Origin of the sequence: Paenibacillus suaedae, from assembly GCF_032337355.1 — a bacterium.
GTDB lineage: Bacteria > Bacillota > Bacilli > Paenibacillales > Paenibacillaceae > Paenibacillus_B > Paenibacillus_B suaedae.
This window is the reverse complement of sequence record NZ_JAVYAA010000009.1, coordinates 1-57,671: the sequence shown is the minus strand read 5'-3', so window position 1 is coordinate 57,671 and position 57,671 is coordinate 1. Positions and strand designations below refer to the sequence as shown.

Here is a 57,671-nt window from a genome sequence, read left to right as displayed (position 1 = left end):
ACAGACCTGAGCGAACCCATTGTTTCGCCATGCTGTACCTGATATGTTTATCGGGTGGAAATTGGGTAAAGTTTAGGGGAAGAGGGCGCTTGCGAGGCTGTACCAAAGTTTTGAGCCAAGAGTCCTAGAGTGTCCCAGAACGAGCGTTTTTTGCGCGAATAAGCAGGATAAAATGCCTATAAACAGAGAATGAAGCAGGAATTTATTTTCATTACAGTAGCGTTTTGCTGTACGGGTTGGAGTACGGCTGCTTGATGCATTACGAGCTCTGACAGATACAGTTCATCATATAAAATGTACATGATATTAAGTAGAAAGTGGTGAGGTTGTGACGGACTTTGAAAGGGAAGACAGACCTTTTGAGCTAGTATCCGAGTTCTCCCCTCAAGGAGATCAGCCTAAGGCGATTGAACAATTGGTTGAAGGCGTCCATCAAGGGAAACGGTATCAGACGCTGCTCGGAGCGACAGGAACAGGGAAGACCTTCACCATCGCCCAGACGATAGCTCAGTTGAATCGTCCTACGTTAATTATTGCTCACAATAAGACACTTGCTGCGCAGCTGTGCAGTGAATTCAAGGAATTCTTCCCGAACAATGCTGTGTCTTATTTCGTCAGCTACTACGATTACTATCAGCCTGAAGCCTATATTCCTTCTTCCGATACGTATATTGAGAAGGATTCCAGTATCAATGAAGAGATCGACAAACTTCGTCACTCTGCTACCAGCTCCTTGTTCGAACGCCGTGATGTTATTATTGTGGCGAGTGTATCGTGCATCTATGGCTTGGGTTCCCCGATGGAGTACGGCAACCTCGTATTGTCGCTTCGGGTGGGGATGGAGAAACCGCGGAACGCGATTCTTAGCAAGCTAGTCGACATTCAATACCAGCGCAATGATATGAACTTCACACGCGGCACGTTCCGTGTGCGGGGCGATGTTGTTGAAATCTTCCCAGCCTCGAACGGTGAGAACGCAGTTCGGGTGGAGCTATTCGGTGACGAGATCGAGCGAATTACTGAGATAGATGTGCTGACTGGTGAAATTATTGGTGAACGTGAACATATTGCAATCTTCCCAGCGTCTCACTTCGTAACACGAGAAGAGACAATGAAGGTGGCTCTCGTCAATATAGAGCGTGAATTGGAAGAAAGGTTAGAAGAATTGCGCAGTATGGGCAAGCTGTTAGAAGCACAGCGTTTGGAGCAGCGTACTCGCTATGATATCGAGATGATGCAGGAGATGGGCTTCTGTTCGGGGATCGAGAACTACTCCGAACCTCTCACATTCCGCGAACGCGGTGCAACACCATATACATTGCTTGACTATTTCCCTGACGACTTCCTTGTCGTGGTCGATGAGTCTCATGTTACGCTCCCACAGGTACGTGCGATGTACAACGGCGACAGAGCGCGGAAGGAAGTGCTAGTTGAGCATGGATTCCGCTTGCCGTCGGCGATGGATAATCGACCGCTTAAGTTTGAGGAATTCGAGCAGAAGGTAGGTCAGGCTGTGTTCGTATCAGCGACACCAGGGCCGTTCGAGCTTGAACATACCCCGAAGATGGTAGAGCAAATTATTCGTCCGACGGGTCTTCTGGATCCGATTATTGAAGTACGGCCTACGAAGGGGCAGATTGATGACTTAATTGAAGAAATTCGCATTCGCTTGGATAAAGACGAGCGTGTCCTTGTGACGACGTTAACGAAGAAGATGTCCGAGGACTTAACCGATTATTTGAAGGAAATCGGCATTAAGGTGCGATATTTGCACTCTGATATTAAAACCTTGGAACGGATGATGCTGCTGCGTGATTTGCGGCTGGGCGTGTACGATGTGCTTGTCGGCATCAACTTGCTGCGTGAAGGACTCGACTTGCCGGAAGTATCGCTGGTTGCGATTTTGGATGCAGATAAGGAAGGCTTCCTGCGTGCAGAACGCTCCCTCATTCAGACGATTGGGCGTGCGGCGCGGAATGCATCAGGTCGTGTCATCATGTACGGTGATAAAATGACGGATTCGATGCATAAAGCCATCACGGAAACAGAACGGCGCCGCAAGATTCAGATGGCGTTCAATGAGGAACATGGCATTACGCCACAGACGATCCGCAAGAAAGTGCGCGATGTGATCGAGGCGACGAAGACAGCGGGGTCGAAGGAAGGGTACGATATCAGCAAGTCCGTCGAGAAGATGTCGAAGAAGGATCGTCAGTCGGTCATTCAGCGATTGGAAGCGGAGATGAAAGATGTCGCGAAGAACCTCCAATTCGAACGAGCAGCCGAGCTGCGTGATGCTTTGTTGGAATTGAAGGCGATGGACTAATATAGAGCAGTAATTTTAGATGCCGTACGTGGTTCGAGTGAACCTGAACGAGCAGGAGGGGTAATCCATTGGCTAGTGAACATATTGTGATTAAAGGGGCGCGTGCCCACAACTTGAAAAATATCGATGTGACGATCCCGCGCGACAAGTTCGTTGTACTTACGGGTCTTAGCGGCTCGGGTAAATCGTCATTAGCCTTCGACACGATTTATGCCGAAGGGCAGCGCCGGTATGTGGAGTCCCTATCCGCTTATGCGCGTCAATTTCTCGGGCAAATGGAGAAGCCGGATGTCGATTCTATCGATGGGCTGTCTCCAGCCATCTCAATCGATCAGAAGACGACAAGCCGCAATCCGCGTTCAACGGTTGGTACGGTTACGGAAATCTACGACTATTTACGATTATTGTTCGCACGTGTTGGCCATCCACATTGTCCAGAGCACGGAATAGAGATTACGTCGCAAACCGTGGAACAGATGGTGGATCGTATCATGTCGTATCCAGAGCGAACGAAGCTGCAATTGCTAGCCCCGGTCATTTCTGGACGCAAAGGGGAGCATAAGACGGTATTTGCTGATATTCAAAAGCAAGGCTTCGTCCGGGTTCGTGTGGATGGAGAATTGCGTGATGTGTCCGAGACGATTGAGCTGGAGAAGAATCGCAAGCACAATATCGAGGTTGTTGTAGACCGAATTGTTGTGAAGGAAGATGTGCAATCACGTCTTGCCGATTCGATTGAGACAGCGTTGAAGCTGTCAGACGGCAAGCTGATTGTGGATATTATCGGCGAGGAAGAGTTGGTGTTCAGCTCGAATCTGGCTTGTCCAGAATGCGGCTTCAGTATCGATGAGCTTGCTCCTCGCATGTTCTCCTTCAATAGTCCATTTGGTGCATGTCCGGAATGTGATGGACTCGGTATGAAGATGATTGTCGATCCTGAACTGCTGGTGCCGGATCGTGAGCGCACGATTGAGGATGGCGCTTTTGAAGCATGGGCAGGCAGCACGTCGAACTACTATCCGCAGTTCTTGGCTGCGGTATGTGAGCATTATGGAATTTCTACGGATGTTCCAGTATCGCAGTTAGACAAGGAACAGATGTCCAAATTGATGAATGGTACGGGCGGTGAAAAGGTTCGCTTCCGATATGAGAATGATTTCGGTCATAAGAAGGAAGCCTTTGTGCCGTTTGAAGGTATCGTTCATAATCTGGAGCGTCGCTACCGTGAGACGGCATCAGAGGGCATCCGTGAATATATTGAAGGGTTTATGAGTGCGAAGCCTTGCGGTTCCTGCAAAGGGCATCGTTTGCGCAAGGAAAGCTTGGCGGTTACGGTAGGCAGTGAGAACATGGCCTATGTCACCTCGCTCTCTATCGGAGAAGCGCAGCGTTTCTTTAGCGGCTTAGAGCTATCAGAGAAGGAGCAGTTGATTGCTCACCTCATTCTGAAGGAGATCAATTCTCGTCTCGGTTTCCTCGTGAACGTCGGGCTTGAGTATTTGACCTTGAACCGTGCAGCGGGAACGCTATCTGGCGGTGAGGCACAGCGCATTCGCTTGGCGACACAGATTGGCTCGAGCTTGATGGGAGTTCTGTACATTTTGGACGAGCCTAGTATCGGTCTGCATCAGCGGGATAATGATCGATTGATCCAGACGCTGGAGCATATGCGCAACCTCGGGAATACGCTTATCGTTGTCGAGCATGACGAGGATACGATGCTTGCAGCCGATTATATTATCGATATCGGCCCTGGCGCTGGTATCCACGGCGGTATGGTTGTGGCAGAAGGTACGCCGAAGCAGATCATGAAGGATAAGAACTCGCTTACCGGGGCCTATTTGAGCGGGCGTAAGTTTATTCCCGTACCTGAGGAACGCCGTAAGACGGATGGACGCTGGCTGGAGGTTCGCGGTGCGAAGGAGAACAATTTACGCGGCGTTCATGCGAAGATTCCACTGGGCGTCTTCACCGCAGTAACTGGCGTATCCGGCTCAGGCAAGTCGACACTCGTCAACGAGATCTTGTACAAAACGCTGGCGCGAGATTTGAACAAGGCGAAGGTGCGCCCAGGTGAGCACAAGGAAATTCGCGGACTTGAGCATATCGATAAAGTCATTGATATCGATCAATCCCCAATTGGGCGGACGCCACGTTCCAATCCAGCCACGTATACAGGTGTATTCGATGATATCCGTGACCTGTTCTCTTCAACGAACGAAGCGAAGATCCGTGGCTACAAGAAGGGACGCTTCAGCTTCAACGTGAAGGGCGGACGCTGTGAAGCATGTCGTGGAGACGGGATTATTAAGATTGAGATGCACTTCCTGCCTGACGTCTATGTACCTTGCGAGGTATGTAAGGGCAAGCGCTACAATCGTGAGACGCTGGAAGTGAAATACAAAGGGAAGAACATCGCAGATGTGCTGGAAATGACGATCGAGGATGCAGTGGAGTTCTTCCAGAACGTTCCCCGCATTCATCGCAAGATTCAGACATTGCTTGATGTCGGCCTTGGCTACATGAAGCTCGGACAGCCTGCAACAACATTGTCTGGCGGTGAGGCGCAGCGCGTGAAGCTGGCAGCTGAATTGTATCGCCGCAGCACGGGCAAGACGATTTACATTTTGGATGAGCCGACTACAGGTCTCCATGTTGCGGATATTGATCGCTTGCTGCATGTGCTGCATCGACTTGTCGATTCCGGTGAATCGGTGCTCGTTATCGAGCACAATCTGGATGTCATTAAGACAGCAGATTATATTATTGATTTGGGTCCAGAAGGCGGCAGCGGAGGCGGAACAATCGTTGCGCAAGGAACGCCGGAGCAAGTCGTCACGGTACCTGCGTCTTATACAGGCAAGTACTTGAAGCCGATCTTGGAGCGCGACGCAGAGCGTACGAAGCAGTTCACGAAGAAGGATCGGGAAGCGCAGCAAGTGTAGAATCAGCATCGTTTCATTTATGGACGATATAGGCACGGTACGGCTATTAACAGCCTACCGTGCTTTTTTGTGTTCGTGTTTCAGAATGTGTTTATAGATATGTTCAAGATATGTTTTGGATGCGTGCCAAATGGAATTGACTTTACACATCCCGATCACATATGGCAGAAATGTTGAAGCAGTTAGGGAACGCAGCAGGAGACCGAGCTATGTGTGCCGAAATGGTAGGGCAACGATAATGATCTTGCAGAGGATGGTGCAAATGGTACAGCTTCAAGTAGGTTCTTGCAGCACGAAGGTGCGCGGTATTTTGTTCGACAAGGATGGAACACTGTTGCAGTTCATAAGCCTGTGGGGCTGGTGGGCGGAGACGGTAATGAAGGGTTTGGAACAGGAGCTGAAGCAAGAGGGCGGCTCTTTGCCGGAAGATCCGGGATATATTTTAGGCGTTCACATCGAGCCAGATGGATCGATACGTTCGCATGATCGGCAAGGGCCGCTGGCGATGGGTTCTCCGACGCAGATGATTTCGATCGCGACTTACTTGCTCTATAAAGAAGGAGTGCCGTGGAACCGCGCTGTGCAGCGGGTAACAGCGGTGTTTGAGCAGGCGAATGAGCAATTGCTAGACCATGCTAATATTATTCCGGTAACGGGTGTTGTGCCGTTTCTGGAACGCTGCCGTCAGCATGGACTCAAGATGGCGGTTGTGACCGCAGATGATAAGGGGCCATCTGAGCAGCATTTGGAGAAGATGGGAATCCGCCATTATTTCGATGCGGTCGTTGGCGATGATTGTGTAGCGCAAGGGAAGCCTTATCCGGACATGGTGGAGCTGGCCTGCCGAGAGATCGGTCTGGAACCACATGAGATAGCTGTGATCGGCGATTCGGTTGGGGATATGGAAATGGGACACGCTGCTGGCTCAAGTCTTCAAATCTTCATTGATGAGTCGAATCAATTCGAGACAGCTCCTGAATCCGCAGATGTAATGATTCGTTCTTACGAGGAGATTCAACTGAAGGACGAGTAAGAGGCATAAGGCAACATACATCACATGTTAGGCTGAATCATGTTACGATAAGTAATGTTAGGCAAGTCATTTTTAGCTAAGGCGATTAATCGTACGAAGACTGCAGGATAATAATTGCAGAGTATGGTGCATGCTGGACGAAGACAAGTAATAATGCAGAACTTTTCTCAATAAATCATATGCTGTGAAATGAAGAGACCAACCAGAGCGCTCAGCTAAGGTTGGTCTCTTGTACGTAACAGGGGATGCTGGTACAAGGATATATTCACTCTCACATTTGGCTTAGCCAATAGGAGCAGCTAGAATCTCGGTCAGGCGCTGTTGGAACGCGTCTGCACCGACACGGAGGAAGAAATGATGGAATGTCTCATTCGCTTTGCGCTCCTCTTTATAGAAGCGAAGGAGCTGTTCTAAGACGTATGGGACATCGTCGCCCTTTACACGCCCTTTCAACGTTGTGTTGAAACGGGCATTCGGGCCGAGTATGCCGCCGACTGCGATATCGAAAGCATCGACCATGCCTTGCTCCGTCTTCACGAGAGAGCCTTGTAAGCCGATGTCAGCGACATGCTTCTGACCGCAGGCGTTAGGACAGCCAATGAAGTGAATGCGAATTTGTTCATCCAGATCGGTGATATGCTCATCCAAATAGTCAGCTACGCGCCTCGCGCGTTCCTTCGTTTCTACGATCGCTAGGTTGCAGAATTCGTTGCCTGTGCATGATACCGTCCGGCTCATGAATGGCTTAGGATGTGGCGTAATGCGCTGCAGCACGGGGAGAGCAAGAACCTCGTCAATGTGAGATTCAGGTATGCCAGTCAGAACAATGTTCTGGGACATCGTTGTCCGCAGTAATCCGTCACCGTATTGTTCAGCTGCGTCAGCCAGCTGGCGGAACTCGTGGCTATCCAACCGGCCGATTGGAACGTTGAGTCCAATATAGAAGAGGCCGTTCTGTATCTGCGGATGGACGCCGTCGAAGTAAGCTGCTTGCCAGCCGACGGTTTTATCCTCACCACGAGTAGGGAACTTGCCAATAAGCTCCTCCAAGCGATTCTGGAAAGCCTCTACACCCCAAGCCGCGACAAGGAACTTCAGACGGGCATGATGGCGCTTCTCACGGAATCCGTTGTCACGGAATAGTGTCGTTACGCCGACGGCGACCTTGAGCACTTCCTCAGGGCGTATGAACATATCAAGCTTTTGCGCCAAGTGCGGCTTGGCGGACAATCCACCTCCGACATGGGCGTGGAAGCCGATCACTTCTTCATCATCAATGATTTTGACGGCAGGGGTGAAGGCTAAGTCATTTATTTCAGCATGCGCATTGTTATAGATGTTGGCGGAAATCGACATTTTGTATTTGCGCGGCAAGTTGGAAAAGTCTCGATTCAAGAGGAAAAAATCATTTACTTCATTTACGAGATCGGTTGTATCCATTAATTCATCGGGATCAATGCCAGCAAGCGGGTTGCCGACAATCGTACGCGGGCAGTCGCCGCAAGCCTCATAAGAATAGAGTCCAACCTGTTCAAGACGGTTGAAGATATCGGGGAAGTCCTCGACTCTTAGCCAGTGGTACTGAATCGCTTGGCGTGTCGTTACATCTATCAGGCTTCGACCGTACAGCTCAGCGATATCGGCTAGCGTCCGAGCTTGCGCGGCGGACATAATGCCGGAATTGATGCGAATGCGCATCATGAAATGTCCGTCCTTCGGTTTCTGCTCATAGACACCGGCCCACTTGAAACGACCTTTGTCATCTTCGGGGATGGATTCATAGCCTTGCTGTGCATACGTTTCGATAATATCGCGAATGACATCAAGACCGTCCTTCTCCATTTTGACAAACTCGAACTTATTCAGCTTTACAGGGTCTTGCATCCAAATTGGATCATAAGCCATTGGCAGTCCCTCATTCCCTCTAAACTTGTTTATTCCGATATAAATAGTGTGTTTTATAAGTGAGGTAATCGTAACATATTTCCAGCAAGGCGACAATGCATGGAGAAGACAAGTGCTATTACAATTTCTGATGAATGCATTCAATTTCTCTTATGAATGGCAAATCGAAAAATAAGCTGAGTAAAGGAAAGGGCACAGGTACGGAATGATGTGGCGAAAACATGTCCATCTAATCTCTCACTCAATGACATCTATCATGCAGGGTTTCAATGACAAGGGATAAATCATGAAATATTGGTGACAATCTTGTTAAATATGAAAAATTTGCCTTGATTCTTTTGCTGGGTAAATATAACATAGATGCATATGAGTATAATGAACGTGTAGAGGGAGGTCACACCATGTTTTTGGCCGAAGCAGCACAACAGAGCGAAAGCACCTATCAGCATTTTGATCTATTTATGATTGCGTTTACTTTACTCTTGATCTGGGCAGTTCTACGCCAAGTCAAGCAGCGTCCTCGCAACCTATTTGCGCTCGGCTTCGCCGTTGTGAGCTTGCTTGTATTTTTATATGCGGATTGGGTAATGGTGCAAGGTTGGTAATCGCCATCAGACCTTTGAACAATTGATTTTCACATAACACATAAGGCGATACATACATGTCCTACAGACAGACTCCTTGGTGGATAACATCAAGGAGTCTTTTTTTTCTTGCATATGATCTGAGGTTGGAGGAGAATGGAAGCATAGATTGGAATGCCCTGATTTCATAGGGGGCAAGAGGAGGAGCAACCGGATGGTTGGGCAAGCGAAAAGAACACATACAAACCATGCATCAGAAGTGAAGTTATCTAGAAAGATGGGGAGAAACAGAATTGCGCTATTTATCGTTTCCTTACTGATTGGAGCATCTGTTCTGCCAACTGCGGCAGGTGCTGAGGCGTCATTTCGAGCCGTGAAGGTGAAGGACAAGGTATATGTAGAAGCGGAGGCGCTTGAGCAGGTAGCCGGCGGCAAAGGTACATATGATAGCAAGTCGAATACATATCAGTACAAGCCTAATGATATTCCTACTATTGTGGAAAAGGTAAGCCCATCCGTTGTATCGATTATTGGCCGTCAGATCGATGCGGAAGATGATTCAGACAACTGGCTGTCTCACGGAACGGGAGTCGTTGTGCGCAAGGATGGATGGATTGTTACAAATGCGCATGTCATTTTGGCCTTGCAGAAGCCAGTGGTCGTAACACCGGAAGGGAAATCCTATCCGGTAAGCAAATGGTTCGCTGATGAGGAAAGTGATATTGCCCTGATTAAAATCAATGCACAAAACATGAAGCCTGTCACATTTGTACGTTCGAACCCAACACTTAAGGTGGGCGAAGGGGTCGTTGCACTTGGAACACCGGTATCATTTACACTGCGCAATTCTGCGACTTCCGGGATTATTAGTGGTATTGATCGGGCTGTCGATTCAAGCTACAAGCTGATTCAGACGGACGCAGCTATTAACCCCGGCAATAGCGGAGGGCCACTCGTGAATATGCGCGGTGAAGTGATTGGCATCAATTCGATGAAATTCGCTGCTGTAGGGATCGAGAATATGGGATTTGCGATACCGTCTGACACGGTAAACATGATCGTGCAGCACTTTTTCAAATATAGCAAGGTGAAGCGGGCCTCGATTGGCGTTGAGCTGGAAGAGAGCTGGGCTGCGTATGTGGGGTTGCCGACAGATGTTCCGATCAAGGTTACGAGTGTTGTAAGCGCCCAGGCGAAGAAGGCAGGCATAACGGAAGGCGATGTGCTGTATGCCATTAACGGTAAGCCGGTGAAGACCCTTGTCGATGTGCATGAGGCACTGAAGTCATTTTTGCCAGGGCAGCAAGTAAAGCTGACGATGCAGTCGAAGGGGAATCTTGTTGCGAAGATGGTAGTGCTGAGTGAAGCAGTAAAGCCTGCTGTTAAGGATAAGTCAGTAGACTGATAAGTAACGTAGAAGTAGAAATAGAAGTAGAAGTAGAAATGCATGAAAACTGAAGGGTATATTTCATAGATGAAGAGCGAAGGGGAGAGTGCTTCATATGGGGAAAACGATTCGATATCCGTTCTCGAAGCATCATTGGCGGAAGAGTGTAGCGATTATGACAATAGCAGCCGTCGTAGCGGGAACGATTGGGTGGAACGTGTCTCCGTCTCCGATTGCGGCAGCAACTGCCGCGGCTGGGCAGCAGGAGATGCTCCGATTGAAAGTGGGCAGTACGAGTGCGACATGGAACGGTGAGAAGTTAGCGATTGTGAAGCCTTACGTTCGTCAAGGAACAACGATGGTGCCGCTTAGTATTTTCACGAATGTGTTCGATGCGGCCTTGAAATGGGAACAGGATAATGCAGTGATATTGGAAGGCGATGCTGTCTCCATTCGGATGAGAATCGGCCAGAAGCAGGCGATGCTGAACGGCAAGCTTGTCACACTGGCAGTAGCCCCGGAAATGACTGGTGGTACTGCGATGGTGCCGCTGAAGCAGCTGGCACAAGCATTTGGTGCAACTTATTCGGTGGATAAGGATAAATCGATTGTATTGCGCTGGAAACAGGAAGGGAATCTTGCAGGTGCTGCTGTAGATGTGAGTGCAAAGGCTGCGCGTGTCGGAGATTCCTACTATCAATGGAATATGGTACTCCCTAAGGGCTGGACGCATGAGAGCTTATCCCCTGAGGAGTTCGCTGTTATGTTTGCAGATCCAACAGAACATGTCTATGTAACAATCAATGCGCTAGATTGGGCATCGAAGCCGCTTGAGCATTGGGCAGATACATTTAAGGGGCAAGCGTCGGAACAGCAATTAATGGAGTATCTTCAAGCGGAAGAGTTAGACGATGAGTCAGGAATGTATGAAGCGAGCACGGGCAAGGTCGATGGGATTGCATATGCACAATCTGTCTTTATAAATGAAGAGGATATGTACTTAGCGCGTGTGTTCAGCTCCAACGGCAAGCGATATATCGTCCGTATATTTGATGCAAATGCGCAACGACCGAAGCAGATGCTGCAGTACGTCCCGTTCATAAATACGTTCCGTCCGAGCTTTTCCGCTGGTGCTGCAACCAATATCAGCTCGGTGAAGGACGGCTACCGCAATACGGAGTTGTGGGGCAAAGGGCTGACAATGGATTTGCCGGTAGAGTGGGCATCGTCTGATACGTATTTCCAATCGTATGGGTCGAAAAATTGGGAACAGTCTGCCAATTACAATATTGCGACTGCTGCACCTGGTTTGACGCTCGACCAGTTTGCTAAAAATCATTTATCTTATTTGAAAAAGACCACCAAGTCTGAGTATTTGCAGATCGATCCTGAGCAGGACGTAAAACTTGCAGATGGGAAAATGGCAAAATCCATTAAAATAAAAAGCCGAGTCGACGAGAAGAACTGGAAGGTGAGCATGCATTTGCTCGTTGTCGATCAAGGTGTGCAATATTTGATGATCTATCATTGTCCGGATAATTCAGAGGGTATTTCTCTTGGAAACCGCTTGTTTTCCTCGGTGAAGGTTGATGGAAGTGTGAAGAAAGATCTTGAAAGTCCCGAAGACTTCCCGAAAGGGGAAGACTGGTACAAGGACTGGTCTGTCAGCTCACCTCGCAAAGCTCCGAATTATGGATTTACCTTGCAGGTACCGGATTGGTGGACGAGCGGGTTCTATGCTTGGGGAGAAGAGAACTATGATGTTGAATTGGACGAAGGCATGATTGCTTATTATTCACGGCCGGATAGTGATTTCTCCGTGTATGTCGATCAAGTGCGAACAGTAGAAGAGGCGCTTGCAAGATGGGAAGATTACTATAAAGGGGAAGGCGACACTAAGGTTGAGATCGTGAAGCAAGAGAAGACGACGGTTCAAGGCAATAAAGCTTATGCGGTCGAGATGAAAGTATTCAGCGAGGCCGGTCAATTGAGCTTCACCGTGAATTTGCTGTTAATTGCGCGTGAAGGCAAAGTATTCTCACTCGGGTATTCAATGGAGGATACGGCGCGAACACCAGAACTGCTTGACTCTTTCAAGCGTACGATGGAATCCTTTCAATTTACGGAGCAAGTGACGAATAAGAAGTCATGATGCAGACAGCATCCTAGCCAAGCTATGGCGGGATGCTTTTCTTTTTCTTACGTGTGCAGCTGGTTGTCTAGTTGTAGGTGGAAATGTCCTTACGCGACTCTGCTTCGAGCAAGCTTACGTGCAGGTATGCGGCATAGTGAGCAGGAAGTTCTAGCCTATGCTGGAGTTTCGGCGTAAAGATCGCTATACTAATTGAAGCATATTTAAATAAGTAGATAGAGATGACCGCATCATGCGGCAATGGATAAATTAGCTTGGAGGATGAGCATGTCGACAATTAAGCAAGGGATACAGCGTGGAGATATTGAGCTGCTGGCGCCGGCTGGCGATTGGGATTGCATGCGTGCCGCAGTGGCAAATGGCGCGGATGCGATCTTTTTCGGAGTAGAGAAGTTCAATGCACGTGCGCGTGCGAACAATTTCCGGATGGATGATTTGCCAGACATTATGGCGTTTTTGCATAGTTATGGGGTTAAAGGATTTCTGACGTTTAATATATTGGTGTTTGAAAATGAACTTGAGGATGCAAAGGGGCTTATCGAGGCTTGTATTGATGCGGGTGTAGATGCGGTTATCGTACAGGACTTGGGCTTAGTGAAAATGATTCGCGAAATTTCGCCTGACTTCCCGATCCATGGATCAACGCAAATGACGATTACGTCACCTGAAGCGGCAGAATTTACGAAGCCGTATGGGATGGAGCGTGTCGTGCTTGGCCGTGAGAACAACCTGAAGCAAATTCAAAAGATCGGTGAGAAGGCCAACGTACCGATGGAAGTGTTCGTGCATGGTGCGTTGTGCGTGTCCTACTCTGGACAATGCTTAACGTCCGAAATGTGGGGCGGCCGCTCAGCGAACCGCGGGGAGTGCGCGCAGGCATGCCGTTTGCCGTATGACATGATGGTTGACGGGGAGCATCAGCCGATGGGTGATGTGACATATTTGCTGTCGCCGAAGGATTTGGCGGCGATTGATATTGTGCCGGAGTTGATTGAAGCGGGTGTCACGTCCTTCAAAATTGAAGGCCGCATGAAGCAGCCGGAATATGTGGCGAACGTGGTGAGCAAGTACCGCAAAGCGATCGATGACTATTTCGACGGTAACTGGAATGGCCCTTCGAAGGAAGAAGTGCGCGAGCTCCAGCAGAGTTTCTCTCGTGGCTTCACGCACGGCTTCTTGAAAGGGACGAACAACAAGCAGCTTGTAGACGGAACGTTCCCGAAGAGCCGCGGCGTATATGTGGGTACGGTGCAGCAGGTGCTGCGTGACGGTGTCGTATGTAAGTTGGAAGCACCTCTGAAGCGCGGAGACGGCATTGGCTTTGATGCCGGTGATCCGACGAAGAAGGAAGAAGGCGGACGCATCTACGATTTGCGTCGTCAAGGCGTGAAGCTGGAAGGCGAAGCGGAGGAAGGCTGGATCGTGGACATCGTGCCCGGACGCAATGATGTGGACTTGCGCCGCGTTCATGTTGGGGATCGGATCTGGAAGACGAGCGACCAGGCGCTTGATAAGCGCATGCGTGCTACGTTTGAGAAGGACAAGCCATACCGTGTCTTCCCTGTGCATGTGCGCGTAGAAGGTCGTGCTGGTGAACCATTGCGTACATGGTGGACGGATGTTCAGAAGGGGACAGTCGTTCAAGTGGATTCGGAGCTTCCGCTTGAGGTTGCACAAAAACGACCGATGGACGAGGCACTCTTGCGTGAGCAGCTCGGGCGTCTGGGCGGTACAGTGTATCAGCTTGAGGTATTGGAATCGGCGCTGGAAGGTGACGTCATCGTTCCGATGCGCGAATTGAATGCGATTCGCCGCCATGCCGTGGAGGAGCTTGCAGGCGAGCGTCCGAAGCCGCCGGTATACGTGAAGCACGATATCGCGGCTATGGGAGATGTCGTTAAGGAGCAGACACCAGTGCCATTTGGTGGTGCTCAGTTGACAGCGATGTGCCGCAACTTGGAACAGGTACAGGCTGCCGTGAAGACAGACGTATCGTTGATCTACGCTGACTTTGAATTCATTAAGCAATTCCCGGCTGCTATTGAAGCATGCCGCGCAGCAGGCAAGCCGATTGCATTGGTAACGCCGCGCATTCATATGCCGAACGAGAACGGATACCATCGTAACATCTTGAACTTGAAGCCGGATGCAGTGCTCGTACGCAACACGGGTGCACTGAATTACTACCAGTTGGAGAAGGCGGATTGGGAGAGCAAGATGGTGTCATCCGGGCTGCCTAGCCAAGAGGTTATGGAGCAGGCTGCAAATGATCCGCAGCTGGCCATCTGCCCGAGCAAGCCAGAAGGCGAAATGTTCCCGCAGCTGATCGGGGACTTCTCCTTGAACGTGGCGAATCATAAGACGGTACAGCTGTTCAAAGAAGCGGGATTGGATCGGATTACGCCTTCGTATGACTTGAACATTCAGCAAATGGTCGATATGCTGCGTCATGCAGATACGTCGATGCTGGAGATTGTTATTCATCAGCATTTGCCGATGTTCCATACCGAGCATTGCGTGTACTGCACGTTCTTGAGCGAAGGAACAGACTACACGAACTGCGGTCGTCCGTGCGAGGAGCATCGTGTATCGCTGCGTGACCGCATTGGCATGTCCCACCCGGTTCGGGTAGACGAAGGGTGCCGCAATACGGTTTACAACGCGATCGAGCAGTCGGGCGCGGAGTATTTGGTTAACTTCTTGGAGCTTGGCGTTGGCACTTACCGTGTCGAGTTTTTGGAGGAAACGCCAGAGCAAGTGCAAGAGGTAATCGACCTGTACGGCCGTGCACTTCGCGGTGAAATCAGCGGCACGGAAGTATGGCGCAAGCTGAAGGCAACGAACCAACTCGGCGTAACGCGTGGACAGTTAGTGAAGTAAGTAGTGGTTATTAACTTAATAACGTAAAGTTACAATAATCGACTCGACCCGGATGGAATGTGTAGTGAACTGCATGGAAATCTGGGTTCGAGTCTTTTTGTTAGGGAAGTCCATTTTGAGCTTGTGTCTTTTGCTGATTATGGTTAGATTAAACCCATTACTAGATCAATGTACGTTATCTTGTTGAGTATATTTCTTGAGCGCTTTTCATGTATACTAAAGATAGCATCAGGTATGAACGGATGAAGATGGATGATCGTTAGAGATTGGAGAGACTTGAGATGAAGATTAGAAAGGCAATTATTCCAGCCGCGGGGCTGGGTACGCGCTTTTTGCCTGCAACAAAAGCAATGCCAAAAGAAATGCTGCCGATTGTAGATAAGCCGACGATTCAGTACATTGTAGAAGAGGCAGTAGATTCCGGCATCGAAGATATCATTATTGTTACAGGTAGGGGAAAGCGGGCTATCGAGGATCATTTTGATAATTACTTTGAACTCGAGCATAACCTGTTGGAGAAAGATAAGCTAGCGCTGTTAGAGGAAGTACGGAAATCCTCCGAGATGGCCAACATTCATTATATCCGGCAAAGAGAGCCACGGGGATTAGGACACGCGATATGGTGTGCTCGTAAATTTATCGGAAATGAACCGTTCGCTGTACTGCTTGGAGACGATATCGTACAAGCTGAGGTACCTTGCTTGAAACAAATGATTGACGTATATGATCGTTACGAATCCTCGATTGTGGGCGTACAGCCAGTCCCTTGGGAGCATGTGTCACGTTACGGACTCGTAGCAGGCCCTTCTGTAGAAGAGCGACTCATTCGTGCAGAACAGCTAGTAGAGAAGCCAGACAAAGAGTCGGCTCCATCGAATTGGGCCATCATGGGACGGTATATACTGACTCCGCGTATATTTGAACTGCTTGAACAGCAGGAGGCTGGAGTCAATGGAGAAATACAGCTCACGGATGCGATTGCACAGCTAAGCGCAGAACAAAGTGTGTTAGCTTATCATTTCGATGGTCAACGGCATGACGTTGGTGAGAAACTCGGCTTTATTGAAACGACACTGCATTACGCGCTGCAGCGCCCAGAGCTACGGGGAGATTTACTTGAGTATATGAAGCGTATGATAGTTGAGTATGAAAAATAAAGGTAATAGAAAAAGGAACGTTCCGATATCAGAACGTTCCTTTTTGTTGTATCCATTCGTTTATTCAGCTTTAAATTTCATTTCAGCGATTTGATCAATCTGCTCTTTTTGGTCTGATCCTAGTGCCACAAGCTTATCAAACCAATTTTGATCTACTTGCCCCTGTTGGATCGTTGCGGCTACGTACCAACGTGCGAGCTCACGGTTATTCCCAGGGTTGTCCTCAGGGTTGTTCGAGTCAGTTAAGTTCTCTTGCAAGTATGGCTTCATTGCTTCAGCCGCCTTAGCAGGATCTCCCTTCATTACATATGCGCGTCCAGCATTCATAGCCATACTAGAAGTAACGTAAAATGGATTGCCTTGAAGTTGTCCTTTCGGCAATGTCTTCAAGTGCTCCACGCCAGCCTTGACATGCTCGAAAGCGGCAATGACTTCATCCAAATAACCGTCTTTTATATCTGGCGCTGTTGTTATAGATTTATACCCTTCACGTAAAGCTATGTCCATATATTCTTCATACCATTTCATATCCCAAGGGAAGTTGGAGGCATTCTGAGAATATACTGCATAGACCTGCTCATCCAGCCCTTTTATGTTATAAAGCTTGATTAGCTGCAATAGGAGCGACTTATTATGAGGGTTATCCCCCAGTGCATTTTTCAATACTTTTTCCGCTTCTGTAAAGAACTGTTCGTCTTTTTGTTGTTCATATACTGACATGTATAGCTGTGCTTCGAAAGCTGCGTATTCCGGGTGAGTAGAGCGAATGCTCTTTGCTTTTCTTAACTGTTCCATCGTCTTGTTAAAATCCTGAGTTGCAAGGACGATTTGTTTTGCACTTGCAAACGAGCTAGATGCTTGAACAAAGAGAATGGAAGTGATGAAAAGACCGATACCAACTACTCCTAGAATACTTGTCAATGCAATCTGGTATTTTTTTTGTGTACGTTTCTCGATTGGCTTTGACTTAATGGATGCAGTCATCCCCCCAAGAGATATGAAAACAAGTATACCAATGTACACATAACTCATGTTAAAGTCCATTGCACTATGAATAAGAATACTCGTTGAAAGAATGAAATACAAAAAGTAACTATCGCGTTCTTGATCATTGGCGTTTATATATGATCGGATGTAGTTCCAATAAATATAGATAAGAAAAGCCATAAGAATGAGAATCCCGATGATCCCGGTTTCAACTAAGTATTGCATATAAAAACTATGTGCTTGTTGAATGTCATAGGGATTGTTTTCATATTTCGCATAAAGAGCGGCCCAAGCGCCTCCACCGGCACCAATTAACGGGTAATCCGCTACGAGTTTCAGTGAGTCCTTATAGAATGTGATACGTTCGAGAACACTATGTTGTTGGAAGTTAATAGTTTCCAACCGTGTTGTAATGTTCTCAGGAAGCATATTTTTCACATTCGTTCCAATAAGAACAAACAACAGAAGACCTGCCAAAACTGCTCCGCCGACAGGTATTAGGAAACTTCCCCATCGTTTATTAGAAACTGCAGTTGTTTTTTGTTCTAACCACGGCGAAATCCAGCGTTCAAGTGCATAAGATATTGCTGCAGAGAGTATAGAGCCGACTATGATATAGGCCCAGCCCTTCAAGGAATCAGATCCGGAAAAATCTTTCTGAACCCGTAGACCAATTTCAGTAACTGGATTCAAAATAAGAACCGTGATTACTCCGCTGATAATTAAATGCATAAACCACATCAATTGACGATATGGCTTTAAAAAAACAAGAACAACGATAAACGCAACGGGGAGGAGAAGTAGTCCACCACGAGATAAAGTTAAAAAGATGGATAACATAATGGGTACAATCATAAATGAATGGACAGATTTCCTCCACCAATTCTGAGACTTACTAATGAAGAGTAACGCTCCCAACAGAAATGCCATTAAAAAACCAGCGTATGTATTTGCATATTGGAAGACAGATGCCAGCCGCTCGCCATTAGAGTCACTCATAACTGCATTCAAGTATGCTCCAGATGGCGTTGTTGAAATCCCCAGCCACTTGATAAGTGCCGTCACACCAGGTCCATTTCCTAACCAATGAAACAATCCAAAAAAGACGACGATATAAGAAATGATCATGATAGCTAGATTTAATGTTCGATTTACGACACCATCTTGCGCTATAATGGAAGAAGCGACAAAAAATATGCCGTACATCAGCATGATAATTAACATGTTGACTGCCAAGTAATTTGATGCTGCTGATATCGTAGATAACGCGAAGCTGGCAGGCAATAAGAATACGCAGAGAGACAATAAGTCTTTGCGGCTAGACCAATTAAATTGCTTCCAACCAACAGCGATGGCTATCATAGCTATAATAGCGGATAATAATGCTGCTACATATATTGGTTGATCGAAATCTGCCATTTGTCCGTTAAATAATGCAACTTTAAAGGTAGACCAAAGTAAAAATAAGATGATGACTCCAAGCAGCAGCCAAGGTGCTCTGGAGCCTTCGCTGTTTTTCTTGGCTTTGGAGCCAGTATATCCATAAGTCGACAATTTTTACGCTCCTTTACTAACGAATTATAAACTCAATTTTAGCATAAATTATCGAACATACAATCACCCAGAGAATGTTAAGTAGCTTATGTCGGTATGAAGTTTAAATTGATTAATTACAATTTTGATGAATATGGTAATATCTTTCATTTAAGTGAAAGGAGTTTGAAAAGTTGGAATTGATTACTCAAACCGTTTTAAATACAAGCAAATAAATTCTTTTAAGAAAAAAACGCCCATTTATCTGGGGGATTGTTTTATTTATTATTTTGAACTTGTGGGGTTAAGCATATGATTACTAAAACAATTAACATTTATCGTAAATATGGTTTTTTACTTTCTCAATTAGTGAAAAGAGATTTTAAAACAAAGTACAGAAGATCATTTTTAGGGATTATTTGGAGCCTTTTGAATCCTTTGCTTATATCTATTGTGCAGTATATGGTGTTTTCTAGTTTATTCCGGTTCGATATCCCTAATTACTCAGTTTATTTGTTAAGTGGGATTGTTATGTTTAATTATCTAACAGAAGCTACTACTCAATCAATGGCGAGCATTATTCAAAATGCTTCATTAATAAACAAAGTTTATATTCCAAAGTACATTTATCCGCTTTCTCGTGTCCTGTCTACAGGGGTCAATTTCTTATTTTCCTTGTTGGCACTTTACATTGTAATTATAGCTTCAGGAATGAGCATTACTTTTGCTCATATATCTATTTTATATGTATTGGCTTGTATGTTTATATTTACATTAGGTCTCTCTCTAATGTTATCTTCATTAATGGTTTTCTTTAGAGACACGCAGTTTTTATATGGGGTACTACTAACGATATGGACGTATTTAACTCCTATTTTTTATCCGGAGTCTATACTTCCGTCACACATGCTGTCTCTATTAAGCTTTAATCCTATGTATCATTTTATTAGATTTTTAAGATTTATTATTCTATATAATGGAGTGCCAATTCTGAAGGCATGGGTATATTGTGGTGCTTTTGCAGCTATATCCCTATTAGTTGGAATGTATGTATTCAAACGAACACAAAACAAATTCATACTTAATCTATAAGGAGAAGGATTCGCTTGATTGAACTAAGTAATATATCTATGAAATTCCGCATGGCGAATGATCGCATCATGAGTCTCAAGGAATTTGTGGTTAAGAAACTTACCGGAAAATTAGAATATAAAGAGTTTGTAGCTTTAAATGGAGTATCTTTCTCTATTAAAAAAGGTGAGGTAGTAGGTATTGTTGGTGGTAATGGAGCTGGTAAAAGCACATTGCTCAAAATCATTTCGGGAATCTTATCGCCAAATCAAGGTACCGTAAGTGTTAAAGGAAGCATTGCTCCTATGCTTGAGCTTGGTGCGGGCTTTGATTTTGATTTGACGGCAAAAGAAAATATATTTCTAAATGGAGCCGTACTTGGCTATTCGAAAGAATATCTAGAAAGTAAATATGACGAAATAGTCGAATTTTCGGAACTTGAAGAATTTATGGATGTTCCTGTTCGTAACTTTTCATCAGGTATGACAATGCGACTGGCTTTTTCTATTGCTACACTTGTTAACCCCGATGTCTTAATTGTAGATGAGATTTTATCCGTTGGTGACGCGCATTTCCAAAAAAAGAGCTCTCAAAGAATGAGGGAATTAATTCACGGTGGAGCAACGGTTATTCTGGTGTCGCATAGTATCGAACAAATTCGCGAAATGTGTTCCCGAGTGATATGGCTTGAACGAGGAAAAGTGAAGATGATTGGAAACACGGTTGAAGTTAGTAATGCATACATGAGTAGTATGAATTATTACGAGAAAAAAGAAAATGAAACCGTGAGTGTGGATAGATATCAAGAAAGATTGTATTCTCCGACATACATCACAAAGTTTAATGAATCTTATTTCATCGTTGATTGCTGGCATCACCGAATTATTTATAGTGACAGTATCACTGCGCCTTTAGAAAATTGGAATACGGTAGAAGTTTTATTTCATAATCCTCATATCATTGCAAGTGATGGTGAAGTCTTATTAATCGATGATTCCAAAAATGATACTATAAAGGTTATTCGACAAGAAGGTACTTCTTTTGTAGAAATTCAATCGTTGACAAATATCGGACAACAACCAAATAAAATTGTGTATGACAGTAAGAGTGGATTGTTCTACGGGTTATCTGCATCCTCTCAACATGTATTTGTGTTAAGAAATACTGGGGAGAAAGTAATTATAGAAAAAGTTGTGAAACCTGAGTATTTGGGAAGCGCCTATATTAGATCATTTAGTATCATTGATGGGAAAATGTATTTTGTATCAGGTCCAGGGAAGATTATTGTAGCTGAAATAGCTGATTTATCCTTTAACCTAATTGACGAGTATACAGTCCCATTTGAGTTACTTGGCATGAATGATATTGCTAAAATAGGTTCATACTTCTATATAACTGTATATCAAACTGGGAATGGTGAAATAGAACCAAGATTGATTAGAATTAAGGATTTAAATCAACTTGAAACGAATTGTGAAGATATCTATGACCTATTGGGCTTGAAAGGAGTCCCTTATTATTTTTCATTTATAAATGATAGAGTTTTCTTGACAGAGATAGATAATTATTCATCTATCAAATCATTTACCATAATAGATGATCAAATTAGTGACATTCAAGTACATTTTGATATTGGGCAAGCGAGTACGGCTTCCAAAAAGCGACGTGAATTGAAGTAGGAGAAAATAATGATTTCAAGACTGGGGTGGGAGTTGAATGGCTAAATTTAATCTTGATTATTACGTACCAAGTACTGACGATGTATACTCTGATGGAGATATAGAATCTGAATTACTGCAGTACGCAATAAGTGGTAAATGTGACTGGCATAAAGATGGAAGATGGCCTGTTGTTTACCATATGTCCCATCTCCGTCATAATATTTTAAATTGGTTCCCATTTAAAAAGGAGTGCCGCATTTTAGAAATTGGTGCTGGTTGTGGCGCTTTAACAGGACTTTTATGTGAGCTTGGTTCAAAAGTAGTTGCTGTAGAGTTGACAAAAAGACGTGCAGAAATTAATTATCAACGTCATAAGCATTTTGACAACCTGGAAATAGTAGTTTGCGACTTTCAAAAATTGCCGATAGAGTCCAAATTTGACTATATTATTATTAATGGTGTACTAGAGTATGCTGCTTATATGATTGAGAGTGAGCAGCCGTATATAGATTTCTTGAAATTGTCGGCAATGCATTTGAACGATAAAGGAAAAATACTATTGTCGATTGAAAATAGGATGGGACTTAAATATTTTTCTGGCTCAAAAGAAGATCATACTGGGGTATTTTTTTCTGGTTTGAACGAATACGACAATGGTGAGAAAGTTAGGACTTTCTCTAAGATAGAATTAGATGAACAAATAAGCAAAGCTGGGCTATGTTCGATAAAATACTATTATCCTTACCCTGATTATAAGTTCCCGTCGGAAATCTTTACAGATGAGACGCTACTTGAAAGAAAGCCGTCCAGCTTCGATTATCCAATGGACATGTCCAGAGTTAAACTTTTCGAAGAAAGAAAAGTTTATGTTTCACTTATGAAACTGGGTGTCATAGATAAATTCAGTAATTCGTTTTTAGTAGAAGTTGCTGTCGAACCCGATGAAGAGCCGGCAAATGTCTCGTATGTTAAATTGAGCGCAAATCGAAATGAAAAGTTTCAAATCTGTACTTACTTTGACACTAACAAGAAAAATGTATATAAAAAAGCTCTGTTGCCAGCGGGGCATGAACATTTGCTTACAATGAAGCGCTTTAGTAATTATGAATATGGTAGTGGTATTTTAAACAATATAGAGTGCCAACAAAATGGTAACGTCTTATCATTTCCTTTTATAACGGAAGATAGTTTAGAAGAAATTTTGATCAAAACATGCCAACAAAATGATAGTGAGAAGTTTTTTTCGCATATCAATCACTTTAGAAAGGTATTGTTTTGGAACGTACCATTGCAAAAGCAATCTTATTCGCTTGCTTTCGGAGAGATATTTGGGAACAAGCAATGTGAAAAGGAACTTCGATGGAATGACAATGTCAATGTAGATATGATCTCAGGTAATATTTTTGTGGATAATGACCGTTATTTAGTTATAGATTATGAGTGGCATAAATCATGTCAGATACCGATGGAGTTTATTCTTTGGCGTATGCTGAAACAATTTGCAGAGGAACACGATTTTTGTGGGTTTTTGACGAAACCAGTATTGTATGATTTAATCGGTATCAATGTAGATGTTGAGGAATGTTTCCTGAATTGGGAATCTCACTTTATTAATCAGTATGTAGGAATTAAGGACTTACACAGCCTTTCCAAAGATATCGTTCCTATTGATTTGGAAAAAGCAGCAACACAGAAAATGAAAGAGAATGTGTTACGCAGTAGCTTATTCTTGGATTTGGGTAATGGATTTTCAGATGCCAATTATGAAAGCAATAACTCAATGTATACTTCTTCCGGCTTTGTCGCGTTATTTACACAGAAACAATTAAGAGATGCTAAAAGCTTGAGATTTGATCCGCTTGAAGGACACGCGAGCTGCATTGAAATACAGAAAATCGAAACAGATGGAACGGTAATGAATGTAAGTTCACTTAATGCTGAAAAATACACGGATGGTGTAGGCTACGAATTTTACACTTATGATCCACAATTCTTGATAAATGGAGATTTTTCAAGGGCAACATACATTAAGATATTTTTCTCTTGTACGATTTTAGATTGGACGATCGGATATCAGAAAAAGGAAGAAGAGCTGTGGTTAAGTGAAAAAAAGGTTGGGGAACAAATTTCAATCAACAATCACCTTAATACTAAATTAGGGGAGAATGAAGTAGTAATTAATCAGATTAACCATGAATTGGAAGAGAAAGTATTTGAAAACAAATTCCTTGCCGCTAAAATAACGGGGATGGAAGAACAAAATAATATAAAAAAAATTCAGCTAGAAAAGATGGAAATGGAACTGATAAACATGAAAGAACAAATGGATAATGTTAAGTATAGATTAGATGAAACACAAAGTGTGTTGCATCATATTACAACAGAAATGAAAAATCGTAGATTTAAAACAATGTTAAAGGTATTACTGTTTGGTGGCATTACTAGGGGGGGATCTGGTGAGTAAAGTTAGTGTAATAATGCCTTGCTACAACGATGGGGCATATATAAGAGAGGCGTTAGCTTCTGTAAATGCTCAAACTTACAAAGATATTGAAGTAATAATTATTGATGATGGGTCAGATGATCCAAACACGCTACAAATTCTAGATAATATATCTGAATCCAATATTAAACTATTAAAAACAAAAAGACTTCGTCCTGCAGGCGCAAGAAATGAAGGGATTTCGCAAGCAACAGGGAAATATATTTTGCCATTAGATGCTGATGATATTATCGAGCCAGAGTATATAGAAAAAGCTGTGAGCATTATGGAGAAAGATGAACGAGTAGGGGTTGTTTACTGCTTTGCGGAGTTGTTTGGTGAGCGAAGTGGGCGGTGGGATCTCCCTAACTATTCTTTAGAAAAAATGCTTCTAGATAATATCGTTTTTGTAACAGCATTGTTTTACAAAGAAGATTGGGAGAATGTTGGCGGGTTTAATACAAACATGAAGCATGGAATGGAGGATTATGACTTTTGGCTTTCTATTTTGGAAATAGGTCGTGAGATTCATCAGATCCCAGAAGTTCTATTCCGGTATAGAATTAAACCTACTTCACGTACAACAGAATTTATGACTAATGTCCAAATTGTTCAAGAAACATATAGACATATATATGAACATCATCCTGTACTCTATGAGAAGTATAAGGATCAATATGCGGTCGGTCTAAGAGCAGCTCTTATTGAACAAATATTTTTAAACAGAGCACTACAAGATGGTATAACTATTTTAGAAAAAATAAAGCGTATACCATTATTGAAAACAATCATTAAAAAATACATTATGAAATGAAAACGAGGTAAGAAATGATAATATTCACATCGATATGCGCTAACTATTTACATAAGGCACGTGCATTAGCTAAATCAGTCAAAGAAAATATTCCAGATTCCGTTTTTGTAGTTTGTTTAGTGGAGCGTGAAGTCTTACCGCAGTATGAATACCCTTATTTTGATCATATTGTTTTAGCTAAGGATGCTTGGGAAGGTAATTTTGATCGTTTTATTTTTAAGCATGCAATTGTCGAAGCCTCTACTTCCGTTAAAGGACAATTTTTCAGATATTTGTATAAGGCGTTTCCTGGTGAACAGCAGTTTGTTTATCTTGATCCTGATATTTTTGTTTATTCCGATTTTGTAGAACTAAGAGGACTCTTAAATGAGAGACCAATTGCTCTATGTCCTCATTTGCTCGATCCTGGCAATATTGATATGGAACTTTCCAGTACTGCTCATGGTGTCTATAATTTAGGTTTCTTAGGTGTGAATCGAAGTGATGAAGCACAAAAATTTATTAATTGGTGGGCTGAACGCCTATATCTCTTTTGCTATGATGACATCGCTAATGGCGTGTTCACAGATCAAAAGTGGGTTGATTTAGCCCCTTGCTTCTTTGATGTCGAAATATTTAAACATAGAGGATATGATTTTGCTCCATGGTCGCTTTTAAATTGCGAAATGACAAAAAAAGAAGACGGAGTTTATGTTAAAGGGGATCCTTTGCGTTTTATTCATTTTTCTGGATATGGTGATTCTGCGCAAAAATGCATGAGAGAATGGCTTCCTGAAGGGGATCACCCGTTTAAAGAACTATATTCTAGTTATTCTGTAATTCATGATTCAAATGATTCAGATGCGATATCAAAGACGAAGTGGTCTTATAGCTGCTATTCATCTGGAGAAAAAGTAAGTGATTCTATAAGAAAATTATATCGTAAAGATTATGACGTAATGTTTAGTATCGAAAATCCTTTTGAATATGGAAATGACCACTTTGCGAGAAAATTAAATTCAGGGAAAATCATAAAAAAATCCAAAAGTTATTCTTCCAAAGCGATTTCTGTTATACGAAACCAAGGATTTAAAGCATTCTTAAAGAAGGTTCATGTAAAGTTGTTTAGATAAAGTTAATAAATATACACATATATGTGGATACAGGAGCCAATCAATAGATGAAAGAGATAGTTATGAAAAATAAAAGGTTAGTAATAGCCCTCTCCTTTTTTTTAATTTGTAATTTAGTTGTATTCAATTTATTTGAACCATCGATTGAGATGAAAGTTTCTACAGGTGGAGCAGATGTGAATCTAAGTTTTTATTATGACAATTCCTTGGAAGGTTATCCATTTGACGACACGCATATGGGGCCTGACACTTTATTATCTGGGGGCGGAATTCAAACAATATCCGTCCCATTATCTTTAGAAAAGTTAAGTAAGCTTCGGATAGATTTTGGAACTATTGCTTCTTCTTATAAAGTTCATTCTTTTACAATTCTGAAGTCACCGATTTACGAGGTGAATTATGATAGTAAAGAATTTATACGTAAGTTCAATAATATTAATGATATAGATAGTTATAATATTGAAAATAATGTTGTACAGATTCATACTTCTGGTTCTGATGGTCATATTTACTCTATGAACCTTCTAAACGATATGCACGCCACTATAAGACAGGACTTAATACGAAAAGAATTGATTTTTATAGGGTTATCTTTAATGCTATTAATAGGAAATAAAATCCTGTATTTGTTCAAAAAAGTGATTATTTGGTTCATTAAAATTTTGATAGGAAGTAATAGGATCATTTGTTCGAGACAAAAAGAAAAAAGAGTTTTAGGATTCCTTCTTGTACTACTCTATTCTGTTTTGTTTGCATTACTAATAGATGTAGTACTGTTTCGTACGATCGCCAGAGTAGCACAGATATTTGAATGGAATACGCTATATCGTTACTTTTCTCCTGCATTAATATTTTCCACGGGAAGAGTATATTTTATTTTCATCTTTCTTTTTATTTTTGGTCTTATATTATATTTTGGCATTAAAAAATCGATAAAGTATCGCTACATTTTTGCTGCAGTCTTCTTACTCTTAATGGTAGGAGGGCGCTTTACGGGTTCTTCGCTAGGGTTTTACGACGGAATGCTACAAGGTAATACAGAAAATTATAAGCAAAGCACTTTGCTGGGGATTCCACAAGGTATTCGTGGTGATGAGTGGGCTACTGAAAAACCATACTATTTTGCACAGGTAATGGGGAGTGATCCGTTATCCTATTTCAATACAAACTTAAGTTTTGATGGCAACGATATGGTTGTATCAGCTTTTGCGCCTGTAAAAGATATTGTTATTATCGCTCGTCCAGATTTATGGGGCTTCCTCATTCTTTCACCTGAATATGCCTTTTCCTTTTATTGGTGGTCACGCATAGTTCTACTTTTTATGGCCTCTTTTGAAATGGGGCTATTACTAACAAAACGTTATCGGTATGCAGCATTTACAGCCCTTATTATTTCTTTTGCACCTCCTGTTCAGTGGTGGCTTTCACAGACTCTCATGTTAATGTTGATGAGTGGTCAATTTGCTTTAGTTCTTTTTAATAAATATCTAAACTCTACAAAAAGCATTAGTAAATTTCTTGCTTTGCTGGGGGTAGGATTTTTTGCATTGGTATATGCACTAACAATGTATCCTGCAACACAAGTGCCGCTAGCCTATATTTTTATGGCTATTCTTGTTTATCTAATTATAGATAATAAAAGTAAAAAACCATTTGCATTAAAGAAATTAGTTCATTATGTGCTTGCGATTGTACCTTTTTTGGGTATTATAGTTCATTTTTATTCTAAATCTAATCCAGCAATGACGACTATAATGAACACTATATATCCTGGATCTAGTAGGCCATGGATATCATTACCGTGGGATTATGAGTTTTATCAGTTTGTAAATGTTTTTACAGCAAGCGTTCATTGGCCACAATTTCTGAACGCTAGTGAAATTAGTCAATTTTATACATTTGCTCCTTTTTTAATAATTGTTACTTTGGGGCTTATTTGGCGGAATCGTAATAAATTGTTATTACCTAGTTTATTATTTGGTGCTTCAGTAATGCTTATGCTAGTTGCTTGGCTCCCACGCTCTTCTTTTATTAACAAGATCACATTATTGAGCTTTACTTATCCAGTAAGAATAACATACGCATATGGATTTGGTTTTACTTTACTAATTATTTGTTTATTACCTTTACTGGAGAGAAAGATTGCGGGAAGTTATTCAAATAAAAATGCAAGCCTAATAGCTGGAACCGTTGGTTTTTTGACACTTTGTATATTAACAAATAGTGAAAATGTTTTTGGTTTTTTTAAATCATTTACCGCAGGAACTGCAATAATGATAATTATTGTTGCATTGTTAAGTTACATGGGTTATTTATTACTAATTGGAGGAAAAAAAGAAATACGTAAGTTTGCGGGATTGCTCACACTACTTTCAATTGTCTCTACTTGTATGGTGAATCCTATTACCCAGGGCTTGGATTCAATGTTTGAAAAAACTACAATGAAAAAAATTAGAGAGTTAAACAATATGGATAGTGGAAGATGGATGGTTAGTGGAAGCCCTACTATTTCAAATTTAGTTTCTGCTCAAGGAGTTGCAAGAACGACTGGTACCTACTATTATCCAGATTGGAAAATGATGAGTGTTATTGACAAGGAACATAAGTTCATTGACATGTGGAATCAGTTTGCACATATTGATATGCGGTTAACTGAGGGGCCTTTAGAATTTGCAACTTTTGATCATGAAAAAAGTGAAAAGGTAAATGGCACAAATCGCATTATCTATATTCCGATTGAAACCGTTAGGGAGTTAGGGATTAAATATATTTTTACTAGTGTAGAGGTACCAGACTCTTTACTTCGAAGAGGCGATATTTCTTTATTGTATCGTGATAAAGTTGATCCTTGGTCTATTTATAAAGTTAGTTATTAATGAACAGTTTATTTTAGAATCCCTTATGAAGATATAGTGAGTAAGAGAAATCGTATTTAGTTATTATTTACTGATCTAACACTGTGAATCATGGGGATTCTAAAATATTTACAAAAATAAGTTATGGAAAACCTCACTTTCATATATATGAATATACAGAAAAAACGCAAGGGTAACATTTCCTTATGATGGAGGTTTTAGTAGAATGAGAATTCTTTTAATAATTCCAGCCTATAACGAAGGGAAAAATATAGAAAAATTAATAAGCAAAATTAATTCTGAATGTGATAGTGCAGTAGATATATTAATTGTAAATGATTGCTCAACAGATGATACTCAATCTATTTGTAACGATATAAATGCCTTGACTATCAACTTACCCTGTAATTTGGGGATTGGTGGAGCCGTACAGACCGGGTATAAATATGCTAGGCTACATGATTATGACATAGCAATTCAAGTTGATGGAGACGGTCAACACAGACCGGAATATATTATGGATTTAGTTCGGTACATTACAGAGGAAAAAGCAGATATGGTTATTGGTTCACGATTCATTAATAAAGAAGGGTTCCAATCAACGTTCATGAGAAGAGTTGGTATTGCTTATTTTACATACTTGTTAAAGTTTTTATCGAAACGAGTAATAACGGATCCTACTTCTGGTTTTAGAGCATGCAACAAAAAGGTTATTAATGAATTTTCAAAAAGATACCCAGTAGATTATCCAGAACCTGAATCAATCATGTACCTATTGAGAAATGGTTATCGTATAAAGGAAGTCCCAGTTATTATGCAAGAAAGAAAGGAAGGAAAGTCTTCTATTACTACATTCAAATCTCTTTATTATATGCTTAAGGTGTCCTTAGCCATCTTAATAGATAGATTTAGAAAACAAATTGTTTAGAGGTTATGTATGATATCATTAAAATTACAAGTTATTTTAATAGTTGGAGCAATAGTTTGTGCCTTATTTCTATTCAATTTAATCAAGAAATATAGATTAGAATTAAAATATACAATGTTGTGGTTAATATTGATGCTTATCATACTTATGATATCTATTTTCCCTAATCTTATTGGATTTCTTGCTCACGCGATGGGGATAGAATTGCCTGTAAATGCTTTATTTTTACTAGTTTCCTTTTGTTCCTATGCGATCTTATTTTCCATGACAATAAATGCATCTAAGTCTTCCACAAAAGTAAAAGAACTCTCACAAGAATTGGGATTGCTAAAATTAGAAGTTATTCGGTTGACGGAAGAATTGCATAAAAAGGAGAAAAATAAATGAATGCATTGCTTCTGCTGATGAATATTATAATGCTCGTAGCAGGTCAAGTCTTATTTAAAATGGGTTTAGATAGAATGGGTGGAGTTACACTAGCTACATCTTGGAAAGCAATGTTTACTCCACATATTCTTGCAGGTTTATTGTTGTATGCTTTAGCAACTTTGGTATGGTTTGCTGTTCTCTCAAGAATGTCATTAAGCACTGCATATCCAATTCAAAGTCTAGCGTATGTATTTGGTATGGTAGTTGCTTTAATTGTATTTAATGAACCGGTTTCCTTAACAAAATGGATAGGAGCGGGTATCATTGTAATTGGAGTTATTTTGATTTCAAAATAATTCTATCTTAGCAGTTGAGAATGATGCAGGGGTATTAGAGCTATGTTTTCTTTGTTTGTAAAAAAAGTAAGGATGGGTGGACTATGAAAGGGATTATTCTTGCAGGAGGTACAGGTTCACGCCTTTACCCTTTAACGAAAGTAACTAACAAGCATTTATTACCCGTTGGGAAATATCCCATGATATTTCATGCGGTAAACAAATTAAAAAAGGCAAATATAGAGGATATTCTTATTGTCACGGGTAAGGAACACATGGGAGAAGTTGTTAATCTCCTGGGAAGCGGATCCGATATGGGAGTATGCTTCACCTACAAAGTTCAAGATGAGGCTGGTGGGATTGCACAGGCTCTTGATTTAGCGGAACAATTTGTAGGCGATGATCAAATGGTTGTCATCCTTGGAGACAATGTGTTCGAAGATGATATTTCAAATTATGTAAACAACTTTCTTGATCAAAGATGCGGTGCAAAGATACTCCTTCAAGAGGTTCATGATCCAAAGCGGTATGGTGTAGCAGAATTGAAAGGCGATCATATTGTTTCGATTGAGGAAAAACCAGAACAACCAAAAAGCAACTATGCGGTGACAGGGATTTATATGTTCGACCATACGGTGTTTGATATTGTTAAGACGCTTAAGCCATCTGGCCGTGGAGAGCTTGAAATAACAGACGTTAATAATGCTTACATAAAGCGAAACGAACTTACTTTTGATATTCTCCAAGGCTGGTGGACCGATGCGGGCACTCATGCATCACTAGCAAAAGCGAATGAGCTCGCTAAAGATATTACGTTCGGAGAAGAATTCGGGAAATTAAAGTTGTAAGGAGTGCAGTAATGTGAAGGTAATAGAACTATCTCTCTCAGGCGCATATGTAATTGAACCGGTGATCCATGGAGATCACCGGGGCTTTTTTATGGAAAGCTATAATGAACAGAAGTTGCAGGAACAAGGTATTTCATTTAATTTTATTCAAGACAATCAGTCACTATCTGCTGAAGCAGGCGTGATTAGAGGATTGCACTATCAGCTTAATCCTAAGGCGCAAACAAAATTAGTTAGGGTAATATCTGGGGCAATATATGATGTCATCGTTGATATTCGCAAGAATTCACCAACCTTCGGTCAATGGGTTGGAGTCATTCTTAGCGAACACAATCACCGACAGCTTTTGGTACCTAAGGGATTTGCACATGGTTTTTGTACATTAGTGCCTAATACTCAAGTATTATATAAAGTGGATGAGTGCTATTCACCTGAGCATGATCGTGGGATTCTGTGGAACGATCCAGCCTTAGGTATTGATTGGCCGACATCCAAGCCAATATTGTCTGATAAAGATAAATTACATCCTACCTTTCAAGAAGCGGAAATAAATTTTGAATAGGAGTTATCCCTATGAAATTACTAATAACAGGTGGCGCCGGATTTATCGGCAGCAACTTTGTCATTTATATGCTGAATAAGTACCCTGAATATAAAATTGTTAATGTAGATGCTCTGACATATGCAGGTAATTTAGAAAATCTGTCAGACGTTCAGCATAACCCGAATTATCGCTTTGAGAAGGCGGATATTGCTGACGCACAAGCAATGGGACAATTATTCAGTGAAGGTATAGATGTTGTCGTAAATTTCGCGGCTGAATCCCACGTGGATCGCAGTATTCTTGAGCCTGAAATCTTTGTGAAGACGAATGTGCTTGGAACGCAAGTACTGCTCGATGCTGCTAAGAAAAACGGAGTTACCAAGTTCGTGCAAGTATCCACAGATGAAGTTTATGGAACTCTCGGGGAGACTGGATTGTTTAGCGAAACGACACCACTGACACCAAATAGTCCTTATTCTGCGAGTAAGGCAGGAGGGGATTTGCTCGTCCGGGCGTATCATGAAACGTTTGGTCTTCCTGTCAATATTACTCGTTGCTCGAATAACTATGGACCGTATCAGTTTCCTGAAAAGTTAATTCCATTAATGATTGCCAATGCTTTAAATGACAAGCAGCTCCCGATTTACGGGGATGGGCTAAATGTTCGTGATTGGTTGTATGTTGAGGATCATTGCAGTGCTATTGATTTGGTTATTCACAAAGGTCGCAATGGCGAAGTATATAATGTAGGCGGTAATAATGAGCGTACTAACATTCATATTGTTAGAACGATATTGGAGCAGCTTGGAAAACCGGAATCATTAATTAAGTATGTTGAAGATAGACTAGGACATGATCGTCGTTATGGTATAGACGCAACTAAGATTACGACGGAGTTGGGCTGGAAGCCAAAGCATACGTTTGAAACAGGGATTAAAGAGACGATAAACTGGTATTTGAACAATCGGTCATGGTGGGAAAGAATACAGTCTGGTGCGTATCAAGCCTATTATGACCAACAATATGGGACACGGCTGGGGGAGTAAAGAGTGAAGATACTCGTAACAGGCGCTAATGGGCAATTAGGGGCGGACGTAGTCCGCCTTTTTTCTGAAAAAGGTCACGATGTAATTGGATTAGACAGAGTCAAGCTAGATATTACAGACGATAAAATGTGCAATCGTGTAATTAATGAGCTTCAACCGGAAGCGATCATTCACTGTGCAGCCTATACAGCAGTAGATAATGCGGAAACGGATCAAGATAATGCATATTTAGTAAACGCTATTGGAACAAGAAATATAGCCGTTGCTGCAGAAAGAGTAAATGCAAAAATGTGCTATATAAGCACGGATTATGTATTTGATGGAAACAATTCAAGTCCATATCATGAGTATGATAATACCAATCCGCTAACTGTATATGGCAAGTCAAAACGAGCAGGAGAACACTTGATCCAATCGTTATGTTCTCGTTGGTTCATTGTGAGAACATCATGGGTGTACGGAGTTTCAGGCAACAACTTCGTCAAAACGATGTTGAAGATAGGCCAGGAGCGAGACTCGTTGCAAGTAGTTGATGATCAGTGGGGATCACCGACATATACGTGTGATCTGGCATTGTTTTTGGAGCAACTTGTAATGACTGATAAGTATGGCATCTATCACGCTTCCAACTCGGGAACTTGCACATGGTATGAATTCGCGAAAGCTATATTTGAAGAGGCCGGGATGCCTGTAATGGTTGAGCCTTGCACAACGGAACAATTTCCGCGCCCAGCGCCGCGTCCCCGTTATTCTGTTATGGAACCGATGGCTATACGGGTGAATGGCTTTGTACCGATTCGTCATTGGCGAGTGGCATTGCAAGATTTTTTGAACCAAATGTAGAGTGGGAAGTGAATGAGGGTGGGGAGAAAAGACAATAAAGTACAGATTCTTGTTTCGACCTATAATGGAGAGAAATATTTGATGGAGCAGCTTGATAGTCTGCTGAATCAGACTCATTCTCATTTCTTCATAACGATAAGAGATGACGGCTCATCTGATAAAACAAAAGCTGTTATTCAAGATTATGTTTGTAAATTTCCTAATCAGGTGGAAGCTTTCTACAAGCAAAATATAGGCGTTGTAGCGAGTTTTTTTGAACTCTTTTCGAGCTACGTCCATGAGGATACGGAATATGTCTGCTTCTGTGATCAAGATGATGTATGGATGGAAGATAGGTTGGAGCGAGGAGTACGTTCTCTGTGTGAATATTCTGGAGACCGACCCATCATGTACGTAACGCCGACTCTAATGGTAAATGAAATGCTGCAGCCGCTTAATAGTTGGCCCCCTGTTCCACAACGCGGGGCGTCTTTTTATAATGCTTTAATTGAAAACATTGCTGTTGGTGCTACGATAATGATAAATCGTTCAGCGGCCAAATTGATAACAAGTAACTTACCAAGTCCTAATAAAATCGTTATGCATGATTGGTGGATATACCTGACTATTTCTGCTTTCGGGGAAATCATTTATGATCATGAACCTAGTATTTATTATCGACAGCACCAAGGCAATGTTGTTGGTGGTCAGAATGGCATTATAGAGGGAATAAGGAAGAAGTGGGATAATTATCTCAAGCATTGCCGTGACAAAATTTACTGGAATCAAGCCAAAGAATTTGAACGATGCTGGGGAGAGCAGTTGTCTCAAGAATATAGACAAGAACTGATGAAATTTTTATCTCCTAATCGAGGATTTCTCGATCGAATCAGATATTCATTAACTACTAGACTGTACCGTCAGTCCATGCTGGACAACCTGATGATACGTCTTATGATGATTAAGGGAGACATTTTAAAATGATAGACTTATCCATTATCATCGTGAACTATAACACTAAACAGTTAACACTGAACTGTCTAAAATCAGTATATGAATCTATAACAGCTTATAGTTACGAAGTCATTCTTATAGATAATGCATCGCGGGATGACTCTGTGTCCATCATCCGAGAACAATATCCGCAATTAAGTCTGATTCCCAACACTGATAACCTAGGCTTCGCGAAGGCGAACAATCAGGGCATGCGCATTGCTGAGGGGCGATATGTTCTACTCTTGAACTCGGATACCGTTATCGAGCCGGGCACACTCGATATCATGATTCGATTCATGGATGACAATCCGAATGTTGGGGCATCCGGATGTAAGGTGCTGCTGCCTGATGGTTCACTAGATAAAGCGTGTCGACGGGGCTTTCCAACTCCTTTGGCTACATTATTTTACGTGTCCAAGTTATCGAAATTGTTCCCCAAACATTCGAAAATCAACGCTTACCATCGCGAGGATCTAGATCCAAATGAATCGTATCCGATCGATTGTTTGGTAGGGGCTTTTATGATGGTACGGCGAGAGGCAATTGAACAGGTTGGGCTATTGGATGAGAATTTCTTTATGTATTTTGAGGATACGGACTGGTGCTATCGTTTACAGGAAGCAGGTTGGACGAATTACTATTATCCGAAGACTACAATATTGCATTATAAACGCGCCAGTAGCCGAAATAAGCCGATGTGGATTACGTATGAATTTCATAGGGCAATGACATTGTTTTATAATAAACACTATCGTTCGAAATATCCGATATGGGTTACTGGATTGATGTATGTAGGGATCGGTGCTAAGTTTGCCATTTCCATTACGTTAAATGCTGTATCAAAGCTAATTAAAAAGCTAATCCCGTCCTCATAAAAAATGCACCCTCTTCATGGTTTACTTATAGAAGAGAGTGCATTTTTTATTTTTCTTAAACCGTGAGTACCATATGTACATTAATAAGCGCCTTCACCTTTTAGGACTACAGGGATTGTTTTGATCAAGATCTTTAACTCAAGTGAAATGCTCCACTTTTCAATGTAGTATAAGTCTAACTTAACCCACTCATCAAAATTAATGTCACTGCGACCGCTAACCTGCCACAATCCTGTAATTCCAGGGCGGATATCTAATCGTCTCCATTGGAAATCGCTATATTGCTCCACTTCATTTGGCAATGGTGGACGAGGCCCGATAAGACTCATTTCACCTTTTAGCACATTAAATAACTGTGGCAGCTCATCGATTGAAAATTTCCGAATAAACCGTCCAACCCTAGTGATACGAGGATCGTTTTTCATTTTAAATGCTGGGCCATCTGCTTCGTTATACTTTTCAAGCTGCTCTTTTAGCTCTTCTGCATTATTAACCATAGAACGGAACTTGTGCATGTGGAACGGAGCGCCATTTTTTCCGATTCGTTTTTGATGTATGAATACAGGCCCTTTAGAGTCGAATTTGATAAATAGAGCGACGATCAACAGGATCGGAGAAATCATAATAATGCCAAGTAAGGATAATATGATGTCAGCCGCTCGTTTTAAAAACAAATTCAGTCCTCTAAGAGGGGTTTTCACAATTTCAATGCAAGGATAATCGTAAGCTTGATCAAATGAGATACTGGAGGTCACCAATTCGAATAGCTCAGGAATAATCTTGATTTGAACGTCATACTTCCGAATGGAGGTTATAAGTTCATTTATGATGTTCTTTTCTGATGGAATGGTAATATAGATTTCCTGTACTTTATGACGAGCGATGAGCTGCTCGATGTTCTGAATAGTGCCTAATACTTGATCGCTATTTTTATAATCATCTAAAAATCCAACAAAATGGCAGCTTGTGTTTGCCATAACATGATTTCGAATCTGTATTCCGACTTTGCCTGCGCCGATTATTAATACGTTTTTATTGTATCTTCTCGAACGATGTAAAAGAACTTGAGCATAATTCCTCATAATTCGAGATAAGAGGAAAATGAACACCATAAGAATCGCAAGCATTAGGATGAGCACACGGGAGTACACGATACTTGTTTTTAAAAAGAATGCAATTCCTAATGCAATTAGAAATGAAGTTGAAACAGCTTTTATTGCTGAGATCGTATCATCAATCATTCGGATATCGCGATTTCTTTTAAACATCCCTTGTTGATACAGCATTGCCGTATAAATCGTAAAAATGATGCCAATCAATAACGCGTAGTCAGCAAGTACTGGTATTTTAGCAATGCTGGTGTGAAGCTCGCTCCAAGTAAACGAATCGTAATCAGATACAACTTTATAATAGAACAGTGTAAGAAAGCCGATTATATACAGAATGTATTCTATAGATATTAATCCTATATTAATGGATAGCTTGATTCGTTCTGTTTTTCGATTATAAGCTGCAATGTCCTCTGCAATGAGAAGATTCGTACTTTGGCTGAGCTTCTTGTTCAATTGAACAGGCAAACTCATAAATTGACACTCCTCGACATGTTATCTAACTGTAGTGATTATAACATATCAGCTAGAAGTATGTTCCTTGTAGGAACACAAATTTAAGCACTTTTTCTTTATATAAGGAAGCATGAAAAGCATACGTAACCCTATAGCAAACGAGGATTATGTAGCTGGAAAGTAAGGAACCTAAAAAGGACATGTTCACTTTCAACGCATTTTCCATTACAATAAGAACATACATTCTATTCACTCTTGTTTTTCAGCCTCATATATGGCACCCATTTCCCTCCACCCCTAGGCTTATTTCTGGTACACTACAATATAGAACATTATTATGAAGGTCGCTCATCGCATTACTTACATCCATGAGCGGCAGACCTGGAGGAAACGCAACGTGAAGACGCCTTTACAACCGATAGATGACTGGCGGCACGTATTCAAGCTTGACCCGGACAAAGAAATTGGCGATGTGGCGCTGGATCGTGTATGTTTATCTGGAACTGATGCCATAATGGTCGGGGGATCGAGCGGAGTCACTTTCGAGAACACGGTAGACCTTATGTCCCGCATACGGCGATATGAGCTGCCGGTTGTGCTTGAGGTATCCGAATTGGATGCGGTCGTGCCTGGTTTTGATGCTTATATGATACCAATGGTGCTGAACACGAATAACTCCAATTGGCTGATTGGTCAGCATCGTGAAGCGATTCAACAATATGGTTATATGATCCCGTGGGATTTGTTAATCCCAGAAGGGTATATTATTTTGAATCCAGATGCGACAGCAGCTAAGATTACAGGAGCAGATACGCAATTATCCCCAGCAGAAGCGGCTGCATATGCGCAGGCAGGAGACAAGCTGATGAGCCTTCCTGTCGTGTATGTGGAGTACAGCGGTATGTTTGGCGACATGGAGCTGGTCAAGAAGGTGAAACGCTCTTTGACGCAAGCCCAGTTGTTCTATGGAGGCGGAATCCGTACGGTAGAGCAAGCCCAAGAAGTGGCTGCCTCAGCTAATACAGTGGTTGTTGGCAATGTCGTCTATGACGACTTGGAAGCTGCCCTCGCGACTGTAGATGCAGTAAAGGAAACTAAGCTAACGTTATAGCTTTTCTAATGATCATTTAAAAAGACACTCTTAGGTATAAATAGTCTGGTGTGTTTACATGGCTGCACTGCCAGGAGTTTTTCTTACCAAATTATCGACCTAAATAAATACATCTCACATAACTGCAGAAAGGAGACATCGCAAATTATGTTTGACTTTTTACGACCGGATTCCAATGCGAACTCTAATTCTAACTTTAACTCGAATTCGAACGTATACGGAAGCTATGGGGCTTCTATCGACATTCAAGACGCTATCAAGCGCTTGAACCCTGAACAACGACGCGCTGTTGAGACCACTGAAGGACCATTGCTCATTATGGCCGGAGCGGGCTCAGGCAAGACGCGCGTACTCACGCATCGCATTGCATATCTAATCGCTACGAGGAAGGCACCGCCATGGAGTATTCTAGCCATTACGTTTACGAACAAGGCTGCACGTGAGATGCAGGAGCGGGTATCCAAGCTGGTTGGCCCAGATGGAAGAGACATTTGGGTATCCACATTCCACTCCATGTGTGTGCGAATCCTACGCAAAGATATTGAACGTATCGGGTTTACCTCGAACTTCACGATTCTTGACTCAGGGGACCAGTTGTCCGTTATTCGCGGATGCATGAAGGAATTGAACTTAGATACGAAAAAATTCGATCCACGCGCAGTACAAGCTGCAATTAGTACAGCGAAGAACGAATTGCTGACGCCAAGCCGCTTCGAACAGAAGATTGGCGACCACTTTGATGGAATTGTAGCCAAGGTATATACGATGTATCAGAAACGTCTGAAGAGCAACAACTCGCTTGATTTCGATGATCTCATCATGTCGACGATTCAATTGTTCAAGGACGTCCCTGAAGTATTGGATTTCTATCAGAAAAAATTCAAATACATTCACGTCGACGAGTATCAAGATACGAACCGTGCGCAATATATGCTGTGCCGGATGCTGGCTGATCAGCATCAAAACATTTGCGTCGTCGGGGATAGCGATCAGTCGATCTATCGCTGGCGCGGCGCCGACATTACGAACATTCTGAACTTCGAGGGTGACTACCCGAAGGCTACGACGATTATGTTGGAGCAGAATTATCGCTCGACCTCCAATATTCTGAATGCCGCGAATGGAGTCATTAAGCTCAACACTGGCCGCAAGCCGAAGAAGCTGTGGACGGAATCGGGTGAAGGCGAGAAGATTAAGCTCTATCAAGCAGATACAGAGCATGATGAGGGTTACTTCGTTACTTCGGAGATTAAACAGAACCATATGGCGAACAAGCATTACGCCGACCATGCGATATTGTACCGGACGAATGCGCAATCCCGTGTCATCGAGGAGATTCTGATCAAGTCGGATATTCCATACCAGATCGTGGGCGGCGTTAAGTTCTATGATCGCAAAGAGATTAAGGACTTGCTTGCCTATCTGCGTCTCATATCGAATATGGATGATGATATCAGCTTAGAGCGCGTTGTGAATGTGCCAAAAAGAGGCATCGGAGCTACAACAATGAACAAGCTGGCTGAAGCAGCGGCTACTCGTGGTACATCGATGATGAAGGTTATCGCTGACATGGATGCCCTAGATATTTCGCCGAAAACCAAAGGCGCGCTGCGCGAATTTCGTGCGATTATCGACAATTTGAATCATATGGTAGAGTATTTGTCCGTAACGGAATTGACGGAGAAAATGCTCGAACTATCCGAGTACAAGCTGGAGCTGCAGCGCGAGAACACGCTGGAATCGAAGGCACGTCTCGAGAACATCGACGAGTTCTTGTCTGTTACTCAGGAATTCGAGCAACGCAATGAGGACAAGTCCTTGATTTCGTTCCTGACGGATCTTGCATTGATCGCAGATATTGATTCCATGAACGACGAGGAAGGCAACGAGCAGGAAGATGCCGTTATCCTGATGACGATGCACAGTGCAAAAGGCTTGGAATTCCCAGTTGTCTTCATTATAGGTATGGAGGAAGGGGTATTCCCTCACAGCCGTGCATTCAGCGACAATGAGGAGCTGGAAGAAGAACGTCGACTTGCTTACGTAGGGATTACTCGTGCTGAGAAGCAATTATTCCTTACCTGCGCACGCACGCGTACTTTGTTTGGGCGAACAAATGCCAATCCTCCTTCACGTTTCCTGCAGGAGATACCGGATGAAGTGAAGGAAGACGCGACGCCAGAGGGCACACGCTATGGAAGGATAGACCGTTACGGCCGCAATGCTGCTTCTGCTTCGTACGGAGGGCGTGGGTTAGGTTATTCAGGCGGTGGTGGAGCACAAGCACCAGGTACGAAAGGCATTGGAAGCAGCGCTCAAACAGGATGGCGTGCTTCAGGTGGAGCTGGAGCAGCCGCAAGTAGCGGATCAAGTGTGACCGTAACATCAGCAGCGGAAAAAGTGAAGCAGGCGGGAGCCCAACCCGGAGACTATCAGCCGGGGGACAAAGTATCCCATGCCAAGTGGGGCGTAGGCGTGATCGTGTCGGTTAAGGGTGAGGGCACGGATACTGAACTGCAAATTGCCTTCCCTGCACCAGTGGGTGTGAAGCGTTTATTGGCTGCTTTTGCCCCGATTAACAAAGTATAAGTAGATTACCACTACCCAATAGATGATTTGAAATGAGGAAGGAGCCACCTCTTTGACAAATGCGAATGCGCAAACCCGCATGGAACAACTCGTGGCGGAATTACATCGATACAATCACCATTATTATACGCTGGACAATCCTGTCGTTTCGGACAAAGAATACGATAAGCTATACGATGAACTGGTAGCGTTAGAGAAGGAGACGGGCATCGTATTGCCCGACTCTCCTACCCAGCGGGTTGGGGGCGATCTGCTCAAGGGGTTTGAGCCGCATCGCCATCTATCCCGTCTATGGAGCTTGGACAAAGCGCAGGATGAAGAGGATTTGTTCGCTTGGAATCAGCGTGTGCTGAAGCTGATCCAGGATTATAACACGAAGCATCCGAACGAGGAGCCGCTGCCGGATCCATCTTATGTCGTGGAGCTGAAGTTTGATGGCTTGACGCTTAATTTGACTTACACGGATGGACTGCTGGTTCAGGCCTCCACACGTGGAAATGGTGTCATTGGCGAGGGGATATTGCCACAGGTGAAGACGATCCGTTCCGTGCCTCTGTCTATTCCTTTCAAAGAAGGGACAATCGAAGTTCAAGGTGAAGGCATTATGAACCTGTCCGTGCTTGAGGCTTATAATGAAACGGCAGCAGAGCCGCTCAAAAATGCTCGCAACGCAGCGGCTGGAGCGCTTCGCAACTTGAATCCTCAGGTGACAGCACTGCGGAAGCTGAGTGCCTTTTTCTATAACGTGGGCTATGCCGATGGGGTTGCCTTCGATAACCATCAGGAAATGATGCAATTTTTGAAGGACAATCAATTCAAGGTGAACCCGTATGTTACGTACTTCGATACGATTGAGCAGGTTCGTGAGGAACTTCATCAGATTCAGGAACAACGCCCATCCCTTGATTACTTAATTGATGGAGCTGTCGTCAAGCTGACCGATATGCGTACCCGCGAGGTGCTCGGATACACGGATAAGTTCCCGCGTTGGGCGGTAGCCTTCAAGTTCGAGGCGGAAGAAACGACAACCGTGCTGGAATCGGTAAGCTGGGAAGTCGGACGTACCGGCAAGATTACGCCAGTAGCCCGAGTTGAAGCTGTTGAGCTGGCTGGTGTAACGGTACAGAACTGCACACTGAACAACATTGGTGATATCGAACGGAAAAACTTGAAGCATGCGCTTGGCGCACGCGTTTTTATTCGTCGATCGAACGACGTCATTCCAGAGATTCTTGGACGTGTTCCGGATGAGGAAGGCGGCGAAGAAATCGTTTATCCGACGGAATGCCCGTCTTGCGGTTACACGCTTGAGATGCGGGGTGCCCACTTGTTCTGCAATAACAAGCTGAACTGCAAGCCGCAAATCGTAGCACGTCTGGCGCACTTTGCTTCGCGAGATGCGATGGACATTGAAACATTCAGTGTCATGACTGCCGAGCAGTTGCATGATGAATTGAATGTACATGAGCCGTCCGACCTGTTTGCACTTACACTTGATCAATTGGTTGGCTTGAATCGATTCGGAGAGAAAAAGGCGAGCAACTTATTGGCAGCACTTGAGAAGAGTAAAACACGTGATTTGCCGGCCTTCTTGTTCGCGCTCGGAATTCCGAATACGGGCAAAACAACGACAAAGGCATTAGCTGAGCATTTCGGCACGCTGGATAACATCATGCAGGCTTCTGAAGAGGAGCTTGTGGCGATTCAGGATGTCGGGGCGATTGTAGCAGACAGTATCGTAACGTATTTTGCGGATCCAATTAACCGCGCGAGCATCGACCGCATGTTGGAGCTCGGTGTGAAGCCGCAATCGGCCGAGAAGCCGGCTGAGGTAAATACAGATTCGATATTCTATGGCAAAACAGTCGTATTAACAGGCTCCCTGCAATTGCTGACACGCGATGAAGCGACTGCCAAGCTGGAAGCATGTGGTGCGAAAGTAACGGGCAGCGTATCGAAGAAGACCGATCTGGTTATCGCAGGGGAGAAGGCAGGCAGTAAGCTCGCCAAGGCTGAGCAGCTCGGAATCCCTGTCATTACTGATGAAAATGAGCTGATCCGACTGCTGAACGAAGCGCTTGACACAGGAAGTTCCGCAGAGCAATCGATGTAACGTGTAAGAAATGGCCGGAGTATAAGCAAATGAGTAGATATGTCAGAGAATAAACCCGGGAGTGCAATATCAATATCAATTGCATTAAAAACTGCTGTAGTAACAGCATCAGTATCTGTAATAATGACTACATCTCTGACTCTAATTGTGACTACATGATACTTTATCCATGATATGTTCCTAACAATCGACATGTTTTGCATCCGTACAGTTGCTTTCTAACGGCTGATTAAGCAATCGCATCATTGAACAGTAAGAATATGTATGCTACAATTTGCGTATAATAAAAAGAAGACCGCAGCTGCAACTGCGACCTTCTTCCCACAATAACCGCTAGATGAGCGGTTGGCTTTATCGAAGTGAGCAAATCTACAGGAGTAGACCGCATACCTTTGCGAGAGGGCGGTCTACTTTTTCTTTAAGTAGGTGAGCAAAGCAAGAATGAACATCCCGAAAAGGAACATCAGACTTAACGCTTCAAATATACTCACTGGCATCACCTCCTTCATAAGGAGACTAGCCAACCGCCCGTAAGCCATTATTGTGTTAATATGAATATATCACAATTTATTCCAACCAACTAGACTCCTGGTTTTTACTAGGGAATCCTTCCTTTTACATGAAGAACATTATCTCTCAAGCTTCAAAATACGCCAGCTCATGCCCTCAACCTCGACCTGCAGCCCAGCGTTAGAACCTTGAATTCCATTACAGTTAGTTTCACCGCCGACCAGCGCAACGTCCGTCCAACTTCCTTCACAGCCATCGAATGCTGCTACATTCACTGTGCGTTTCTCCTCAGATGCATTCAACACGAACAACCAACGTCCATCCTCATCAGCACGCTCATACGCAATTACTCGGTCACTCTTCAAGGCATGGACAAAGCGGAAGCTTCCTGTACGAAGCGCAGCATTGGCATGACGAAGCGCAATTGCACCTTTATAGAAGCTCAGCAGATCTTGATCCTGCTTTGCTTCATCCCACTCCATGCATTTGCGGCAGCCTGGATCATGTCCGCCATCCAAGCCTACTTCATCACCGTAATAGATGCACGGCGTACCGAGGAAAGTAAGCTGGAACAAGGCAGCCAACTTCATTTTGCGCTTGTCGCCGCCGCACAACGTAAGCAGTCGAGTCGTATCATGGCTGTCGAGCAGGTTGAACATCACTTCGTTCGCCTGTTGCGGATAGCTTGCCAGCTGATGCTGAATTGCTTGCGAGAACTGCAAGCCGTCTACCTTTTCTTCAGCGAAGAAATCATGCATCGCATATGTGAACGGGTAGTTCATAACCGCATCGAACTGATCACCCTGCAGCCACATCATGCCTTCATGGAACATCTCGCCGAGAATATAGGCGTCTGGATTCACAGCCTTCACTGTTTGGCGGAACTCACGCCAGAACTGGTGATCGACCTCGTTGGCCACGTCCAATCTCCAGCCATCAATGCCCACCTCTTCGATCCAGTAGCGTGCAACTTCTAGCAAATACTTCTTCACTTCCGGATTTTCCGTATTCAGCTTCGGCATCATCGGTGTAAATGCGAACGTATCGAATGTTGGAATCCCGTCCACAACCTCTAATGGGAACTGGCGAACATGGAACCAGTCTTTGTAAGCAGAGTGCTCTCCTTTTTCGAGCACATCCCGATAAGGTTCGAACGCATAACCACTATGATTGAATACTGCATCAAGAAGAACGCGAATACCTCGGCTATGGCAGGATTCAACTAACTCTTTCAACTTCTCGTTTGAGCCGAAATGAGGGTCGACCTGCATATAATTTTTCGTGTCATACTTGTGATTCGTAGTCGCCTCAAAGATCGGCGTAAAGTAAATTGCAGTAATGCCCAGCTTCTCCAAATGATCTAGGTGATCAATAACCCCTTGCAAATCCCCGCCGAAGTAATTATCCGGCTTGGGCTCTCCGCCCCATGGCAGCACACCTTCGGGATCATTGCTCTTATCACCGTTCGCAAAGCGCTCAGGGAAGATCTGATAGAATACCGCATCCTTTACCCATGTTGGGGGAGTGAAGATATCTGCTGGATTCAAGAACGGATACTCGAACCAGCGATGGGCAGGAACAGGATCTTCCTCTTGGAATCCGCGCTCAGTCATCCATACATGCTCAGTACCGGACTCCAGCTTAATGGCATAGGCCAAGCGACGGAAAGGAGGGACAACCTCTGCTTGCCAATAGTCGAACAGCTCATCCTGATACAAACATGTCATCGGAACGATATCCGCTCTACCAATACCGCCTTCGCAATCGAACTTGTCCACAAAATAAACGGCAGCACGCTCAACATCATTCTTTTTCGTACGGATACGCACATGGATTGTCTTACGGTCATACGCATAAGCCCAGTTTTGCTTCGGACGGTGATAAATAGCTTCGAGTAACATCTAAAGTCCTCCCTTAACATGGTCGTATTAATCAGAACATCATTAACAATTAACAATATGAATAAAATAAGCGAATAGCTTTTCATAGCTAACCTAGCCGAAACAGAAAGACATCGCCATCGCTAGACGACTGCACTCCATTTCATCAGAAGCCTGTAAACTCCAAATGTCTATGGCACGCTAACACGATCGTACTGTATGGCGGAAGTGTACAAGCTCCATCCTTCAGAGCAGCGCCGTCCACACTAGAGAACACCAATGTCTCCAGTACAGCAGCCGTGTCCGCTGACAACTGTATCTGTTGCTCTTTGCCGGACAAGTTGTGGAGCACAAGACGCGCATCTTCCTTCGTTGCGCGGTAATAGCCGGCTACTTCAGAGATGTTCGTTTTATACGATTGAATGCCGCCTTGCTGCAGCACCTTATCCGAATTGCGATACGCAATCAGCTTTTTGTAATGATTCCACAGTGAACTCGGATCCTTCATCTGCTGCTCTACAGCAGTCACCGTTTTATTTGAAGAAGCGGGCTCCCATGTAGTCATCCCTGCACTTTTCTCATCTGCCGTCCATTTCATTGGCTCACGTAGGCGTTCGTCAGGCTTCAAGCCTAGCATGCCGATTTCTTCACCATAATAAATAAATGGATTGCCTGGCAGTGTCAGCAGTACGGAAGCAGCCATCTTGGCATGATTCACATTGCCTTGAAGCTCGCTCATGACCCGATTCTGATCATGATTTGTCAGGAATGGAGCGTCAACGAACTTGCCGTCTGACTGCTTACTGTAAAACGTATAGATACGGCTCATCATCGAACCGATATCGGAATCCTTCTCATCCTGCACCATCGAAATGATCCGCTTCGCCATATCGAAGTTGAATGCGGAGTGCAGCCCATCCTTAAGGAAGGGTCCAATAACCGCTGGAGAATCCCATACCTCGCCAACGAGATAGGCTTCAGGATTTACCTCTTGAACAGCTTGGCGGAATTCCTGCCACCATTTTTGATTGTTCTGCACGACATCTGAATTCTGACTCGTATTGTAAAAGTCCTCATATACATGCTTGGCTGCATCCAATCGGAAGCCATCTACACCGAGCTTCAGCCAGAATTGTGCTGCTTTTTTGATTTCGGCTCGTACCTCAGCATTGTCCATATGCAGATCGGGCATGCCTTCCCAGAAGACACCGAGATAATGCTTTCCGTCTCTCTCATGCCAAGCCTGCTGCCCCCAAGCGCCTCTTATTGCTGGATCAAGCTTCAAATCCTCGGCCCACATATACCAATCACGTTTTGGATTGTCTTTGCCTTTCATTGATTCCTTGAACCACGGATGCTCGCTGCTCGTATGATTGACCACGAAATCCATCACAATCTTGATGTCTCGCTTATGGGCCTCTTCAAGCAGACGCTTAAAGTCGTCCATCGTTCCGTAATCCGGATTAATTCCGTAATAGTCCGTTACATCATAACCATGATAGGACGGGGAAGGATTGATTGGCATTAACCAGAGATGCTTAACCCCGAGTTCCTGCAAATAATCAAGCTTCGCCGTAACGCCATTTAAGTCACCGATTCCGTCTCCGTTCGTGTCGTAGAAGGAGCGAACGAAAATTTCATAGTAGACCCCATTGCTTGTCCCCATCGGCGTCAACGCATCAGCCAGTTCCAACTTGCTTGTGACCGTCCCCGAAGCAGCTTCAGCCGATTTATTGTCCTGCACGGTCTTATCCGAAGAAGGAGCAGTCGCCTGCGACTGGCAGCCTGCAAATACGAGAGAAATGGCCGACACGAGAAATGCCGTTCGTAAACAATTCATCCACTTGCTAGAAATGGTCATGAGATCATTCTCCTCATTGCAAGTTTATCGATGTATTTCAAACTATAGATTCGATCCGATTAATTCAATTACGCATATGTCCATAATTTCCGACAACAGCAAACGCTCGAACAACTACAGACAGAACTACGTACAGTGCTATGAACAGCGCTATGAACAGAACAATTCACAGAATTACTCACAGATCTACTAAACAATCGTTCATACAAACTATTCTGATGCAGGCGTTTGCACAGAATCTCTCCAAATAATTTGATGAGGGATAAGAATCCGGGCTTGGTCGAAACCATCGCCCTTAATGCGCTGTACAAGAGCTTGCACCGTAGACTGACCCATTTGATGCGTACCGATATCTACACTAGAGATTTGCGGCAAGCACATTTCAGCCAATAGCGTATTATTGAAGCCCACAACACTGAAGTCTTCAGGAACACGCAGCCCGTTGTTCCATAGCGTACGGATAATGCCGAATGCGACCACGTCGTCGATGGCGATAATCGCAGTAGGGCGCTGCTCCAGCTGAAGGAGCTTTTCTGTAATCTGACTCGCGGATTCAGGTGTGAATGCGCCTTCAAATGTATAATCGCTGTCAAATGGAATGCCGGCCTCTAACAAGGCTTTACTGTAGCCATCCAGACGATCCTTTGATACGGTCAGTTCGAATGGGCCGCTGACGAACGCGATTCGCTTATGCCCAAGCTCGATCAAATGACGTGTAATGGCTTGCGATGCTGCAATATTATCGTTATCGACAGAAGTAACATCGCCATAATGCTCACTGCGTCCAACAAGCACGAATGGGAACTTCTTTTCATGCAGGAAAGTGATGCTCGGATCTTCCTTATGTGCAGTCAATAGGATAATGCCATCTACCTTACGGCCATGGACAAGCCGCTCTACCGCTTTAATTTCTTCCTCTTCGTTCGTTGCTGAGGTCATCAATACATCGTAATGGCATGCCGCAGCTTTACTCACAATCCCTCGAATAATTTCGGAGAAGAATTGGTTTTGGAACAACTCATCCGCAGGGCGGGGGAGGATAACGCCAATATTATTCGTCGTTTTCGTAACAAGACTTTTCGCCATCACATTCGGATGATATCCGAGCTCATCCATGATCTTGCGTACTTTACGGCTTGTCTTCTGACTGATACGAGAGTCATTAGAAATAACCCGCGACACAGTAGACGGAGACACGCCGGCTTTCTCAGCTACATCTATAATGGTTACTGCCATAATCGAAACCTCACTTAATAATGGAAAATATTCCGTTGATGTCCCAAAGTATAATGCAAAAAAAATTTTTATGCAAACGCTTTACATACCTAGGCACAGTGTGTATAATTCGATTTGAAGGTAACCGTTTACAACACTATATCTAGCAAGGAATTATTTTTTTTACTTCATTGTGCAAAGGTTTGCATAAATATAGCGCAATTGCTTTGAAATATAGCATCAACCTTCACCTTTGCGCATTGTCCATGCAGATCCTGTACCAGAATTGAAAGGGGCTATTTCTAACATGAAGAAATGGGTAGCAATGTTGTTGTCAGTCATGATGGTCTTTACAATCACAGCATGTTCCACAGGCGGCAAGGATTCCTCCTCTGCGAACAACCAAACGACGAATGAGGAAACAGCGAATAACGGTGCAGGCGACGAAGAGCTGAAGCCGGAAGAGGGCGCATCCCTTCTCGTATGGGAAAGTAAAGAATCTCGCACGTTTATGGAAGAAATCGCGAAGCAATTCAAAGAGAAGTACAATGTTGACGTGAAATACGAGGAAGTAGCAGCACCTGATCAAGTAAACAAGCTGATGAATGATGGTCCAGCTGGCATCGGTGCAGACGTAGTCGTATTCCCTCATGATAACTTGGGTAAGGCAGTTACAGCCGGACTTCTTTTGCCGAATGATTACTTTGAAGAGCAAACGCGTGCACAAAACTCTGAATTGGCAATCAACGCAACAAGCTACGACGGAATGTTGTATGGCTATCCGCGTTCCGTAGAAACACTCATCATGTTCTATAACAAGGATCTTGTTCCAGAAGCACCTAAGTCAATGGAAGAAGTAATTGAACTTTCGAAGAAAATGAATGACTTGAAAAATAAAAAATATACGTACATGTGGGAAATCGGAAACTTCTACTATGACTACTTGTTCCTCGCTTCCACGGGAGGATATATATTCGGTAAAGAAGGCACTGACAAAACAGACGTTGGCTTGAACAACGAAGGCGCATTGAAGGGTGCTCAGTTCCTGCAAAACTTTGCGAAGCAAGTGCTTCCACTTACGACGTCTGACGTAACAGGCGATGTTAAGAAAGGTTTGTTCGCGAACGGCCAATTGGCAATGAACGTCGACGGGCCTTGGGCAATCCAAGACTTGAAGAAAACAGGCATTAACCTGGGCGCAGCTCCAATTCCTAGCATTGACGGCCAACCGTCCAAGACATTCTCTGGCGTTAAAGCTTGGTATGTTAACTCTTACACGAAATATCCAAATGCAGCGAAATTGTTCGCAGAGTTCGCTTCCACGAAGGAAGCTCAATTGAAGAGCTATGAATTGAACGGTCTTGTTCCTTCTAATAAAGAAGCAGCAGCAGATCCAAAAGTAACAAGCGATCCATTCACAGTAGCTGTACTTGAGCAATTCAAGAACTCCTATCCAATGCCGGTTATCCCTGAGATGGGTAACGTGTGGAGCCCAATGGCCGCAGGCTTGGCAGACATTTTGAATAAAGGCAAAGATCCTAAGGCAGCGCTTGATAACGCCGTTAAACAAATAAAAGATGCGATCAAGTAAGGAGTAACACAAGTGGCCCGGGGAGTGAACAACGCTTGCCCGGGCTGTTTGTTAGACAGACCTCCTAGATACATGCCTACCATGCATACTTATTGGATAGCTATTGGAGAGTAGGAAAGGAGAAAGGCGATATGAGCACTACACAATCGGTGTCGACAACCGCAAACCATACGAATCGTCCTTCGCAAGAGCCGTCGCCAATGAAAGCTTCGCCTGGCACAGGCAAGAAGGCAGCTGTGTTGTCTGCTCTGTTCTGGGGATTGGGGCAACTCTTTAATCGTCAGTACCTCAAAGGTATCTTGCTGATGCTGCTTGAAGCAGTCGGACTGTTTTACCTGATTAACTATTTGCCGCGAGCGATATGGGGAATATACACGCTCGGAACACAAACATCCCAAATGGTTAAGGTCGGGAGAGTGTACAAACCCGTTCATGGTGACCATTCTATTCATTTGCTCATTACCGGATTAATCACACTTCTTGTCTTGTTTATCTTCATCTGGATATACGTACTCGTCGTCAAAGACGCGAAAGCAGTTGGGAAGCTGCGGGAAGAAGGCAAGAAACCGAATAACTTCCTTGAAAGTTTGGCATATGTCAAAGAAACGAAGTTTGCTTACTTGTTCCTGGCACTGCCAGCAACAGCGGTATTGTTCTTTACGATCATGCCGATCATCTTTATGATTTTGCTTGCCTTTACGAACTATTCTGCACCGGATCATGTTCCACCGAAAAATCTGGTCAGCTGGGTTGGATTCCAGAACTTTGTTGATCTTCTACAGCTTGGTACATGGAGCGGCACGTTCTATGGCGTACTGACATGGACCATCATTTGGGCAATACTTGCTACCGTTACCTGCTACTTCGGCGGTATTCTGGTCGCACTCTTGATTCAACAACCGGGTGTGAAAATGAAGACCATGTGGCGCACAATCTTCATCATCCCGTATGCAATTCCACAAATGTTGTCGTTCTTGATTATGAAGAACATGTTTAACGGAGAATTTGGGCCTATCAACCAATACTTGAGCTACTTCGGCTTAGGTAAGCTTCCATGGCTCTCTGATCCTTTCTGGGCGAAAGTAACGGTACTGATTGTCAACATGTGGGTAGGTATTCCGGTTACGATGGTACTTGTTATCGGGATCTTGACAACCATTCCTAAAGATATGTATGAAGCGGCTGAGGTAGATGGAGCAACTGCATGGCATAAGTTCAAGGCCATTACGATGCCGATGATTCTGTATTCAACAGCACCAATTTTGATTGGTCAGTTCGCAGGTAATATCAACAACTTTAACGTTATTTTCTTGCTGACGAACGGCAATCCGCCGAATGGTGAGTACCAGTACGCGGGAAGCACCGACTTGCTTGTTACGTGGTTGTATAAGCTGACACTCGATAATAACAAGTACAACATCGCAGCAGCGATCGGTATTATCATCTTTATTATTGTTGCATCTCTGTCGATCTGGAGTTACCGCCGGACGAAATCATTCAAAGAGGAGGACATGATCCAATGAGTACAGGAGCTAAGAAAAAGTCGCTTATTCGTCTGTCCTTCAGTTATTTGCTGCTTATTGCAATTGCAGTATGCGTCCTGTATCCGACAATTTGGATCGTCATGTCATCCATTCGTCCGGGGACCTCGCTGTTCAGTGATTCGCTCATTCCAAGCAATCCGACTTTTGAACATTACGTAAGCTTGTTTACTTCTAAGGAATATCAATATGGACTGTGGTACTTGAATACATTGAAGATTGCAACCTTCAATATGATCTTCGGTGTCATTCTCGTCGTCATGACGGCATACGCATTATCTCGGTTCCGGTTCTATGGCCGTAAAAACCTCATGTCCGGGATGCTTGTACTGGGGATGTTCCCAGGTTTCATGAGTATGATTGCGATTTACATTTTGCTGATGCAATTGAACTTGCTTGATACGCATTTCGCGTTGATTCTCGTATATTCAGCAGGTGCGCCGCTAGGGGCATTCGTAGTCAAAGGATTCTTCGATACGATCCCGAAGAGCTTAGAGGAATCCGCTCGCATTGATGGTGCAACGCACTGGATCGTATTCCGCAAGATCATGCTGCCATTGTCGAAGCCGATGATTACGTACGTGGGACTAATGACATTTGCCGGCGCATGGGGTGACTTTATCTTCGCCCGTCTCGTCCTTCGCTCCAAAGAGAACTATACATTGGCGATTGGACTGTGGGATATGGTCAACAATGCATCGACGAACTTCACGATGTTTGCGGCTGGTGCGGTATTGATCGCAGTTCCGATTGCACTTCTGTACTTGTTCCTGCAGCGCTTCCTTGTGGAAGGCTTGACAGCAGGTGCAAGCAAGGGCTGATGAGCCTGTGGTATGTGCAGGAAGAAATGAGTTTTAAACTTAGGTAGAAAGTCCGCTTTTCATCACGGAGAAGGTTGCATGAACGCCGTAAGTGAATGCAAGATTCGATGCCCGGTTGCATCCTGAATGATCTCGTGATCAGAAGCGGACGATACAAATTCTAGGGTAGAACAGCGGAGGGATTATCATGCAAGATACTAGTGCAGCTATACATCCGGACAATGCAAGTGAACAGACACATACACAGACAGGTGTACAGCTAGGAGCGATCTCTCGTGTTGCTGAGCAAGATGGTTCGTTATGGCTAGTCGGTAAATACTTCAATCTCGCAATCACTTCAGTTGGTGCCGGAGTAATCCGCATCAAGACATATAGAGGACATCAGCCGGACTGGAAGACGTCCCCGGCAATCGTGAACAAGGACAGTCGTATTCCACAAGCGATGAAGTGGTCTACTACGGAGGAGTTTGTATCTATTACAATCGGCCACACGCTTCTTGAAGTGAATCGTCAATCTGGTGCGTTCCGCATTAGCAACGAGAGCCAGCCAAATGTAGAATTGGTCAGCCTACAGCGCAACCGTGAATCCGTGGGCGACTATACGGCATTTGTTGCCCTGGACAAGGATGACCATATTTACGGACTCGGTGAGAAAACAGGCTTCCTCGACAAGCGCGGCGAGCGCTACACGATGTGGAACTCTGATGTATATGCACCGCATGTACCGGAAATGGAAGCATTGTATCAATCCATCCCATTCCTGACGGTATTGAACCAAGGCAATAGCTATGGCTTGTTCTTGGATAACCCGGGCAAAACCGTATTCGATATGCGTACGTTTGCCGATATGGCGATGATGCAAACATGGACAGGCGAATTCGATTTGTATTGGATCGAAGGGCCTTCGATGAAGGATGTTATTATCCGTTACGGCGACTTGACTGGTCGTATGCCGCTGCCGCCGAAATGGGCACTTGGATATCACCAATCCCGTTACAGCTACATGGATAAGCAGGAAGTCTTGAACTTGGCTCATACGTTCCGTGAGAAAGAAATTCCATGTGACGTTATCCATCTCGACATTCACTATATGAACGGATATCGTGTCTTCACATTCGATGAGAATCGCTTCCCGAATCCGAAGGACATGATGGAACAGCTCAAGGAGCTTGGCTTCCACATCGTGCCGATCGTCGATCCGGGCGTAAAGAAGGATCCGTTGTACGCAGTATATATGGAAGGTGTCGACAACGACTACTATTGTAAGACTGCGGAAGGCGAAATCTACACAGGGCCAGTATGGCCTGGAGAGAGTGCATTCCCAGACTTCACGGAATCACGCGTGCGTGACTGGTGGAAGGAGAACCAGCGCTTCTATACCGATCTCGGTATCGATGGCATCTGGAACGACATGAACGAGCCAGCAATCTTCAATGAGACGAAGACGATGGACGTGAACGTGATGCATGGCAATGAAGGCGACCGCAAGACGCATGGTGAAATTCACAATCTGTACGGCATGTTCATGTCTCAAGCAAGCTACGAAGGTTTGAAGGCGTTGTTGGAAGGCAAGCGTCCATTCGTATTGACGCGTGCTGGCTACAGTGGCGTGCAGCGCTATGCAGCCGTATGGACAGGCGACAACCGCAGCTTCTGGGAGCATATGTCTATGGCAATGCCAATGGTATTGAACCTGGGCGTATCCGGTGTGCCGTTTGCAGGACCTGATATCGGTGGATTTGCACACCATACTAGCGGCGAATTACTTGCTCGCTGGACGCAAATGGGCGTATTCTTCCCATATGTCCGCAACCATAGTGCGATCGATATGCTTCGTCAGGAGCCATGGTCGTTCGGTGAAGAAATCGAGAAGATCTGCCAGCAGTACATTTCGATGCGTTATGAATGGATGCCTTACCTGTATCACTGGTTCTATGAAGCTTCAACAACAGGTCTTCCATTCATGCGTCCGCTTGTACTGGAATACCCGACAGATCCTGAAGTATACAACCTGTGTGATCAGTTCTTGGTGGGTGATTCGGTTATTATTGCACCGATTTACCGCCCGAATACGCAATATCGTTCCGTATACTTGCCAGAAGGCGAGTGGGTGGACTACTGGAGTGGGAAGCGCTTTGCAGGCAAGCAGCACATTCATGTGCACGCGCCGCTTGAGAAGCTTCCGATCTTCGTTCGCTCAGGCGCAATTCTGTTGCAAGGGCCGGTACGTCAGCATGCAGGCGAGAAGGCTGCAGAAGAGTATGTGGCAGCAGTCGCTTATTTGCAAGGCGCAGGTCATACTTCTCAATTGGAATGGTATGAAGATGACGGCTTGACATTCGAATACGAGAACGGCAAATGGAACAAAATGCTGATCCAAGTGACAGAGTCCGAACAGTCCATTCAGTTGTCTGCGGAATATACAACACGTGGCTATGAGTCCGAGCGCGATAGCATCAGCTTCCGCCTGATCGGTCTTGCAGCTGCTCCGAAGAGCGTTGGCGAACTCGGCGAATCCGTATCTGCTGAGCAGTTGGCTAAGCAAGCTTCCGGTTGGAGCTATGACGCAGCAAGTCAGGAACTTCGTGTGAAGCTTCCAGAGAGTGCAGTTCGAATCGAATTGAATGTAACAATGTAATTGCTATAATTGCTGCAAGAATAGGAGCGGGTATTTATCTCATCATGGGGTAAATACCTGCTCTTTTTTTGTAGGCAAACGATCGCCTCCTCACTTGGACAATGAATTTCTGCCCCGTATCCACGGTGAATTTGTTCCTTCATAAGTACTAGTATTATTGCTTACCCTATTCAATAATGATCAGGTAACGAACACGCTAATAACTTTAATTCCTTCTATAATAAGTCGAACTGTAATCGGATGTTCATATTCGGTTCATGAAGTCTATCTACAATAAGAACATGTTCACAGAGAAGCTCGGTTAGACCGTGAATCGGAATACCGAAGCAGAAGAGGGTAGGCCGCTGCCTTTGAATTTGAATTCTGTAGTAGATAGGAGTGAATGAGAGATGTTCTTGGCGATTCGAGAAATGAAGCATGCCAAATCGAGATTTATACTGATCGGACTCATTATGGTGCTTGTTGCCTGTTTGACGTTTATCGTATCAGGGCTTGCGAATGGTCTATCGGCTGCAACAACGTCAGCTATTAAGGAAATGAATGCAGACTATCTTGTCTTCCAAGCAGATAGCGATAATAAATTGAATCGTTCCTCGCTGAAGGAGGAGAAGCTTGATGAGATCAGAGCACAAGAGGGAGTAACGGCTGCAGCTCCACTTATTCAGACGATGCTAACAGTGGCGTCAGAGCAGGCGGACAAAAAAGTTGATGTAACACTGTTCGCCATAGAACATAACAGCATCCTTATGCCGAAGGTTACGGAAGGGAAATCATTATCCGGAAGCGGGAACCATGAAGTTGTAGTGGATGTGTCGCTTAAGGCGAAGGGTGTCAAGTTGGGAGACACGCTTCAGATTAAAGATACGGACGCAGTATTGAAAGTAGTAGGTTTTGCAGAGCATCAGTCGATTAGCCATATGCCGGTCGTCTTTATGGACATGGAGGGATTGAAGTCACTTATGACTTCCCTTGACCAGCGAATACCGCATCTAAATGCAGTAGCGGTTACGGGAGATGAAGCAATTAAACAGACTCTTACTGATAAAGTAGAAGGGATTCAGCTCGCAACGAAGCAGGAAGCGCTAAAGGGGATTCCAGGATATAAGGAAGAACAGAGCTCGCTGTCCATGATGCTGTCCTTCTTAGTAGTGATAGCGGCGTTTGTTCAAGCCGTGTTCTTCTATGTTATTACGTTGCAAAAAACGAATCAGTTCGGCGTTCTTAAGGCGATTGGGGCGAGCACCTCTTACCTGGCCACCAATCTAATAGGTCAAGTGGCACTGCTTGCGATTGTATCGGTTGCGCTCAGTATTGGGTTAACCTTCGGGATGACCTCTATGTTCCCGGATACGATGCCGTTTGAATTGGGAGTAGGTGTACTTGCGCCATACTCGGCACTGCTTATCGGGGTCTCCATCGTAGGCGCGTTATTGTCACTTCGTCGAATTGCGAAGGTAGATGCCATAGAAGCGATTGGGAGGGTGGAGTAGATGACAGATATACTCGTAATAGATCAAGTGAGCAAAAGCTATGGGGAAGGGGACGCGGTAGTAACGGCTCTTAACCAAGTATCGCTTCGTGTGGGAAAAGGTGAGTTTGTGGCGGTTGTAGGCCCATCGGGCTCGGGGAAAAGTACGTTCCTTTCCATTGCAGGTGCACTGCTTACTCCAACGAGCGGCCGCGTTATAATTGGAGGCACAGATGTTACTGCTGTATCTCCGGGAAAGCTTAATCGTGTTCGATTAGAGCATATCGGGTTTGTGTTTCAATCCTCTAATCTAGTGCCTTATCTAACGGTAATTGACCAACTTCGCCTAGTAGCGAAGCTGGCGAAATGCAGTGACCAGATTGCAAATGATAGAGCGGTGCAGCTGCTGAAGGAAGTGGAGATGGTGCATCGCATGCATCACTACCCGGATAAATTGTCTGGCGGAGAGCGGCAGCGTGTTGCGATTGCACGAGCGATGATGAATGACGCTAATCTTATACTTGCAGATGAACCAACAGCGAGCCTTGATTCCAAGCGGGGCAGAGCAGTAGTGGAGATGCTCGCTGCCGAAGTGAAATCTAGGCAAAAGGCTGCTGTAATGGTCACCCACGATGAACGTGTACTCGACTTATGTGATCGGATCGTCACGATTAAGGACGGTGCTCTGATTTCCGGAGGCGGAGAGCATTCTCATATTACAGTGAACGAAACAGATAGAATGACAGCGGCTAACAAGTAATGAGGATGAAGAGCGGCATATTATATACCGCTCTTCATCACTTTATATCAAATGTAATTTTTTTCTTGTTGCAAGTATGGGACGATATATGATAAATTATTTCTTGTCACTTCGACACGAAACTTGTTGAAAGAAACAAAAAACAACTTCAAAAAAGTTGTTGACAAGAAAATGTCGATTGGATATAATAATTAAGCGCTGATGACACAAGACATTAGCTGCTTAAATAGAAATACAAGTTCTTTGAAAACTGAACAACGAGCAACGTTTGTGAATGAGGTAGCAATACCTCGTCAAAAGATATGAGCAGTTCAAACTTAACTTTAACGGAGAGTTTGATCCTGGCTCAGGACGAACGCTG

The 57,671-nt window shown here is 43.8% G+C and carries 39 protein-coding genes; 32 read left to right on the top strand and 7 right to left on the bottom strand.

Features of this window, described 5'->3' with window-relative positions; genetic code table 11:
- The first annotated feature begins 328 nt into the window (after positions 1-328).
- From uvrB to RQP50_RS26495, 3 genes are all read left to right on the top strand, one after another.
- Positions 329-2,326 carry an excinuclease ABC subunit UvrB gene (uvrB, locus tag RQP50_RS26505; RefSeq protein ID WP_315747224.1) on the top strand — a complete coding sequence of 666 codons (1,998 nt, stop codon included), beginning with the start codon at positions 329-331 and terminating at the stop codon, positions 2,324-2,326.
- A gap of 68 nt (positions 2,327-2,394) precedes the next feature.
- Positions 2,395-5,271, top strand: coding sequence for an excinuclease ABC subunit UvrA (uvrA, locus tag RQP50_RS26500; protein ID WP_315747223.1), 2,877 nt, complete (start codon positions 2,395-2,397; stop codon positions 5,269-5,271).
- 262 nt (positions 5,272-5,533) lie between these two features.
- Complete coding sequence (locus tag RQP50_RS26495; protein WP_315747222.1) at positions 5,534-6,304, top strand: HAD family hydrolase; 771 nt, start codon at positions 5,534-5,536, stop codon at positions 6,302-6,304.
- A 282-nt stretch (positions 6,305-6,586) separates the two neighbouring features.
- On the opposite strand, the gene RQP50_RS26490 is transcribed toward RQP50_RS26495, so the two are convergent.
- Positions 6,587-8,209 carry a nitrite/sulfite reductase gene (locus RQP50_RS26490; RefSeq protein ID WP_315747221.1) on the bottom strand — a complete coding sequence of 541 codons (1,623 nt, stop codon included), beginning with the start codon at positions 8,207-8,209 and terminating at the stop codon, positions 6,587-6,589.
- 401 nt (positions 8,210-8,610) lie between these two features.
- Here RQP50_RS26490 and RQP50_RS26485 point away from each other — a divergent pair, with 401 nt between their 5' ends.
- The 5 genes from RQP50_RS26485 to galU all read left to right on the top strand — a co-directional run bounded on the left by RQP50_RS26485 (position 8,611) and on the right by galU (position 16,369).
- Positions 8,611-8,814: a DUF2759 family protein gene (locus tag RQP50_RS26485; RefSeq protein ID WP_021257086.1), complete on the top strand. Its 204-nt coding sequence runs from the start codon at positions 8,611-8,613 to the stop codon at positions 8,812-8,814.
- A gap of 193 nt (positions 8,815-9,007) precedes the next feature.
- Positions 9,008-10,198, top strand: coding sequence for a S1C family serine protease (locus RQP50_RS26480; RefSeq protein ID WP_315747220.1), 1,191 nt, complete (start codon positions 9,008-9,010; stop codon positions 10,196-10,198).
- 97 nt (positions 10,199-10,295) lie between these two features.
- A complete protein-coding gene (locus RQP50_RS26475) occupies positions 10,296-12,332 on the top strand; it encodes a copper amine oxidase N-terminal domain-containing protein (RefSeq protein WP_315747219.1) in 2,037 nt (678 codons plus the stop codon).
- 267 nt (positions 12,333-12,599) lie between these two features.
- The gene (locus RQP50_RS26470; protein ID WP_315747218.1) at positions 12,600-15,212 is read left to right on the top strand and encodes a U32 family peptidase; all 2,613 of its coding nucleotides are present in this window, start codon (positions 12,600-12,602) and stop codon (positions 15,210-15,212) included.
- A 281-nt stretch (positions 15,213-15,493) separates the two neighbouring features.
- Entirely contained in the window at positions 15,494-16,369 is an 876-nt protein-coding gene (galU, locus tag RQP50_RS26465; RefSeq protein WP_021257082.1) for a UTP--glucose-1-phosphate uridylyltransferase GalU, read from the top strand.
- 60 nt (positions 16,370-16,429) lie between these two features.
- Here galU and RQP50_RS26460 read toward each other — a convergent pair whose 3' ends face one another.
- On the bottom strand, positions 16,430-18,910 hold the full coding sequence (locus tag RQP50_RS26460) for an O-antigen ligase family protein (protein WP_315747216.1): 2,481 nt from the start codon (positions 18,908-18,910) through the stop codon (positions 16,430-16,432).
- Positions 18,911-19,201: 291 nt separating this feature from the next.
- Here RQP50_RS26460 and RQP50_RS26455 point away from each other — a divergent pair, with 291 nt between their 5' ends.
- From RQP50_RS26455 to RQP50_RS26385, 15 genes are all read left to right on the top strand, one after another.
- A complete protein-coding gene (locus RQP50_RS26455; protein WP_028533431.1) occupies positions 19,202-19,981 on the top strand; it encodes an ABC transporter permease in 780 nt (259 codons plus the stop codon).
- A 14-nt stretch (positions 19,982-19,995) separates the two neighbouring features.
- The gene (locus RQP50_RS26450) at positions 19,996-21,639 is read left to right on the top strand and encodes an ABC transporter ATP-binding protein (RefSeq protein WP_315747215.1); all 1,644 of its coding nucleotides are present in this window, start codon (positions 19,996-19,998) and stop codon (positions 21,637-21,639) included.
- Between the two features lie 37 nt (positions 21,640-21,676).
- Positions 21,677-24,085, top strand: coding sequence for a class I SAM-dependent methyltransferase (locus tag RQP50_RS26445; protein WP_315747214.1), 2,409 nt, complete (start codon positions 21,677-21,679; stop codon positions 24,083-24,085).
- The gene (locus RQP50_RS26440) at positions 24,078-24,917 is read left to right on the top strand and encodes a glycosyltransferase family 2 protein (RefSeq protein WP_028533432.1); all 840 of its coding nucleotides are present in this window, start codon (positions 24,078-24,080) and stop codon (positions 24,915-24,917) included. The genes RQP50_RS26445 and RQP50_RS26440 overlap by 8 nt, the downstream gene beginning before the upstream one ends.
- A gap of 14 nt (positions 24,918-24,931) precedes the next feature.
- On the top strand, positions 24,932-26,029 hold the full coding sequence (locus tag RQP50_RS26435; RefSeq protein ID WP_315747213.1) for a hypothetical protein: 1,098 nt from the start codon (positions 24,932-24,934) through the stop codon (positions 26,027-26,029).
- A gap of 47 nt (positions 26,030-26,076) precedes the next feature.
- Positions 26,077-28,905, top strand: coding sequence for a DUF7657 domain-containing protein (locus tag RQP50_RS26430; protein ID WP_315747212.1), 2,829 nt, complete (start codon positions 26,077-26,079; stop codon positions 28,903-28,905).
- A 205-nt stretch (positions 28,906-29,110) separates the two neighbouring features.
- Positions 29,111-29,812 (top strand): glycosyltransferase family 2 protein, encoded by a 702-nt coding sequence (locus tag RQP50_RS26425; RefSeq protein ID WP_315747211.1) that lies wholly within the window; start codon positions 29,111-29,113, stop codon positions 29,810-29,812.
- Between the two features lie 9 nt (positions 29,813-29,821).
- Positions 29,822-30,199 (top strand): DUF2304 domain-containing protein, encoded by a 378-nt coding sequence (locus tag RQP50_RS26420; protein ID WP_315747210.1) that lies wholly within the window; start codon positions 29,822-29,824, stop codon positions 30,197-30,199.
- On the top strand, positions 30,196-30,537 hold the full coding sequence (locus tag RQP50_RS26415; protein WP_028533437.1) for an EamA family transporter: 342 nt from the start codon (positions 30,196-30,198) through the stop codon (positions 30,535-30,537). The genes RQP50_RS26420 and RQP50_RS26415 overlap by 4 nt, the downstream gene beginning before the upstream one ends.
- 83 nt (positions 30,538-30,620) lie before the next feature.
- Positions 30,621-31,364 carry a sugar phosphate nucleotidyltransferase gene (locus RQP50_RS26410; protein ID WP_315747209.1) on the top strand — a complete coding sequence of 248 codons (744 nt, stop codon included), beginning with the start codon at positions 30,621-30,623 and terminating at the stop codon, positions 31,362-31,364.
- 13 nt (positions 31,365-31,377) lie between these two features.
- Positions 31,378-31,926: a dTDP-4-dehydrorhamnose 3,5-epimerase gene (gene rfbC, locus RQP50_RS26405; RefSeq protein ID WP_315747208.1), complete on the top strand. Its 549-nt coding sequence runs from the start codon at positions 31,378-31,380 to the stop codon at positions 31,924-31,926.
- Positions 31,927-31,937: 11 nt separating this feature from the next.
- The gene (gene rfbB, locus RQP50_RS26400) at positions 31,938-32,954 is read left to right on the top strand and encodes a dTDP-glucose 4,6-dehydratase (protein ID WP_315747207.1); all 1,017 of its coding nucleotides are present in this window, start codon (positions 31,938-31,940) and stop codon (positions 32,952-32,954) included.
- A 3-nt stretch (positions 32,955-32,957) separates the two neighbouring features.
- On the top strand, positions 32,958-33,797 hold the full coding sequence (gene rfbD / locus RQP50_RS26395; protein ID WP_315747206.1) for a dTDP-4-dehydrorhamnose reductase: 840 nt from the start codon (positions 32,958-32,960) through the stop codon (positions 33,795-33,797).
- A gap of 18 nt (positions 33,798-33,815) precedes the next feature.
- Complete coding sequence (locus tag RQP50_RS26390) at positions 33,816-34,760, top strand: glycosyltransferase family 2 protein (protein ID WP_315747205.1); 945 nt, start codon at positions 33,816-33,818, stop codon at positions 34,758-34,760.
- Positions 34,760-35,647, top strand: coding sequence for a glycosyltransferase family 2 protein (locus RQP50_RS26385; protein ID WP_315747286.1), 888 nt, complete (start codon positions 34,760-34,762; stop codon positions 35,645-35,647). The genes RQP50_RS26390 and RQP50_RS26385 overlap by 1 nt, the downstream gene beginning before the upstream one ends.
- A gap of 80 nt (positions 35,648-35,727) precedes the next feature.
- Here the strand turns inward: RQP50_RS26385 and RQP50_RS26380 are convergent, their stop codons facing one another.
- Complete coding sequence (locus RQP50_RS26380) at positions 35,728-37,230, bottom strand: sugar transferase (RefSeq protein ID WP_021257064.1); 1,503 nt, start codon at positions 37,228-37,230, stop codon at positions 35,728-35,730.
- Positions 37,231-37,609: 379 nt separating this feature from the next.
- Here RQP50_RS26380 and RQP50_RS26375 point away from each other — a divergent pair, with 379 nt between their 5' ends.
- The 3 genes from RQP50_RS26375 to ligA all read left to right on the top strand — a co-directional run bounded on the left by RQP50_RS26375 (position 37,610) and on the right by ligA (position 43,025).
- A complete protein-coding gene (locus RQP50_RS26375) occupies positions 37,610-38,323 on the top strand; it encodes a heptaprenylglyceryl phosphate synthase (protein WP_315747204.1) in 714 nt (237 codons plus the stop codon).
- Between the two features lie 147 nt (positions 38,324-38,470).
- On the top strand, positions 38,471-40,912 hold the full coding sequence (gene pcrA / locus RQP50_RS26370; protein ID WP_315747203.1) for a DNA helicase PcrA: 2,442 nt from the start codon (positions 38,471-38,473) through the stop codon (positions 40,910-40,912).
- 79 nt (positions 40,913-40,991) lie between these two features.
- The gene (ligA, locus tag RQP50_RS26365) at positions 40,992-43,025 is read left to right on the top strand and encodes an NAD-dependent DNA ligase LigA (RefSeq protein ID WP_394358443.1); all 2,034 of its coding nucleotides are present in this window, start codon (positions 40,992-40,994) and stop codon (positions 43,023-43,025) included.
- 407 nt (positions 43,026-43,432) lie between these two features.
- Here ligA and RQP50_RS26360 read toward each other — a convergent pair whose 3' ends face one another.
- The 4 genes from RQP50_RS26360 to RQP50_RS26345 form a co-directional block, all read right to left on the bottom strand.
- Positions 43,433-43,522, bottom strand: a complete 90-nt coding sequence (locus tag RQP50_RS26360) for a putative holin-like toxin (RefSeq protein WP_227774584.1) — start codon at positions 43,520-43,522, stop codon at positions 43,433-43,435.
- 132 nt (positions 43,523-43,654) lie between these two features.
- Entirely contained in the window at positions 43,655-45,436 is a 1,782-nt protein-coding gene (locus RQP50_RS26355) for an alpha-glycosidase (protein WP_315747201.1), read from the bottom strand.
- Between the two features lie 145 nt (positions 45,437-45,581).
- Entirely contained in the window at positions 45,582-47,276 is a 1,695-nt protein-coding gene (locus RQP50_RS26350) for an alpha-amylase family glycosyl hydrolase (protein WP_315747200.1), read from the bottom strand.
- Positions 47,277-47,486: 210 nt separating this feature from the next.
- Complete coding sequence (locus RQP50_RS26345) at positions 47,487-48,512, bottom strand: LacI family DNA-binding transcriptional regulator (protein ID WP_072728998.1); 1,026 nt, start codon at positions 48,510-48,512, stop codon at positions 47,487-47,489.
- A gap of 286 nt (positions 48,513-48,798) precedes the next feature.
- Between RQP50_RS26345 and RQP50_RS26340 the strand changes: the two genes are divergently transcribed.
- The 6 genes from RQP50_RS26340 to RQP50_RS26315 all read left to right on the top strand — a co-directional run bounded on the left by RQP50_RS26340 (position 48,799) and on the right by RQP50_RS26315 (position 57,310).
- A complete protein-coding gene (locus tag RQP50_RS26340) occupies positions 48,799-50,082 on the top strand; it encodes a sugar ABC transporter substrate-binding protein (RefSeq protein WP_072728997.1) in 1,284 nt (427 codons plus the stop codon).
- Positions 50,083-50,282: 200 nt separating this feature from the next.
- Positions 50,283-51,605 carry a carbohydrate ABC transporter permease gene (locus RQP50_RS26335; RefSeq protein WP_028533447.1) on the top strand — a complete coding sequence of 441 codons (1,323 nt, stop codon included), beginning with the start codon at positions 50,283-50,285 and terminating at the stop codon, positions 51,603-51,605.
- Positions 51,602-52,444: a sugar ABC transporter permease gene (locus tag RQP50_RS26330; RefSeq protein ID WP_021257055.1), complete on the top strand. Its 843-nt coding sequence runs from the start codon at positions 51,602-51,604 to the stop codon at positions 52,442-52,444. The genes RQP50_RS26335 and RQP50_RS26330 overlap by 4 nt, the downstream gene beginning before the upstream one ends.
- Before the next feature lie 187 nt (positions 52,445-52,631).
- Positions 52,632-55,082, top strand: coding sequence for a glycoside hydrolase family 31 protein (locus RQP50_RS26325; protein WP_315747199.1), 2,451 nt, complete (start codon positions 52,632-52,634; stop codon positions 55,080-55,082).
- Between the two features lie 389 nt (positions 55,083-55,471).
- A complete protein-coding gene (locus RQP50_RS26320) occupies positions 55,472-56,572 on the top strand; it encodes an ABC transporter permease (protein ID WP_315747197.1) in 1,101 nt (366 codons plus the stop codon).
- A complete protein-coding gene (locus RQP50_RS26315; RefSeq protein WP_315747196.1) occupies positions 56,573-57,310 on the top strand; it encodes an ABC transporter ATP-binding protein in 738 nt (245 codons plus the stop codon).
- The last annotated feature ends 361 nt before the right edge of the window (positions 57,311-57,671 follow it).

Coding starts and splice junctions, on each gene's coding strand:
- RQP50_RS26345 (WP_072728998.1), bottom strand. CDS start 48,512: ATGGCAGTAACCATTATAGATGTAGCTGAGAAAGCCGGCGTGTCTCCG.
- pcrA (WP_315747203.1), top strand. CDS start 38,471: ATGTTTGACTTTTTACGACCGGATTCCAATGCGAACTCTAATTCTAAC.
- RQP50_RS26315 (WP_315747196.1), top strand. CDS start 56,573: ATGACAGATATACTCGTAATAGATCAAGTGAGCAAAAGCTATGGGGAA.
- RQP50_RS26425 (WP_315747211.1), top strand. CDS start 29,111: ATGAGAATTCTTTTAATAATTCCAGCCTATAACGAAGGGAAAAATATA.
- RQP50_RS26475 (WP_315747219.1), top strand. CDS start 10,296: ATGGGGAAAACGATTCGATATCCGTTCTCGAAGCATCATTGGCGGAAG.
- rfbB (WP_315747207.1), top strand. CDS start 31,938: ATGAAATTACTAATAACAGGTGGCGCCGGATTTATCGGCAGCAACTTT.
- RQP50_RS26325 (WP_315747199.1), top strand. CDS start 52,632: ATGCAAGATACTAGTGCAGCTATACATCCGGACAATGCAAGTGAACAG.
- RQP50_RS26455 (WP_028533431.1), top strand. CDS start 19,202: ATGATTACTAAAACAATTAACATTTATCGTAAATATGGTTTTTTACTT.
- RQP50_RS26420 (WP_315747210.1), top strand. CDS start 29,822: ATGATATCATTAAAATTACAAGTTATTTTAATAGTTGGAGCAATAGTT.
- RQP50_RS26470 (WP_315747218.1), top strand. CDS start 12,600: ATGTCGACAATTAAGCAAGGGATACAGCGTGGAGATATTGAGCTGCTG.
- RQP50_RS26480 (WP_315747220.1), top strand. CDS start 9,008: ATGGTTGGGCAAGCGAAAAGAACACATACAAACCATGCATCAGAAGTG.
- RQP50_RS26495 (WP_315747222.1), top strand. CDS start 5,534: ATGGTACAGCTTCAAGTAGGTTCTTGCAGCACGAAGGTGCGCGGTATT.
- RQP50_RS26485 (WP_021257086.1), top strand. CDS start 8,611: ATGTTTTTGGCCGAAGCAGCACAACAGAGCGAAAGCACCTATCAGCAT.
- RQP50_RS26360 (WP_227774584.1), bottom strand. CDS start 43,522: ATGCCAGTGAGTATATTTGAAGCGTTAAGTCTGATGTTCCTTTTCGGG.
- RQP50_RS26445 (WP_315747214.1), top strand. CDS start 21,677: ATGGCTAAATTTAATCTTGATTATTACGTACCAAGTACTGACGATGTA.
- RQP50_RS26335 (WP_028533447.1), top strand. CDS start 50,283: ATGAAAGCTTCGCCTGGCACAGGCAAGAAGGCAGCTGTGTTGTCTGCT.
- RQP50_RS26330 (WP_021257055.1), top strand. CDS start 51,602: ATGAGTACAGGAGCTAAGAAAAAGTCGCTTATTCGTCTGTCCTTCAGT.
- ligA (WP_394358443.1), top strand. CDS start 40,992: ATGGAACAACTCGTGGCGGAATTACATCGATACAATCACCATTATTAT.
- RQP50_RS26490 (WP_315747221.1), bottom strand. CDS start 8,209: ATGGCTTATGATCCAATTTGGATGCAAGACCCTGTAAAGCTGAATAAG.
- galU (WP_021257082.1), top strand. CDS start 15,494: ATGAAGATTAGAAAGGCAATTATTCCAGCCGCGGGGCTGGGTACGCGC.
- RQP50_RS26380 (WP_021257064.1), bottom strand. CDS start 37,230: ATGAGTTTGCCTGTTCAATTGAACAAGAAGCTCAGCCAAAGTACGAAT.
- RQP50_RS26320 (WP_315747197.1), top strand. CDS start 55,472: ATGTTCTTGGCGATTCGAGAAATGAAGCATGCCAAATCGAGATTTATA.
- RQP50_RS26435 (WP_315747213.1), top strand. CDS start 24,932: ATGATAATATTCACATCGATATGCGCTAACTATTTACATAAGGCACGT.
- RQP50_RS26355 (WP_315747201.1), bottom strand. CDS start 45,436: ATGTTACTCGAAGCTATTTATCACCGTCCGAAGCAAAACTGGGCTTAT.
- RQP50_RS26350 (WP_315747200.1), bottom strand. CDS start 47,276: ATGACCATTTCTAGCAAGTGGATGAATTGTTTACGAACGGCATTTCTC.
- RQP50_RS26430 (WP_315747212.1), top strand. CDS start 26,077: ATGAAAGAGATAGTTATGAAAAATAAAAGGTTAGTAATAGCCCTCTCC.
- RQP50_RS26340 (WP_072728997.1), top strand. CDS start 48,799: ATGAAGAAATGGGTAGCAATGTTGTTGTCAGTCATGATGGTCTTTACA.
- RQP50_RS26410 (WP_315747209.1), top strand. CDS start 30,621: ATGAAAGGGATTATTCTTGCAGGAGGTACAGGTTCACGCCTTTACCCT.
- RQP50_RS26415 (WP_028533437.1), top strand. CDS start 30,196: ATGAATGCATTGCTTCTGCTGATGAATATTATAATGCTCGTAGCAGGT.